45 protein-coding genes and 2 pseudogenes (1 of these 47 running past the window's edge) are annotated in these 57,671 nt (G+C 71.2%); 22 read left to right on the forward strand and 25 right to left on the reverse strand.

Annotated features, from left to right (window positions below; genetic code table 11):
- Positions 1-918: 918 nt before the first annotated feature.
- The 7 genes from HII36_RS08835 to HII36_RS08865 form a co-directional block, all read right to left on the reverse strand.
- Positions 919-1,482, reverse strand: coding sequence for a hypothetical protein (locus HII36_RS08835; RefSeq protein WP_173522598.1), 564 nt, complete (start codon positions 1,480-1,482; stop codon positions 919-921).
- Positions 1,483-1,647: 165 nt separating this feature from the next.
- Positions 1,648-2,655: a hypothetical protein gene (locus HII36_RS08840; protein WP_173522599.1), complete on the reverse strand. Its 1,008-nt coding sequence runs from the start codon at positions 2,653-2,655 to the stop codon at positions 1,648-1,650.
- 232 nt (positions 2,656-2,887) lie between these two features.
- Positions 2,888-4,603 carry a malto-oligosyltrehalose trehalohydrolase gene (treZ, locus tag HII36_RS08845; protein WP_173522600.1) on the reverse strand — a complete coding sequence of 572 codons (1,716 nt, stop codon included), beginning with the start codon at positions 4,601-4,603 and terminating at the stop codon, positions 2,888-2,890.
- Complete coding sequence (gene treY / locus HII36_RS08850) at positions 4,593-6,770, reverse strand: malto-oligosyltrehalose synthase (RefSeq protein WP_173522601.1); 2,178 nt, start codon at positions 6,768-6,770, stop codon at positions 4,593-4,595. Before treY ends, treZ begins: the two co-directional genes overlap by 11 nt.
- Positions 6,763-8,856: a glycogen debranching protein GlgX gene (glgX, locus tag HII36_RS08855; RefSeq protein WP_173522602.1), complete on the reverse strand. Its 2,094-nt coding sequence runs from the start codon at positions 8,854-8,856 to the stop codon at positions 6,763-6,765. The genes treY and glgX overlap by 8 nt, the downstream gene beginning before the upstream one ends.
- Positions 8,857-9,050: 194 nt before the next feature.
- A complete protein-coding gene (locus tag HII36_RS08860; protein WP_173522603.1) occupies positions 9,051-9,617 on the reverse strand; it encodes a hypothetical protein in 567 nt (188 codons plus the stop codon).
- Between the two features lie 58 nt (positions 9,618-9,675).
- Complete coding sequence (locus HII36_RS08865; protein WP_173522604.1) at positions 9,676-9,954, reverse strand: hypothetical protein; 279 nt, start codon at positions 9,952-9,954, stop codon at positions 9,676-9,678.
- Between the two features lie 278 nt (positions 9,955-10,232).
- Between HII36_RS08865 and HII36_RS08870 the strand changes: the two genes are divergently transcribed.
- From HII36_RS08870 to HII36_RS08890, 5 genes are all read left to right on the forward strand, one after another.
- A complete protein-coding gene (locus tag HII36_RS08870) occupies positions 10,233-11,096 on the forward strand; it encodes a helix-turn-helix domain-containing protein (protein WP_173522605.1) in 864 nt (287 codons plus the stop codon).
- Positions 11,097-11,236: 140 nt separating this feature from the next.
- Positions 11,237-11,446: a DUF397 domain-containing protein gene (locus tag HII36_RS08875; protein ID WP_173522606.1), complete on the forward strand. Its 210-nt coding sequence runs from the start codon at positions 11,237-11,239 to the stop codon at positions 11,444-11,446.
- A 151-nt stretch (positions 11,447-11,597) separates the two neighbouring features.
- The gene (locus HII36_RS08880; protein WP_328807645.1) at positions 11,598-11,771 is read left to right on the forward strand and encodes a DUF397 domain-containing protein; all 174 of its coding nucleotides are present in this window, start codon (positions 11,598-11,600) and stop codon (positions 11,769-11,771) included.
- Positions 11,772-11,849: 78 nt separating this feature from the next.
- Positions 11,850-12,275 carry a large conductance mechanosensitive channel protein MscL gene (mscL, locus tag HII36_RS08885; RefSeq protein WP_173522608.1) on the forward strand — a complete coding sequence of 142 codons (426 nt, stop codon included), beginning with the start codon at positions 11,850-11,852 and terminating at the stop codon, positions 12,273-12,275.
- 59 nt (positions 12,276-12,334) lie between these two features.
- The gene (locus tag HII36_RS08890; protein ID WP_236003315.1) at positions 12,335-12,916 is read left to right on the forward strand and encodes a hypothetical protein; all 582 of its coding nucleotides are present in this window, start codon (positions 12,335-12,337) and stop codon (positions 12,914-12,916) included.
- Between the two features lie 14 nt (positions 12,917-12,930).
- On the opposite strand, the gene HII36_RS08895 is transcribed toward HII36_RS08890, so the two are convergent.
- Positions 12,931-13,848 (reverse strand): threonine ammonia-lyase, encoded by a 918-nt coding sequence (locus HII36_RS08895; RefSeq protein WP_173522609.1) that lies wholly within the window; start codon positions 13,846-13,848, stop codon positions 12,931-12,933.
- Positions 13,849-13,910: 62 nt separating this feature from the next.
- Here HII36_RS08895 and pip point away from each other — a divergent pair.
- Positions 13,911-14,857: pseudogene (gene pip / locus HII36_RS56420) on the forward strand (prolyl aminopeptidase).
- On the opposite strand, the gene HII36_RS56425 reads toward pip, so the two are convergent.
- Entirely contained in the window at positions 14,826-15,371 is a 546-nt protein-coding gene (locus tag HII36_RS56425; protein WP_328807650.1) for a phosphatase PAP2 family protein, read from the reverse strand. The pseudogene pip and the gene HII36_RS56425 sit on opposite strands and share 32 nt — an antisense overlap.
- A gap of 193 nt (positions 15,372-15,564) precedes the next feature.
- On the opposite strand from HII36_RS56425, the gene HII36_RS08905 reads away from it, so the two are divergent.
- Together HII36_RS08905 and HII36_RS08910 are read left to right on the forward strand one after the other, a co-directional pair.
- Positions 15,565-16,359: a universal stress protein gene (locus HII36_RS08905; protein WP_217369321.1), complete on the forward strand. Its 795-nt coding sequence runs from the start codon at positions 15,565-15,567 to the stop codon at positions 16,357-16,359.
- 24 nt (positions 16,360-16,383) lie between these two features.
- On the forward strand, positions 16,384-18,486 hold the full coding sequence (locus tag HII36_RS08910) for a sensor histidine kinase (protein WP_217369309.1): 2,103 nt from the start codon (positions 16,384-16,386) through the stop codon (positions 18,484-18,486).
- On the opposite strand, the gene HII36_RS08915 is transcribed toward HII36_RS08910, so the two are convergent.
- Positions 18,427-19,035, reverse strand: a complete 609-nt coding sequence (locus HII36_RS08915; RefSeq protein ID WP_173522611.1) for a response regulator transcription factor — start codon at positions 19,033-19,035, stop codon at positions 18,427-18,429. The genes HII36_RS08910 and HII36_RS08915 overlap by 60 nt on opposite strands.
- A gap of 97 nt (positions 19,036-19,132) precedes the next feature.
- Here HII36_RS08915 and HII36_RS08920 point away from each other — a divergent pair, with 97 nt between their 5' ends.
- Positions 19,133-19,864, forward strand: coding sequence for an ABC transporter ATP-binding protein (locus HII36_RS08920; protein ID WP_173522612.1), 732 nt, complete (start codon positions 19,133-19,135; stop codon positions 19,862-19,864).
- Positions 19,864-22,221: an ABC transporter permease gene (locus HII36_RS08925; RefSeq protein WP_173522658.1), complete on the forward strand. Its 2,358-nt coding sequence runs from the start codon at positions 19,864-19,866 to the stop codon at positions 22,219-22,221. Before HII36_RS08920 ends, HII36_RS08925 begins: the two co-directional genes overlap by 1 nt.
- On the opposite strand, the gene HII36_RS08930 is transcribed toward HII36_RS08925, so the two are convergent.
- Both HII36_RS08930 and HII36_RS08935 read right to left on the reverse strand, forming a co-directional pair.
- Positions 22,222-23,337, reverse strand: a complete 1,116-nt coding sequence (locus HII36_RS08930) for a glycosyltransferase (protein WP_173522613.1) — start codon at positions 23,335-23,337, stop codon at positions 22,222-22,224. It lies immediately after the preceding gene.
- A complete protein-coding gene (locus HII36_RS08935) occupies positions 23,334-24,308 on the reverse strand; it encodes a glucosyl-3-phosphoglycerate synthase (RefSeq protein ID WP_173522614.1) in 975 nt (324 codons plus the stop codon). The genes HII36_RS08930 and HII36_RS08935 overlap by 4 nt, the downstream gene beginning before the upstream one ends.
- 107 nt (positions 24,309-24,415) lie before the next feature.
- Between HII36_RS08935 and HII36_RS08940 the strand changes: the two genes are divergently transcribed.
- Both HII36_RS08940 and HII36_RS08945 read left to right on the forward strand, forming a co-directional pair.
- A complete protein-coding gene (locus HII36_RS08940) occupies positions 24,416-25,360 on the forward strand; it encodes a Gfo/Idh/MocA family protein (RefSeq protein WP_173522615.1) in 945 nt (314 codons plus the stop codon).
- A complete protein-coding gene (locus HII36_RS08945) occupies positions 25,353-26,456 on the forward strand; it encodes a zinc-binding dehydrogenase (protein WP_173522616.1) in 1,104 nt (367 codons plus the stop codon). Before HII36_RS08940 ends, HII36_RS08945 begins: the two co-directional genes overlap by 8 nt.
- Positions 26,457-26,465: 9 nt before the next feature.
- On the opposite strand, the pseudogene HII36_RS59155 reads toward HII36_RS08945, so the two are convergent.
- From HII36_RS59155 to HII36_RS08960, 3 genes and pseudogenes are all read right to left on the reverse strand, one after another.
- Positions 26,466-27,644, reverse strand: a pseudogene (locus tag HII36_RS59155) (MGH1-like glycoside hydrolase domain-containing protein); the annotation flags it as partial.
- On the reverse strand, positions 27,641-28,426 hold the full coding sequence (locus tag HII36_RS08955) for a sugar phosphate isomerase/epimerase family protein (RefSeq protein ID WP_173522617.1): 786 nt from the start codon (positions 28,424-28,426) through the stop codon (positions 27,641-27,643). The gene HII36_RS08955 and the pseudogene HII36_RS59155, both read right to left, overlap by 4 nt.
- Before the next feature lie 3 nt (positions 28,427-28,429).
- Positions 28,430-29,458: a zinc-binding dehydrogenase gene (locus HII36_RS08960; RefSeq protein ID WP_173522618.1), complete on the reverse strand. Its 1,029-nt coding sequence runs from the start codon at positions 29,456-29,458 to the stop codon at positions 28,430-28,432.
- 111 nt (positions 29,459-29,569) lie between these two features.
- Here HII36_RS08960 and HII36_RS08965 point away from each other — a divergent pair, with 111 nt between their 5' ends.
- The 5 genes from HII36_RS08965 (at position 29,570) to HII36_RS08985 (ending at position 34,915) form a co-directional block, all read left to right on the forward strand.
- The gene (locus HII36_RS08965) at positions 29,570-30,460 is read left to right on the forward strand and encodes a sugar phosphate isomerase/epimerase family protein (RefSeq protein WP_217369310.1); all 891 of its coding nucleotides are present in this window, start codon (positions 29,570-29,572) and stop codon (positions 30,458-30,460) included.
- A 141-nt stretch (positions 30,461-30,601) separates the two neighbouring features.
- A complete protein-coding gene (locus HII36_RS08970) occupies positions 30,602-31,936 on the forward strand; it encodes an ABC transporter substrate-binding protein (protein ID WP_328807646.1) in 1,335 nt (444 codons plus the stop codon).
- Positions 31,933-32,865 (forward strand): carbohydrate ABC transporter permease, encoded by a 933-nt coding sequence (locus HII36_RS08975; protein ID WP_173522620.1) that lies wholly within the window; start codon positions 31,933-31,935, stop codon positions 32,863-32,865. The genes HII36_RS08970 and HII36_RS08975 overlap by 4 nt, the downstream gene beginning before the upstream one ends.
- A complete protein-coding gene (locus HII36_RS08980) occupies positions 32,855-33,754 on the forward strand; it encodes a carbohydrate ABC transporter permease (RefSeq protein WP_328807647.1) in 900 nt (299 codons plus the stop codon). The genes HII36_RS08975 and HII36_RS08980 overlap by 11 nt, the downstream gene beginning before the upstream one ends.
- A 3-nt stretch (positions 33,755-33,757) precedes the next feature.
- Positions 33,758-34,915 carry an ROK family transcriptional regulator gene (locus HII36_RS08985; protein ID WP_173522621.1) on the forward strand — a complete coding sequence of 386 codons (1,158 nt, stop codon included), beginning with the start codon at positions 33,758-33,760 and terminating at the stop codon, positions 34,913-34,915.
- On the opposite strand, the gene HII36_RS08990 is transcribed toward HII36_RS08985, so the two are convergent.
- Both HII36_RS08990 and HII36_RS08995 read right to left on the reverse strand, forming a co-directional pair.
- Positions 34,908-36,128 carry an MFS transporter gene (locus tag HII36_RS08990; RefSeq protein WP_173522622.1) on the reverse strand — a complete coding sequence of 407 codons (1,221 nt, stop codon included), beginning with the start codon at positions 36,126-36,128 and terminating at the stop codon, positions 34,908-34,910. The two genes, HII36_RS08985 and HII36_RS08990, sit on opposite strands and share 8 nt — an antisense overlap.
- 207 nt (positions 36,129-36,335) lie before the next feature.
- Complete coding sequence (locus tag HII36_RS08995) at positions 36,336-37,109, reverse strand: helical backbone metal receptor (protein ID WP_173522623.1); 774 nt, start codon at positions 37,107-37,109, stop codon at positions 36,336-36,338.
- Positions 37,110-37,262: 153 nt separating this feature from the next.
- On the opposite strand from HII36_RS08995, the gene HII36_RS09000 reads away from it, so the two are divergent.
- Positions 37,263-38,051, forward strand: a complete 789-nt coding sequence (locus HII36_RS09000) for an SAM-dependent methyltransferase (protein WP_173522624.1) — start codon at positions 37,263-37,265, stop codon at positions 38,049-38,051.
- Between the two features lies 1 nt (position 38,052).
- Entirely contained in the window at positions 38,053-38,991 is a 939-nt protein-coding gene (locus HII36_RS09005) for a TIGR03619 family F420-dependent LLM class oxidoreductase (RefSeq protein WP_173522625.1), read from the forward strand.
- Here HII36_RS09005 and tpx read toward each other — a convergent pair.
- The 4 genes from tpx to HII36_RS09025 all read right to left on the reverse strand — a co-directional run bounded on the left by tpx (position 38,984) and on the right by HII36_RS09025 (position 47,646).
- Positions 38,984-39,484: a thiol peroxidase gene (gene tpx / locus HII36_RS09010; RefSeq protein WP_173522626.1), complete on the reverse strand. Its 501-nt coding sequence runs from the start codon at positions 39,482-39,484 to the stop codon at positions 38,984-38,986. The genes HII36_RS09005 and tpx overlap by 8 nt on opposite strands.
- Before the next feature lie 51 nt (positions 39,485-39,535).
- On the reverse strand, positions 39,536-40,510 hold the full coding sequence (locus HII36_RS09015) for a helix-turn-helix domain-containing protein (RefSeq protein WP_173522627.1): 975 nt from the start codon (positions 40,508-40,510) through the stop codon (positions 39,536-39,538).
- A gap of 102 nt (positions 40,511-40,612) precedes the next feature.
- Positions 40,613-44,206 (reverse strand): S8 family peptidase, encoded by a 3,594-nt coding sequence (locus HII36_RS09020; RefSeq protein WP_173522628.1) that lies wholly within the window; start codon positions 44,204-44,206, stop codon positions 40,613-40,615.
- A 131-nt stretch (positions 44,207-44,337) separates the two neighbouring features.
- Entirely contained in the window at positions 44,338-47,646 is a 3,309-nt protein-coding gene (locus tag HII36_RS09025; RefSeq protein WP_173522629.1) for a methylmalonyl-CoA mutase family protein, read from the reverse strand.
- Between the two features lie 106 nt (positions 47,647-47,752).
- On the opposite strand from HII36_RS09025, the gene HII36_RS09030 reads away from it, so the two are divergent.
- Complete coding sequence (locus HII36_RS09030) at positions 47,753-48,805, forward strand: glucose 1-dehydrogenase (protein ID WP_173522630.1); 1,053 nt, start codon at positions 47,753-47,755, stop codon at positions 48,803-48,805.
- Positions 48,806-48,821: 16 nt separating this feature from the next.
- Here HII36_RS09030 and HII36_RS55560 read toward each other — a convergent pair whose 3' ends face one another.
- Both HII36_RS55560 and HII36_RS09040 read right to left on the reverse strand, forming a co-directional pair.
- Positions 48,822-49,796, reverse strand: coding sequence for a CHAP domain-containing protein (locus HII36_RS55560; RefSeq protein ID WP_328807648.1), 975 nt, complete (start codon positions 49,794-49,796; stop codon positions 48,822-48,824).
- A 76-nt stretch (positions 49,797-49,872) separates the two neighbouring features.
- On the reverse strand, positions 49,873-50,643 hold the full coding sequence (locus HII36_RS09040) for a PP2C family protein-serine/threonine phosphatase (RefSeq protein ID WP_173522631.1): 771 nt from the start codon (positions 50,641-50,643) through the stop codon (positions 49,873-49,875).
- A gap of 76 nt (positions 50,644-50,719) precedes the next feature.
- Here HII36_RS09040 and HII36_RS09045 point away from each other — a divergent pair, with 76 nt between their 5' ends.
- Entirely contained in the window at positions 50,720-52,504 is a 1,785-nt protein-coding gene (locus HII36_RS09045; protein ID WP_173522632.1) for an N-6 DNA methylase, read from the forward strand.
- A gap of 62 nt (positions 52,505-52,566) precedes the next feature.
- Positions 52,567-53,502 (forward strand): serine/threonine-protein kinase, encoded by a 936-nt coding sequence (locus HII36_RS09050; protein WP_173522633.1) that lies wholly within the window; start codon positions 52,567-52,569, stop codon positions 53,500-53,502.
- Here HII36_RS09050 and HII36_RS09055 read toward each other — a convergent pair.
- Positions 53,471-53,767, reverse strand: coding sequence for a DUF2218 domain-containing protein (locus HII36_RS09055; protein WP_173522634.1), 297 nt, complete (start codon positions 53,765-53,767; stop codon positions 53,471-53,473). The two genes, HII36_RS09050 and HII36_RS09055, sit on opposite strands and share 32 nt — an antisense overlap.
- Positions 53,761-57,671, reverse strand: the 3' portion of a protein-coding gene (locus tag HII36_RS09060; RefSeq protein WP_173522635.1) for a thioester reductase domain-containing protein. The gene runs 130 nt beyond the window's last position; only the last 3,911 of its 4,041 coding nucleotides appear in the window; its start codon lies beyond the right edge, outside the window; its stop codon occupies positions 53,761-53,763. The genes HII36_RS09055 and HII36_RS09060 overlap by 7 nt, the downstream gene beginning before the upstream one ends.

Here is a 57,671-nt window from a genome sequence, read left to right on the forward strand (position 1 = left end):
CCCTCTCAGCGCCCTCACTACGCACCCTCAACGCCCCGCACTCCGCACTCTCAGCACCGTCACCACGCACCCCGGCTCCTACCACGCGCTCTCGGCACCCCCACCCGCGCTGACACGTCGGACCTCGCAGGAACCAGCCGATACACCGGCAAGGCCGCATTCGCATCCGCAGCGCGATGCGCCCGTGAACCAGCCATCGGGCACGAGCATGGGCTCGGGGTGGTGTTGCGAGAGACCGACCGGTGCCCGCGTGATCGGGCCTGGGCAGGCACGGGCGTGGCACAGGCGCCGGGCACAGGTACGGGCGCGTGCGCGGGTGGCGTCGGCGGAGGCTGGATGGCCTGCATGTGCATCGGCGACGCAGGTGCGGGCGTGGGCGGTGTTGGCAAGTGGCTGGCTACTCCGCACGGGCAATCGGCTTGCATGGGTCGGTCACGGGCACGGGCACGATCACGGGCACGGGCCACCACGGGCACGGGTGAGGCCATGGGCGCAGGCGGTGTCGGTGACCCGGTCCCGGGCCCACACCCACGCCCGTTCCGCAGGCCGGTCGCACAGAGACCAATTGGCCTTCCGCCGAAACCACACGCACCCGCACCCGTGCCTGGTGCTCGTGCCATGCCCTGGCCCGCGCAGGCCGGTCTCACGGGGACCAGCTGGGCTTTCGCCGACACCACCCCCACCACGCCGTGCCCGCCCTACGCTCGGCCCCGATGCCCATGCCCTCGCCCATGCCCTCGCCCGTGCCTGCGCGCGTGCCTGCGCGCGTGCTCACGCGGGCCGGTTACACGGGCCGGCCGGTGGCGCGTCGACGCCCCCACGGGCCGAGCCGCGCAGCAACCACCTCGCCGAACCGCGCAGGAACCGCACGCCAATCCCGCAGAGACCACACGGTGGCCGTTAGCGGAGCGGTCCAGGTCACTCGAGTAGCAACCCCTCCCTCCGCTCCCGCAGTTCGTCACGCAGCCGCGCCAGCTCCTCGCACCGCAGCTCCAGCCGCTCCACCCACCCAGGCACCTCGTCCACCTGCGGGGCCGCCGACATCCCGAGTGCCGCGAGCTGCCGGACGAACTCCGCCATCCCCTCCCCGTCATTCCCCACGGCGAGACCCGCCGTCCTGGCACGTTCCCTGGCCGGGAGCTCGACGTCGAGTTCGGCCAGCAGCCGCCGCATCTCCAGCAGTTCGGCACCGCGCGGATCGGCCGACTGCACCAGCCGCCGTTCCTTGCGCGTCAGCAGCTCCTCGTAGAGCTCCCGCGCCGGCCCCAGCTCGGCGAGTTCTCGCTCCACGGCCGCGAGCACCGTGGCGAACGCGTCCAGCCTGGCCTCCTCGACCAGGATCGTCTCCTGGTCCCAGGCGTCCAGGGCGTCGAACGTCCGCCCGGCTTCGAGTGCCCGGTCGGCGATCGCCCTGCGGCGCTCGTCCAGTTGGTCCCATCGGCGCGCCCGCTGGCGCGCCGTGCGTAGATCTTCGTCGATCATCTCAAACGGGATCACGACTCTTGGACGGCCGCACGCCCGTCTTTGGTTCAGAACTGCCGCCGCCATGCCCATCCAGTATCCAGTCTGGTCAGAACAGCCGCGGCTGTCCCGGCCGCCGCGCCCGCAAGGCCTCAAGGTCAGCGAGATCAGGTGCCGTGCGCCAGGTCAGGCGGCCAGGGCGGCTGCGGGGTCCGTGAGGTGGTGGCCGATGGACGTCAGCGACGCGTGACTCACCCCCTGCGTGGCGCACAGCCAGTTGTTCAGCGACCCGGTGAACCCCGACGGCGGGCCCACCTTGAGGCAGGTGACCCGCCCGGTGCCGGGGGCGGGGCTCACCTTGAGCCGGCGGATGCTGCCGGCCCGCCCCGGCTCGCCCAGGTCGGCGTCGCACGGGGTCAGGCGGACGGTGAACGGCGGCCCGGGGTGACCGCCCGAGTGGCCGCCGGGAAGGAGCGCCTGGTCGGCGGTCTCGATGTGGAGATGGTCGTCGAGTGGGCGGGCCGCGGCGGACGGGTGGGTGCCGAGGAAGGACAGGTGGTCGGCCAGCAGGCGGTGGGCGACCATGCGCAGGAGGTTCGTGGCGCAGAGGTGATGCGCGCAGGCCGCGCCGTCGAGGGTGATCTCCGGGAGACCGAAGCGGCTCAGCCCCTTGGACGTGACCCGGAGGCAGTCGCAGGCACCCGTGTCGGACGGGTCCCACGGCGGGCAGGTGGCGTCGCCGTGAACCTGGACGTCCCAGGTCAGCCAGTCGTCGTGCAGCCGGAAGTCGCCGGGCTCACCCGGGCCTCGCTCGCAGGAGGGCACGGCGGAGCCTGTCAGGGGGTCGATGAGCAGGCCGTCGCAGGTGCGGGCGAGTGCTCTGGCCGTGGCTCTGGCGACCTGGAGGTTTCCCGGCAGGTGCGGCGGCGTGCCGGTGGAGGAGACGACGAGGTGGTGCCTGGCCCGGCGCAGGCGGCGTCTCTCCTCGCCCGAGAGGTTGACGTCGGTGGGTTTCCACGGGGTCTTGTGGTGGGAGACGGTCAGGAGCGGGCTGCCCAGGGCGGCCATGGCGGCTTTCCTGTGTGGCCGGCCGACGCGCCAGGGCACGAAGGACGCGATGTCGAACGTCAGCGGCTCGGTGACGACGATGAACAGGGTGGTGAGCACGTTCGGCAAGGGGAGGACGATCTTCATCCGGGGGCTCCCTCCGGGGTGCCGTGGGCCGACGCGTGTTGACCGCGACGGCCCATGGCTTGCTGCTTCGGTGACGCACCCAGGATGGGGAACGGGGCGGGCGGCGCGTGGGACGGAACCGCGTTCTGTGGACGGAGGGGCCTATGGCCTCACCGGCTGTGGACAACTCGCCGGCTGTGGATAGAAGGCCCCCACACTGGCGGATGAGCCGGCCGCCGCGCGAACCCCCCGTTCACCCCCCGCCCGGCCGTGAGATGACCAGCGACTGCGCCGGCAGCCGCAGCCCGTCCGAGCCCGCCGACACCGGCTCGTCCGAGGCCAGCAGCACCGTCCCGGCCCGCACCGGCACCGTCACAGACTCCGCCGCGAAGTTGACCGCCACCGGCAGCTCCCCGCGCCACATCACCAGCCACTTCCCCTGCGGATCGACCTCCACCCGCACCCGCTCGAAGCGCGGGTCGGACAGCTCGGGCAGCGCCTTGCGCAGCGCGATCAGGTCCCGGTACCAGCACAGCAGCGACCAGTGCGCCTCCTCCTTCAGCTCGCTCCAGTCGAGCTTCGAGCGCAGGAACGTCTCCTCGTCGGACGGGTCGGGCGCGTCCCAGGCGTAGCCGAAGCCGTCGAACTCGCGCTGCCGCCGCGCGGCCTCGCTGCCCCGCAGCTCGGGATCGACGTGGTCGGAGAAGAACAGGAACGGCGAGCGCGCGCCCCATTCCTCGCCCATGAACAGCATCGGCGTGAACGGCGAGGTCAGCAGCAGTCCCGCGCCCAGCTTCAGCGCCGGAAGAGGCAGCCGGTCGCCGCCGGGACGGTTGCCGATCTGGTCGTGGTTCTGCAGGCAGGCGACCAGCCGGTGACCGGGGACGCCGTCGAACGGGGCCCCGTGCGAGCGCAGCCGGAAGCTCGAACGGCCGCCGTCGTGCAGCACGCCCGTGGTCAGCACCTTGGCCAGCGCGGACAGGTCGGCGAAGTCGGCGTAGTACCCGTGGTCCTCCCCGCTCACCGCGCAGTGCAGCGCGTGGTGCACGTCGTCGTCCCACTGGGCGTTCATGCCGTATCCGCCGGCCTCCAGCGGACGCACCATGCGCGGGTCGTTCAGGTCGGACTCGGCGATCAGCGTCAGCGGCCGGCCCACCGCGCAGGCCAGGACGTCCACCTCGGCGGCCAGCTCGGCCAGCAGGTGGGTGGCGCGCTTGTCGTGCAGCGCGTGCACGGCGTCGAGCCTGAGCCCGTCGACGTGGTAGTCGCGCAGCCACTGCAGCGCGTTCTCGATGAAGTAGCGCCGCACCTCGTCGGAGTGCGGCCCGTCGAGGTTGACCGCCTCGCCCCAGTAGCTCCCGGCGAATCCGGCGAAGTACGGCCCGAACGGCCGCAGGAAGTTCCCCGACGGCCCGAGATGGTTGTAGACGACGTCGAGTATGACGCCGATCCCGGCCCGGTGGCAGGCGTCCACGAACGACTTGAGCCCGTCGGGCCCGCCGTAGGTCTCGTTGACCGCGTACAGGTCGACGCCGTCGTAGCCCCAGTTGCGGCCGCCGGGCACGGGCGCGACCGGCATGATCTCCACGAAGTCGACGCACAGCTCGACCAGGTGGCCGATCCGCTCGATGGCCGAGGCGAACGTGCCCGCCTCGGTGAACGTGCCGACGTGCAGCTCGTAGATGACCGCGCCGCGCAGGTCGCGGCCCGTCCATTCGTGGTCGGACCAGGTGAAACGGGCATGCTCGTAGACGGCGCTCGGGCCGAAGACGCCCTCGGGCTGACGCCGCGAGCGCGGGTCAGGGTAGGGGCCGTCGCCGTCGAGGACGAAGGCGTAGGGGGTGCCGTGCGTGGCCTCGGCCACCGCGGCCGTCCACCAGCCCCGCTCGCCGGCGGACATGGCGTGGCGCTCGTCCAGGACGTCGACCTCGACAGTCGTGGCCTCGGGCGCCCAGACCTCAAAGATCATGTCTCTCCAGGAGTGCGACGGGATACCGACCGAGCAGGTGCGCCAGCGGGACCCGTCCGGTGTGCAGTGCACCGGTCAACAGGTCTCGCCAGGCACCAGAGGGCAGGGTCAACGTGGTCGCCCCCCATCCGTGCCGCGTCTCTCCTGCGCGAACCATTGCGCGCCGAGCCAGGCGCACCGGCAGGCGCGTCGCCACCGCGACGGCTCCCGCCAGGCCCCGGTCGTCGGACGTCCCCCCGCGAGCGAAGGCGATCACGTGCTCCGCCGCGTCGCCGTCCGCGTGCAACGGCGTGTACGACGCCTCTCCCCCCAGCCGCCGCCGCAGCCGCAACGCCTGTGTCGTGAGCAGGAACTTCGCCTCGTCCCACGAGTTCTCCGGCAGGGCCGGGAACGCGACGGGCCGCCGGTTGTCCGGGTCGACCAGCGAGAAGTCCGTGGTCTCGTTGCCCTGGTAGACGTCGGGCACCCCGGGCATCATGAGCTGAACCAGCTTGGCGCCGAGCGAGTTCGACATGGCGAACCTGTCGATGCGCTCGGTGAACTCGCCGATCGGCAGCTTCACCGCGGCCTGGGCGAAGTCCCGCAGCCGCCGCTCGTAGTCGGGGTCGGGATCGACCCAGGAGATGGCGGTCTTGGCCTCGCGCGCCGCCTTGAGCAGGTAGTCGGTGAACCGCTCGGCGGAGATGGGCCAGGCCGCCATGAGGTTCTGCCAGGCCAGGTAGTCGAGGCGCGGGTCGAAGCTGAGCGACGACGACCACTCGCGCACCGCGGCCGCCCACTCGCGCGGCAGCTCCGACAGCACGGACAGCCGCGCCCGCACGTCCTCCGACCGCTTGGTGTCGTGCGTGGACAGCGTGGTCATCGTGTACGGCGGCATCCCGGCGCAGAACTCGTGGAACTCCGCGACGGGGATCCCGAACACGTCGGGCTCGCCGCCCACCTCGTTGAGGCAGGCCAGCGGGTACCACCGGTACAGCGCGGTGTCCTCGACGCCCTTGGCCATGACCGGGCCGCAGGTCTGCTGGAAGCGGACGATCGCCTCGGGCGAGCCGTACAGCACCTGCTGGACGACCGGACGAACGGCCGGCGAGCAGCTCGCGGCGGCCTGCTCGACGATCTCCACGGACTCGGCCGGCGGCGGCTCGCCAGGCACCACGTACGCCCGGTAGACCGGCATCGCGGCGAGCAGTTCGGCGACGGCGGCCGGGTCGCAGCCGGTGACCTCGGCCAGCCGGCTCACCTCGGCGCCGAAGAACAGGTCGATGACCTCCTGCTTGGCCTGCGCCATCACCGGACGGTAGTCGTCCGGGCAGCCGGTCAGCTCGGTGAACAGCTCGACGAGCGGCGACTTGCCCGACGGGTCGACGAACAGCCCGTTGACCCGGTTCAGCACCTCGTAGCCGGTGGCGCCGTCGCAGGCCCAGTCGGCGGGCAGCCGTTCGGGGCCGATGAGGATCTTCTCCACCACCGTCCAGACGCCGCCGGACCTGGACCGCAGCCGCTCCAGGTAGCCGCGCGGGTCGGCCAGCCCGTCGGGGTGGTCGACGCGCAGCCCGTCGACCAGGCCCTCGTCGAGCAGCCAGAAGATCACCTCGTGCGTGGCGAAGAACACCGCGGGGTCCTCCACGCGCAGCCCGAGCAGCGTGGAGACGTCGAAGAAGCGCCGGTAGCCCGGCCCTTCGCGCCAGTCGACCAGCCGGTAGTGCCCGGGGTGGGGGAAGGTGTGGTCGTGGTAGCGCAGCACGTCGCCGTCGACCACCGGCTCGGCGGAGTCGCCGAGCACCGGCAGCGCGACCTTCCCGTCGTTCCAGTCGATGTCGAACCACTTCGCGTACGGCGAGGCCGGCCCGTCCTTGAGCACCGACCAGAAGTGGCCGTTGGTGGTGTTCATGTGGTTCGGCACGATATCGACCACGATGCCCAGATCATGGGCGGCCAGCCGCTCGGCCATGTGCCTGAACCCCTTGGCCCCGCCGAACTCCTCGCGGATCATCGAGTGGTCGATGACGTCGTAGCCGTGCCGCGATTCGGGCGTGGCCTGCAGGATCGGCGACAGGTAGACGTGGCTGACGCCCAGCTCACGCAGGTACGGGGCGATCTCGGCGACGGCGGCGAAGCCGAAGTCGGGCGTGAGCTGCAGGCGGTAGGTGGAGGTGGGCTTAGACACGGCGCAGCACCCGAACACTGCGTCCAGGCACCGCTATCGCCTCGCCGGCCCGGCACATGCGGGCGTCGAGCCTGATCGGCATCGCCGTGTCGATCTCCGTGTGCCACATCTCGCCGTAGTCCTTCGGGATGGTGAAGCGGATCGTGTCGTAGTGGGCGTTGAACAGCAGCAGGAACGAGTCGTCCCTGATCGGCCTGCCGCGCCTGTCGGGCTCGGTGATGGCGTCGCCGTTCAGGAACACGGCCAGCGACTTGGCGTATCCGACGTTCCAGTCGCTGTCGGTCATCTCCTCCCCTGACGGGGTGAGCCACGCGATGTCGCTCAGCCCGCGTACCGGCTTGCCGTAGAAGAATCGCCTGCGGCGGAAGACCGGATGCTTCTTGCGCAGCGCGGCCAGGCTCTGCGTGAACTCAAGCAGCAGCCAGTTCTCCCGGACGTCCGACCAGTCGACCCAGGTCAGGTCGGTGTCCTGGCAGTAGCCGTTGTTGTTGCCCCGCTGCGTGCGGCCGAGCTCGTCGCCATGCGAGAGCATCGGCACGCCCTGCGACAGGAACAGCGTGGTCAGGAAGTTGCGTTTCTGCTGCTCGCGCAGCGATTCGATGGCGATGCCCGCCGGGCCTTCCTCGCCGCAGTTCCACGAGCGGTTGTCGTCGGTGCCGTCGCGGTTGCCCTCCTTGTTCGCCTCGTTGTGCTTGTTGTTGTACGAGACGAGGTCCTGCAGCGTGAACCCGTCGTGGCAGGTGACGAAGTTGATGGAGGCGGCAGGGCGGCGGCTGTCGTCCTTGTACAGGTCGCTCGACCCGGTGAACCTCGAACCGAACTCCGGCAGCGTCGCCGCCTGCCCGCGCCACAGGTCGCGGATGGTGTCGCGGTAGCGGCCGTTCCACTCGGTCCAGCGGGAGGGGAAGTTGCCGACCTGGTAGCCGCCCGGGCCGACGTCCCACGGCTCGGCGATGAGCTTGATCTGCGACAACACCGGGTCCTGCTGAACCAGGTCGAAGAACGCGCTCAGCCGGTCGACCTCGTGCAGCTCGCGCGCCAGCGTGGAGGCCAGGTCGAAGCGGAAGCCGTCGACGTGCATCTCCAGCACCCAGTACCGGAGCGAGTCCATGATCATCTGCAGGACGTGCGGGGAGCGCATGAGCAGGCTGTTGCCGGTGCCGGTGGTGTCGACGTAGTACCGCTTGTCGCTGTCGACCAGCCGGTAGTAGTTGAGGTTGTCGATGCCCCTGAACCCGAGCGTGGGGCCGAGGTGGTTGCCCTCGGCGGTGTGGTTGTAGACGACGTCCAGGATGACCTCGATGCCCGCCTCGTGCAGCGAGCGCACCATGGCCTTGAACTCCAGCACCTGCCCGCCGCGCTGGCCCTGGCTGGAGTAGCGGTTGTGCGGGGCGAAGAACCCGATCGAGTTGTAGCCCCAGTAGTTGGACAGCCCGCGCTGCTCCAGGATGTGGTCGGTGACGAACTGGTGCACCGGCATCAGCTCCAGCGCGGTGACGCCCAGCTTGGTGAGGTGGTCGAGGATCTCCGGGTGGCCGAGCGCCGCGTACGTGCCGCGCAGATGCTTGGGGATCTTGGGGTGGCTGATCGTCAGCCCGCGCACGTGCGCCTCGTAGATCACCGTGTCGTGGTACGGCGTCGCCGGCGGCCGGTCGTGGCCCCAGCCGAAGAACGGGTTGATCACCACGGACCTGGGCACGTACGGCGCGGAATCGAGGTCGTTGCGGGTGTCGGGCTGGCCGAACCGGTAGCCGTAGACGGCCTCGTTCCAGTTCACGCCGCCTTCGATGGCCATCGCGTACGGGTCGAGCAGCACCTTGTTCGGGTTGCACCGCAGGCCGCGCGACGGCTCGTAGGGACCGTGCACCCGGTACCCGTACCGTTGGCCAGGGCCGACGCCGGGCAGGTAGCCGTGCCAGATGAACCCGTCGACCTCGGTCAGCGGCACCTTGGTCTCGACGTTGTCCTCGTCGAACAGGCAGAGCTCGACCGCCTCGGCGACCTCGGTGTAGAGCGAGAAGTTCGTGCCCGCGCCGTCGTAGGTCGCCCCGAGGGGATAGGGGTCTCCCGGCCAGATCTCGATCATCGAGGCTCCCTTGCGGTCTCTCCCCATGTTCCGTTCCCCCGCTCCACCGGACAAGCCCGGCCTCGTAGGCTGCGACTCACCTCCGTTCCTTCCCCAGTCGCGACGTAGATCACGACCCATCTGCCGATCGATGGGTGAGCCGCCTCCGACGGCGCGGTATCAGAGGCGGCTCACGTCTATCGCAGGCCGCGCACCTATCGCAGGCCGCGTTCCTGTCGCGGGCCGCGCGCCCGCGCCGGCAGCAGCGGCGCCTGCCCGGCCGCGCCGGCGCGGCCCTGACGCACCACGTCGAGCAGCACCCGGTGCGGGTTGCTCGGGCTCGGGTGCACCAGCACCTCGGTCGCCCAGCAGGCGGCCGCGATCACCTCGCGCCCCTGCTCCACCTGGCCCGCCGTGGTCCCGGCCCGGCACCACAGCCACACCCGCTCGCCGAACGGCGCAGGCGCGCACCACAGGACGGCCGGGATCTTGCCGTGCCTGCTCACCACGTACGCCTGCACCAGGCCGACCCGGATCCGGTGGGCGGTCACCACGCACCGGATCCGTCCCCACGCACCGGATCTCGCCTGTGGCCAGAGCACGATCGCGACGGGCACGGCCGCCGCCGCGAGCGACACCGTCCCGGCCGCCGCGACGAGGCAGACCAGCAGGACGAGCAGCGCGGCCTCGTAACGCCAGCGCCAGAGCACCACCAGGGGATGCGGCCGGCGGATCGGGGTGGTGGCCCGGTTCAACTCGTCGAGCAGATCACGGCTCAACATGACCCCACCCCCGCACGCCACGCACAGCACGGCTCGACCGCGCCGCGCCACCGGCGGCTCATGACCGCACCCGCCCTGAGCCGAGGCACGCGTGGCAGTGCCCGCGCGCGGTGACGCCCTCTCCGGCGCAGGCCAGACACCTGGTCAGGGTGTCGAAGTCGGGGTTTCTGTAGACGCGGATCAGCGGCGCGGGCCGCCGCACCTGCCAGCCCTGGGCCCGGGCTCGCGCGTCGAGCGCGTCGAACGCCCAGGCGTCGATGCGGCGGAGCAGTGCCGCCAGCAACCGGAACAGTGGGTTACGAACCGCCCGTTCGGCGATTAAGTTGCTAACATCCATGGTGGGTCGTCCTTGCATCCAGGCAGTGGGTGATCTGTCAGCTGGGTCGATGCGGCTACATCGGCCCAGCTTTGTTGTTGCGGGGCCCAGCCTTGTGTCGCGGGCAGCATTCGGGGAATCGGTTCTTCGACAGGCATCGCGTCCTCCGAGGCTTTTGTTGGTATTTACCCCTGTCGGTTACCAAAGCCACGTGCCATCGGCAATTGCCACCGGAACGTGCAGGTGACGATTGCATCACCTCTCCCGCTTCCGGCACTGGCCCGGAGGTAGCATCGAGGATGACCGCCAACCCGACCCTCCGCCAGCGCCAGCTCGCCGGGCGGCTGAGGGATTTACGCCATGAGGCGGGTCTGACCGTCGCCGAGGTCGCCGCACAACTGCTGTGCTCAGCGGCGAAGATCAGCCGGATCGAGACCGGGCAGCGTCGGGCGAGCCTGCGGGATGTACGGGACTTATGCAACCTGTACGGCGTGGCAGACCACACCAAGCTGATGACTCTGGCCAGGGAGGCCCGCCAACAGGGTTGGTGGCAGGAGACCGAGGACGTCGACTTCCGCCCGCTCGTCGGCATGGAGACGGAAGCCGTCGCCATCTCCGAGTACGAGACGACCACCATCCCCGGCTTGCTCCAGAGCGAGGACTACGCCAGGGCGGTCATTCGGGGGTTCCTGCCCGGAATCGCGACGAACGTGCTGGAGGAGCGGGTGTCGGTCAGGATGAAGCGCCAGCAGATCCTGGAGAGCACCTCGCCCCCACGCTATTGGGTGCTGTTGGACGAATCGGCGTTGCACCGGCACATCGGCGGCCCTGCGGTCATGGCGGCCCAGCTGAAGCGGCTGCGCGAGATGGCCGAGGCGCCGCGCGTCACGATCCAGGTCATCCCGTTCACTGTCGGCGCGCACATGGGATTCGACAGCGCCTTCATGCTTCTGGAGTTCGATCACAACGTCGGGCTGCCCGATACCGTCTACATGGACACGCTCGCCGGGCAGCTCTTCCTGGAGAAGCCACGACATCTGAACCGATACCGGGAAATCCTCAATCACCTGCGGGCGACCGCGCTCAGCCCGTCGGATTCGGCGAATCTGATCGGCGACCGCGAAAATTACTTCGCAGGCCGGAACAGCAGCCCTCGACCATAGCGACTTTTTGCCAATCGCGTTCTCCATCGGTCGCGGACACCACTACCATTGCGATCAGCGCGCACATCTCGACGCTGCCGGGTCATGTCCGCGAAACGAGCACCCGTCCCTTGGAAAGCCACACCGCAGGAGTGTCAACGATGACCTCGCCTCGCTCAGCGCGCCGTTCTGACCAGCAGTTTCGGTGGATCATCTCCTCATCCTGCAACAACGGCAGCTGTGTCGCGGCGGCGATGAACCCCGAGGACGACACGGTCATGGTGCGCGACACCAAGCAGTCCGACGGACCCATCCTGAGGTTCAAGGCAGACGTCTGGAGCGACTTCGTAGAGAAGCTCAAGCGGGCCTGACCCGTTACCTGCAGGCGCACCCGCCACTGCAGCGCGTTGGAGTCGCAGGCGTCAAGCCCGGCAAGAGCATCATGGTTACGATTGCCTGGGCAAGACGTCCAGTAGGCAACCTTCTGCGAGGTATCGCATGAGTTCCCCCCAGGCTCCCAACATGCTGACCTGGTACTCGTGCAACAACGGCAACTGCGTCGAGGTGGCAGATGGCGGTGACCATGTCTTGATGCGCGACAGCAAAGACGACAAGGGCGCCATACTCGCATTCTCCAGGACAGAGTGGGAATTTTTCCGCGATGCGGTCAAAGCTGGAGAATTCGACATCATCTAAGCTTTACCTTAATTCATATATACCCCAGATAGGGTCATAAAGGGTTTAAGTGTCCCTTTCTTGGCTACTTGCCCTGACATGGGCGAGTTCAAGAGATTCTTACTGCGGGGTAACCTCGTCGAACTGGCGGTCGCGGTGATCGTCGGGGCGACGTTCAGCGGGCTGGTCCAGGCGCTGGTGGCCGATCTGATCACACCGCTGATCGGCGCGATCACCGGCGGCCGGCAGCCCGACTTCGCCAACTACTCCTTCACGATCAACGGCAGCCAGTTCAAGTACGGCGACTTCCTCAACCACCTGATCAGCTTCATGATCATCGCGGCCGTGGTCTACTGGTTCATCGTGATGCCGATGAACCGGCTGATCAACCTGTTCAACCGCGACAAGCAGGCGGCCACCAAGCAGTGTCCGGAGTGTTTGTCCGACATCCCCACCGAAGCCCGGCGCTGCGCCCACTGCACGGTGGAACTGGTCCCCGACTCCGAGAAGCCGTCCACCGCGTGACACACCGCTTCTTGTCGCCAGTCGCGTACGGATGGGTGCCGGTTCGACAAGATGGACTGATGAGCGTTGAGTTGATGGTGTGGGACGAGCCGGTGCCGATCAGCCGGGATCAGGCCCGTACGACCTACCTGGCCGTGAAGCGGACCGATCCGGTGACCGGGGCGGCGGTGCCGGAGGTCGCCAAGGAGCTGCCCGGCGAGGTCACCGTCTATCCGGGGCACGTGCTGGTGAGCATGGACCTCGACACGATGGACGAGACGTCGGCCCAGGTGTTCACCATCGCCAGGGCCCACGGCCTGGTCTGCTACGACCCGCAGCGCGACCTCGTGCACAACGTCGCGCCGCTGGGCGTCTACGAGGGCATGCAGTTGCACACCGGCGACGGGATGATCGTGCACGACCCGGACCTGGGCCTGGTGCACGACGTGCTGGCCACCGTGGCGCCGCAGAACCCGTTCGTCGCCCTGGTGAACTTCGGGCGGCACTTCCTCCAGGTCTCGCCCGGGTACGAGGTGGAGTACAAGGAGGGCTCGATGGTCCGTACCGTGCTGTCCGACCTGTCGGACGTGCAGCGGGCCTTCGGCGAGTACGCCACCGGCGACCGCTCGTTCCTGACCCGCCACACCTGGTCCCCCGCGTAGCGGGCGGCTCGAACTCAGGAGACGGCCCGGCGGAAGAGCGCGGGATCGACGTTGCCGCCCGACAGCACCACCGCGGTGCGCCCGGCGGGCACGCGGCCCGACAGCAGGGCGGCCGTGGCCACCGCGCCGCTCGGCTCGGCGACGAGCCGGGCCGCGCGAGCCAGGTGGCCCATCGCGGCCAGGATCTCCTCCTCGGTCACGGTGACGATGCCGTCGAGCCGTTCCCGCAGGTGGGCGTAGGTCAGGTCGGAGAGGTTCGCGCGCAGCCCGTCGGCCATGGTGCGGAACGACCTGGCCGGCTCCCAGGCCACCGGCCGCCCGGCCCGCAGGCTCTCCACGGCGTCGGCGGCCAGTTCGGGCTCCACGCCGATCACCCGCGTGTCGGGCCGCAGCGCCTTGACCGCCGAGGCGATGCCGGCCGCCAGCCCGCCGCCGCTGACCGGCACCAGGACGACCTCCACCGCGGGCAGGTCGGCCACGATCTCCAGGCCGATCGTGCCCTGACCGGCGATGACCGCCGGATGGTCGTAGGGCGGGACCAGGGTCAGCCCGCGATCCGCCGCCAGCTTCAGCGCCGCGCTCTCCCGCTGGTCGGGCGGCACGACCACGAGCTCGGCCCCCCATCCCCTGATGGCCGCGGCCTTGACCTCCGGGGTGCCCTCGGGCACGACGACCACGCACGGCACGCCGAACTCCCTGGCCGCGTACGCCAGCGCCTGCCCGTGGTTGCCCGAGGAGTGCGTGACCACCCCGCCGTCCGGCCGCAGCGCGGCCACCGCGTTGTACGCCCCGCGAATCTTGAACGAGCCCACCCGCTGCAGGCTCTCCGGCTTGACCCAGGCCGCGCCCATCGGGACGAGCGGAGTGCGGATCACCACCGGCCTGATGCGCTCGGCCGCCGCCCGGATGTCGTCGATCGTCACCAGCTCCATGCGATCACTGTAAACAGCCGGGTGGCCGCCGGAGAACCAGGTCCGTGGCAGGATCGGGGGGCATGAGAGACCTGTACCCCGCACTCGAGCCCTACGACTCCGGCCTGCTCGACGTGGGCGACGGCGACCAGATCTACTGGGAGGTCTGCGGCAACCCGGAGGGCAAGCCGGCCGTCATGCTGCACGGCGGCCCCGGCGGCGGGTGCACGGCCAAGCATCGCCGGCAGTGGGACCCAGAGCGGTACCGGATCGTCCTGTTCGACCAGCGCAACTGCGGGCGCAGCCTGCCGCACGCCAGCGACCCGGCCACCTCGCTGGCCGCGAACACCACCTGGAACCTGGTCGCCGACATGGAGAAGCTGCGCGAGCACCTGGGCATCGAGCGGTGGCAGGTGTTCGGCGGGTCGTGGGGCAGCGGGCTGGCCCTGGCCTACGCCCAGCGGCATCCTGACAGGACGTCCGAGCTGGTGCTGCGCGGCATCTTCACGCTCCGCCCGAAGGAGCTGCACTGGTTCTACCAGGAGGGCGCCTCGTTCCTGTTCCCGGATCTGTGGGAGTCGTACGTGGCCCCGATCCCGCAGGAGGAGCGTGGAGACCTGATGGCCGCCTTCCGCGCCAGGCTCGAAGGCGACGACGACGAGGCGCGGGTGGCCGCCGCCCGCGCGTGGGCGCAGTGGGAGGCCGGCACGATCACCCTGCTGCCCGACCCCGAACTCGTCGCGGAGTTCGGCGAGGAGAAGCTGGCCGTCTGCTTCGCCAGGATCGAGAACCACTACTTCACCCACGGCGGCTGGTTCGAGCCCGAGCAGCTCATCAGGGACGTCGACAAGATCCGCCACATCCCGGCGGTGATCGTGCAGGGCCGCTACGACTCCTGCACGCCCATGGTGACGGCCTGGGAGCTGCACCGGGCCTGGCCGGAGGCGGAGTTCCAGGTCGTGGACGACGCCGGGCACGCCTCGATCGAGACCGGCTCATCACGGCGACAGACGCGTTCGCGCGAGCCTGACGACCGGGGTGACGGCCCCCACCAGCAGCAACGCGAACAGCGGCGCGAGCACCAGCCCGAACAGGAAGCCCACGGCCACGTCGTGCGGGTAGTGCACGCCGACGAACACCCGCGAGAACGCCATGACCGCCGCCAGCGGCAGCACCACCCAGGCCAGCGCCCGCCTGACCAGGACGAGCGTGGCGGCGGCCCCGGCCGCGATGACCGAGTGGTTGCTGGGGAAGGACCAGTCGTCCGGCGGCGGGCATTCGGCGATGGTGACGATCCCGCCCCGGCACGGCCGGTCCTCCCTGACGATCGTCTTGACGACCTCGCTGATGACGTAGGCGACCACGATGCCCGCCGGACCCGCGAGCGCCAGCGCCAGCTCGCGGGCGGGCGCCTGCCTGGCCTGCCAGAAGCACCACAGGAACAACCCGGCGAAGACGAACAGGCCCGCGTCCGTGCCGAACTCGGCGAGGGCGTGCAGCCAGTCGGGGGTGCTCAGGGCGAAGTCGACGATGTCGCGGTACACAGGTGCGGTGTCCAATCCGTGAATGATCAGTGGACACGACTTTACGAACTACTCGGGTCAAATGCTTCGACCGAAAGGCCGAGATCCGGGGCGGCCGAATCCCCGATGGCCGTCGCTCCGCCCGCCTCGGGACGTTTCCAGCGTTCCGGAATCAGTCGCGTATTCGCAGCTCATAGCGGGTAAGAGGGCTGTCGTGATCGGAGAGCACGTGATCGTCGGCTATACCGGAGACCCGGGTGGACGTGACGCTCTCGCCCTCGGCGCCGCCATCACGCGCGTCACCGGCGGCGAGCTCACCATCGCCTCGATCTACCCGCCCGGCAGCCCGGGGCTGGCGGTCGAGGCGCAGGCGAACCTGGCGCACGCGGCGGAGGAGGTGGGCGACGTCCCGGCCGAGTACATGGCGTTCGAGAGCCGCGGCGCGGGGCGCGGGCTCGCCGTGCTGGCCAGCCGGATCAAGGCCGACCTGATCGTGGTCGGCTCGTCGCCGGGCGGGCGGCGCGGGCGCATCTCGATCGGCAGCACCTCCGACCACCTGCTGCACCTGGCCTCCGAGGCGGTGATGCTGACGCCCGACGGGTACCTGCCGCCTGAGTCGCCGTCCAGGCTGACGCTGGCGTACGTGCACCGGCCGCAGTGCGACGCGGCGGTGGAGCGGGTGGCGCAGGCGGCGCTGCGGCTCGGCGTGCCGCTCCGGCTGGTCACCCTCGACCTGCGGACGAACGACCAGGGCATGATCAAGGACGATCTCGCGCTGGCGGTCAGGCTGGCCTGGGAGAGCACCGGCATCGAGGCCGAGTCGCAGGTCGCCGAGGGCCACGACGTGGCGGCCGCGATGGAGGGCGTGGAGTGGCTGCCCGGCGAGCTGCTGGTGTGCGCGGCCAGCGAGGACGCCCAGCCGCACCGGGTGTTCCTGGGCGAGCTGGCGATGAAGGTGCTGCGGGCGTCGTGCTGCCCGGTGGCCGTGCTCCCCCGCGGTTTCTCCTGATCTGTCCTCTCCTAAGCTGTCCGGGTGCGGTCTGCGCGGTTGATCCTGGTCGTGGTGCTGGCCGGCTTCGCCGGCGTCTACGTGGCCGCGGGCGCGGTCGGGGCGGTGGCGGTGTTCGGGCTGCAGTGCCTGTTCGCGTTCCTGCGCAGAACCGGGCCGGTGCTCGCCCTCCTGGGCGCGGCGGCGTACGCGGTCACGCTGGGCGGCGGCTCGGTCGGGCTGCTCGGCTTCCTCGGCGGTTCGCTGCTGGTGACCCGCTGGTGGGGCCTGATGCCGGCCGTCGCGCTGAGCGCCGCGGTGATCGACCACGCCAGGCGTGCCGACCCGGCGGGCACGCTCGACGCGACCATCTCGACCGTGCTGATCTCGCTGGTCGTCTACGGTCTCATCCGGCTGGTCGAGCGGGTGGACGAGCTGCATGCCACCCGGCTGGCCCTGGCCGCGGCGGCGGTCGGCGAGGAGCGGCTGCGCATCGCGGCCGAGCTGAACGACGGGCTCGGGCGCGGCCTGGCCGCGATCATCGCGGGGGCGCGCACGTCGCTGGCCGACCCGGCACGCGCCGCCGACGTGCTCGGCGAGGTGGTGGCGACGGCCCGCGGCTCGCTGGCCGACGCCCGCGCCGCCGCCGCGAACTACCGGGCCATGTCGCTGACGCCCGAGCTCACCACCGCCCGGGCGATGCTCGACGCCGCCGGGGTGGCGGTCGAGGTGCGCGCCGGCCACGGCGAACCGCTCGGCCCGGCCGGTGCGCTGCTCGCGGCCGTGCTCCGCGAGGCCGTCACCGACGTCGTACGCCGCGGCGAGGCCCGCCTCTGCCTGATCGAGACGGACGAACCGGGCGCCACGGTGACCCTGCGGGTGACGGACGACGGCCGGCGCACCGCGGACGGCGAGGGCCTGAGCAACCTGGCCCAGCAGGTGGAGTCCGGCGGCGGCACGCTGCGCAGCGGCCTGTCTCCCGACGGCAGGCACTGGATCGAGGCCGCTCTCCCCCGCCCAGCGACCCGGGCGGCCGGCCCGGCCCCCGCGCGGGCCAGGACACTGCCGGACGTGTCGGTGGTGCTGCTGGCCGCCGTGCTGCTCGGGTTCAGCGTCAAGGCGTTGCTCCAGCTCCCGCCGAGTCACCTGTGGCCGGCCGCCGTCGTCCTGACGGTGATCGTGGTCATGCAGCTCAGGGCCGTCTCCGGGCGGCACATGGCGGCGTTGTCGGTGATGGCGGTGCTCACCTACGCGCCGATCCCGTTCTTCGGCGCGGCCTGGCTGGGGGTGCCGGGGTTCCTGGCCGGGCCGATCCTGCTGGCCTTCCGCCGGCGGGTGTCGGTGCCGCTGGTCGCGGCCGTCCTGGCGAGCGTCGCGGCCGTCTCCTGGCGGCTCGGGCTGCCGCTGTCCGTCGGGGTGAACTACACGCTGAGCGCGCTGGTCACCGGGCTGGTCATGCACGGCCTGCTGCGGCTGGCCGCGATCGTCGCCGAGTTGCGCGCGGCCAGGGAGAGCCTGGCCAGGTCGGCGGTGGTCGAAGAGCGGCTGCGGGCCGCCCGCGACCTGCACGACCTGCTCGGCCACAGCCTGGCCGCCATCCTGCTCACCTGCGAGCTGGCCCGCCGTCTGCCCGAGCCCCGGGCCCAGCTGGCGGAGATCGTCGCGATGGCCGAACGGGCCGAGCACGACCTGCGCTCGGTCTCCGGCGAGCAGCGCGACCTCTCGCTGGCCGCCGAGGCCGATTCGGCCGCGTCGACACTCGCCACCGCCCGGGTCGAGGTGAGCGTGAGCCTGGCCCACCCGCCGCTGCCGCCGGAGGTGGAGACCGTGCTGAGCGCGGTGTTGCGCGAGGCGGTCACGAACGTGCTGCGCCACAGCTCGGCCCGGCGCTGCGTGATCAGCACCGAGGCCGACGGCCGGTCGGTGCGGCTGCGGGTACGCAACGACGGCGCCCGTGCCACTGGGTCGCGGCGCGGCTCGTCCGGCATCGGCAACCTGACCACCCGCCTGGCCACCCTCGACGGCCGCCTGACCACCGGTTTCGACGACGGCTGGTTCCTGCTCGACGCGGCCGTGCCGTACCCGGGGCTAGATCCAGCCCGACTCGGCGGCGATGCGCACGGCGTCGGTGCGGTTGCGGGCGTTTAGCTTGGCCACGATGCCGGTCAGGTAGTTGCGCACGGTCCCGGCGGTCAGGTGCAGCCGCTGGGCGATCTCGGTGGCCTCGGCGCCGCCGGCGGCGAGCCTGAGCACGTCCGCCTCGCGCGGGGTGAGCGGGTTGTCGGCCAGGTCCCAGGCCGTGACAGCCAGCGACGGGTCGAGCACCCGCTGACCGGCGGCCACCTTGCGGATCGCGGCCACCAGGTCCTCCGGCGGCGCGGTCTTCAGCAGGAAGCCGTCCACCTGCGCGGTCAGCGCCCGCTTGAGGTGGCCGGGCTTGCCGTACCCGGTGAGCATGAGCGCCCGGCAGGACGGCACGCGGCCGCGGATCTCCGCGGCGGCGGCCAGTCCGTCGAGGGTGCCCGGCATGTCGATGTCAAGCACGGCCACGTCGGGCAGGTGCACGGCGGCGGCGGAGACGGCGGCGTCGCCCGACTCGACGGCGGCCACGATCTCCAGGTCCGGTTCCAGGCCGAGCAGGGCCACCAGGGCGCCCCTGATCACGTGCTGATCTTCGGCCAGCAGTACGCGAATCACGGGATATGTCTATCAGCGTCCGAAATATGACGACGTCATGGCCACCTCATGATCACCTCTCTGGTTCGCGTACCCGCAGGTCAGCAGGCTGGTACCCATGACGGACGTAGTGCGGCTGGAGGCCGTGAGCAAGGTGTACGGCAAGGGCCAGGGCGCGGTGGCGGCCTTGCGCGAGGTGAGCGTGGGGATCCCGCGCGGGACCTTCACCGCGGTGATGGGACCGTCGGGTTCGGGCAAGAGCACGTTCCTGCACTGCGCGGCCGGCCTGGACGTGCCGAGCGCCGGCCGGGTGCGGCTCGGCGACACGGACCTGACCGGCCTGGACGAGACCAGGCTCACCGAGCTGCGCAGGCAGCGGATCGGCTTCGTGTTCCAGGCGTTCAACCTGATCTCCTCGCTCGACGTGGTCGAGAACGTCACCTTGCCGCTGCGGCTGGCGAACGTGCGCGTGGACCGGGACTGGCTGGGCGAGATCCTGCGCCGGGTGGGGCTGGAGGGCCGGGCCGGGCACCGTCCGGCGCAGTTGTCGGGCGGGCAGCAGCAGCGGGTGGCCATCGCCCGGGCGCTGGTGACCAGGCCGGAGGTGGTGTTCGGCGACGAGCCGACGGGCGCGCTGGACACGATGACCGCCCGCGACGTGCTGCGCCTGCTGCGCGAGGTGGTCGACGGCCTGGGCCAGACCGTGGTGATGGTCACCCACGATCCGGTCGCCGCCGCGTACGCCGACACCGTGTTGTTCCTGGCCGACGGCCGGATCGTGGACTCGATGAGCGCGCCGACCGCCGAGAAGGTGGCCGAGCGCATGACCAGGCTGGGAGCGTGGACCTGATGTTCGCCTTCGCGTTGAGCACGCTGCGGCACCGCAGGGCGGGCTTCGCCGGGGCGTTCGTGGCCCTGCTGTGCGCGGCCGCGCTGGTGTGCGCGTGCCTGATGTTGCTGGAGACCGGGCTGCGCGGCACGGTCGGGCCGGAGCGCTATGCGGGCGCGCCGGTGATCGTGGGCGCCGACCAGTTCGTCCGGCGGACCACGGTGAAGTCCGACGGCGACGTCAAGACCAAGGCCAAGCCGGTCACCGAGCGGGCCTGGCTGCCCGAGTCCGTGGTCGCCGAGCTGCGGAACACCCCGGGCGTGACCGGGGTGGTCACCGAGGTGACATTCCCGTTCGGCACCGCGCTGGGTCACGGCTGGGAGTCGGCCGCGCTCACCCCGTTCACGATCGCCGCCGGGCGCGAGCCGCGGACCCACCGCGAGGTGGTGGTCGACGCCCGCGCCGGGCTGGAGATCGGCGCGAACCTGCGCGGTTACCGGGTGGTGGGCGTCACCGCGCAGGCCCTGCCGAGCCAGGACACCGTCTTCTTCAGCACCGCCGAGGCCCGCCGCCTGGCCGGGCGTCCTGGGCAGGTCAGCGCCGTCGGCGTGTTCCCAGGGCTGGCCGCGGCGCCGAAGGGCGCGGTGCGCTACGCCGGCGACGAGCGCGGCAGGCTGGAATTCCTCGACGCCGAGCAGGCCAGGGTGAAGCTGATCAGCCTGGGCGCCTCGCTGGCCGGCACCTCGCTGCTGGTCGCGATCCTGGTCGTGGTCGGCACGTTCGCGCTGTCCATCCAGCAGCGCCAGCGCGAGCTGGCCCTGCTGCGGGCGGTCGCGGCCACGCCCAGGCAGGTACGCAAGCTCGTCGGCGGCGAGGCGCTGCTGGTCGGCCTGGCCGCCGGGCTGCCCGGCGCGGCGGCGGGCATCGGGCTCGGGTTCTGGCTGCGCGGGCGGTTCGCCGACCTGGGCACGCTGCCGGACAACCTGCACCTGGTGGTGAGCCCGTTCCCGCCGCTGGTGGCGCTGCCGGCCACGGTGGGCGCGGCCTGGGTGGCGGCACGCGTCTCCGCGCGCAGGCTGTCCAGGATCCGGCCGGTGGAGGCGCTGGGCGAGGCGGCGCTGCCCGGCCGTCGGCTGCCCTGGTGGCGGATCGCTGCCGGGCTGGGCTGCGCCGCCGGCGGCGTGGTGCTGACGACGCTGCTCACCACGCTGCGCACCGAGGCGGCCTCGACCCCGGTGACCATGCTGACCGTGCTGGTCTGGACGATCTCCGCGACCCTGCTCGGCCCCCTGCTCGCCCGCCTGGCCGCGACGCTGCTCGCGCTCCCGCTGCGGACCTCCAGGGTGGGCGGCTACCTGGCCGCCAAGAACCTGAGCGCCAGGCCGGCGACGCTGGCCTCGGTGTTGTCGCCGCTCAGCCTGATGATCGCGATGACCTGCACGATCCTGTTCGTCCAGACCACCATGAGCCACACGGCCGGTGCGCAGGTGGCCGCGGGTACCCGCGCCGACCACGTCCTGTCCGGCGTGCCGGCCGACGCGGTCAGGAAGGTGCCCGGCGTCGTCGCGGTCAGCGAGGTGGTACGCACCTCCGTCCGGATCGACCTGGACAAATACAGCGCCCAGGCCGTCTCCTACGACGCGCGGACCATGGACATGGGCGTGGTCGAGGGCTCGATGAAGGCGTTCGGCGCGGACTCGATCGCACTCAGCGAGACCGCCGCCGCCCGCCTGGAGACCGGGGTCGGCGCGCGGGTCGGGCTGGCGCTCGGCGACGGCACCCCGGTCACCCTGCGGGTCGCCGCCGTCTACGCGCGCGGACTCGGCTTCGGCGAGGTCACACTCCCCTACGCGCTGGCCGCCGGCCACGTGGATGACCCGTCAGGCACGCTGCTGGTCTCGGCACCCACGCTGGCCCGCGACGCCCTGGCCGCGGCGCTGCCCGGCGCGAGCGTGCTCGGCCGGGCCGAGGCGGCCGAGGTGAGCGGCTCCGACGCCAACCTGGTGGCCATGGGCCTGCTCATCGCGTTCACCGCCATCGCGGTGGTCAACACGCTGGCCATGTCCACCTCGGACCGCACCCGTGAGCTGGCCCTGCTGCGCCTGGTCGGCACCACCAGGCGGCAGGTGCTGCGTATGCTGCGGCTGGAGACGCTGGGCGCGGTGCTGGTCGCGGCGGTGACCGGCACGGTGATCGCGCTGGTGACGCTGGCCGCCTTCAGCAGCGGCATGACGGGCTCCGCGCTGCCGTACGTGCCGCCGATGACGTTCGCCGCGGTGCTGGCGGCGGCCGGGGCGCTCGCGCTCGTGGCCACCGTCCTGCCCGCCAGGCTGGCGCTCAAGGCGGGTCCCGCCGAGTCGATCGGCGCCCGCGAGTAGTCAGCGCCGGGCCGCCAGGTCGTAGAGCTCCAGGTAGCGGTCGGCCATGACGGACGGGGAGAAGCGGCGGCGGGCCTGCGCCCGGCACTCCTCCGGGTCCAGCTCGTGCACCCGCATGACCCATTCGGCCAGCTCCTCCTCGGTGTCGGCGAGGAAGCCGGTGCGTCCGTGCTCGATGATCTCCGGCAGGCAGCCGCGGCGCAGGCCGACCGGCGGGACGCCGAGCGCCATCGCCTCCACCACGGCCGTGCCGCCGGGCTCGTCCCACTGGATCGGGAACAGCGCGGCCGCGGCCGAGGCGTAGAGCGAGTCTCGCTCGGCGCCGGCCACCGCGCCGACCCAGCGGACCAGGTCGCCGTCCAGGTAGCGGGAGACCTGGTCCAGGTGGTAGCGGACGTCCGGGTGGCTGTGCAGCGGGTGGTACGGGTCCTGGGTGATCACGTCGAGCTCGGCCTGGCTGTTCCTGCCGCTCACCGGCCCGGCCAGCACCAGCGGCAGGCCCAGCTTCTGGCAGATCCTGGCCGCCACGTGCTGGCCCTTCAGCGTGCAGACCCGGCCCATGACCACCAGGTGCTCGCCCCGCTCGACGCGCAGGTCCCGGTCGGCGAGCGGGGTGGCCAGGTGGACGTGGCCCAGCGCGGCCTGGCGGAGCGCGTCGGGGGCGCGGGCCAGCTGCGACCGCGACACCCCGTTGACCGCGATCCCGGGCGGGAACGCGCCGTAGAACTCCGCGTGTTTGCGCAGGTCCCAGTGCAGGGTGTGCAGGACGGGCGGGCCGCCGATCGCCGACAGCACGGCCGGCCCCACCACCTCCAGGTGGTCGTGCACGAGATCGATGTCGTCGCGCCGGCGCAGCTCGGCCGCGACCCTGGCCTGATGGGCGTGCGCGATGCCCATGACCTGGTTGTACGGCTTCTGCAGCTCGGCGAACTGGCCGTCGTCGTACACGCTGATCAGCTCGTCCACCTCCAGCGTGCTGGCGGCGACGGAGGCCAGGATCACCCGCACGCCGCGCTCGCGCAGCGAGGGCACCAGCGTGGCCACCACGTTCTCGATGCCGCCGTAGCCGGGCGGCGGGACGGTCAGCCAGGGTCCGGCGTTCACCAATACGTTCACGCGACGTCCTCCTCCGACATCAGGGAGGCCAGCGGTGGTCGCTCGGCCACGGCCACGTCCACCAGGTCGGCCTGGCCGTCGAGCCCGAACTGCAGCAGCGTGTGCCCCGGCGATTCCGAGGCCAGCACGCGCCCCTGACGCTCCAGACGCGACCAGGCGGTGAGCATGATCTGCCCGGCCATCCGGCCGAGCGCGGTCATCGACTGGTGCCCGTGCACCCGGCAGCCCAGGTCCACCTGGGCCATCGCGTCCAGCCCGACGAGCTGGAGCAGGTCGACGAGCAGGCCGAACTCGACGCCGTACTCGGTGACGAACGGCACCTGTTCCAGCACCTCGCGGCGGCCGGCGTACTCGCCGCCGAGTGGTTGCGCGAATCCGGCCAGCTCCGGCCAGAACATGTTGAGCATCGGCCGGGCCACCAGCTCGGTCACCCGTCCGCCGCCGCCGCGCCGCATGACGCCGTCCTCGCCGGTGAACGGCCGTTCGTAGGCCGCCTTGACGAACTGGGTGTCGGCGTCGGCCAGCAGCGGGCCGAGCAGTCCCGAGACGAAGTGCGCGCTGAAGTTGCGCAGGTCGGCGTCGACGAACACGACGACGTCCCCGGTCGAGGCGGCCAGTCCCTTCCACAGCGCCTCCCCCTTGCCGCTGAGCGCGGGCAGTTGGGAGAGCACCGAGTCCTGTGCCACCACGCGTGCGCCGGCCTCCTCGGCCTTGGCCGCGGTCGCGTCGGTGGAGTTGGAGTCGACAACGATGATCTCGTCGACCAGCGGGATCCGCTCGACGAGGTCACGACGGATCACGCCGACGATGTCGCCGACGGTGAGCTCTTCGTCGCGTGCCGGCAGCACGACGCTCACCGTGGTCGTTCCCTTGGCCATCAGGAGGGCGTCCGCCGGCCACTCCGCCGCGGTGCTCGAATGCGGTCCGTACCACTCCTGGACCCTGGCCAAGGCTCGCAGATCTGTCTCCATGCAGTCAGCCCCGATCTCATGAGGCCACAGCCTCTGCCCGATCCGGCCGACGATGAACCTGTTTGTTTGATGACAGCCGGTGGTGGCATATGCCGGATGTGTCCCCAATGACCCGTGTCGGCATCATCGGCGCCGGAAACGTCGCCGCTCGCCACGCTGACGTCCTGTCCGGCTTCCCCGATGTGACGATCGCTGGAATCGCCGACACCGATCCCCACAGAGCCGAGGCGCTGGCCTCCAGACATGGCACCCCCGCCTACGGCGGCCATGCCGACCTGCTCAGTGCCGGCGGCCTGGACGCCGTCTACGTCTGTGTGCCGCCTTTCGCGCACGGCAACCCGGAGTATGACTCCATATCGTGCGATCTCCCGATTTTTGTGGAAAAACCCCTTTCGCTTGACCTCCCTACCGCGGAGAAGATCGCCGCCGAGATCGAGCGCAAGGATCTGCCGTCCGCGGTGGGCCACCACTGGCGCTACCTGGACATCCTCGACCAGGCCCGCGACCTGCTCGGCGACCGGCCGATCCGGCTCGCGCTGGGCCACTGGCTGGACAAGGTCCCGCCGGTCGGCTGGTGGCTGAACCCGGCCATGTCCGGCGGCCAGATGGTCGAGCAGGCGGTGCACGTCCTGGACCTGGCGCGGCTGCTGGTGGGCGAGGTGTCGATGGTGCACGCCGTACCGGCCGACAACACGATCGACGGCGAGGTGGATCGCGCCACCGCCGCCGTGCTGCGGTTCGCCGACGGCGCGGCCGGCCTGCTGGCCACCTCGTGCCTGCTGCGGCACAAGCACCGCGTGGGGCTGGAGGTGTGCGCCGACGGCATCGCGCTGGAGGTCAGCGAGACCAGGCTCGTCGTGGACGGCGAACGCCTGGTCGAGGACGGCGGCCAGGCCAAGACCCTGGTCGACCGGGCGTTCATCGACGCGGTCCAGGGCAAACGGGACGCCGACGTGCGCGCGCCGTACCGGGAGGCGCTGCGTACCCACCGCCTCGCCCTGGCCCTGGCCGAGTCGGCCGTGGAAAGGAAGCCGGTGATCCTGGATGGGTGACATCCTGAGCATCGAGGGGCCCGGAGAGGTGGCCCTGGTCGAGGAGAAGCTGCCGGACGTGCCCGACGGCGGCTTCAGGGTGGAGACCGCGCACAGCGGGATCTCCGCGGGCACCGAGCTGACCTACGTCAAGGGCACCAACCCCTACCTGACCGCCTCCTGGGACCCGTCGCTCGGGCTGTTCGTGCCCGGCGCGCCCGCGTCCGGCTACCCGGTGCGCGGCATCGGGTACATGCAGGTCGGCCGGGTGGTGGAGGCCCGCACGCGGGCCGTGCGCGAGGGCGAGCTGGTGGCGATGGCCTACGGGCACCGCACGGAGTACGTGGCCGACCCGCTGGCCGACAGGTTCGTCGGCCTGCCCGGCGACCTCGACCCGGTGCTCGGCATCTACGTCGCCCACATGGGCCCGATCTGCGCCAACGGCCTGCTGCACGCCGCGCACGACCTGCACGGCCCGGCCGTTCAGCACCTCGGCGACGGGGTGCGCGGCCGCCGCGTCGTGGTGGTGGGCGCGGGCGTGGTCGGGCTGCTGACGGCCGCATTCGCGCTGGCGCACGACGCCGCCGAGGTCGTGGTCGTGGACGAGACCCCGGCCAGGCTCGCCATCGCCGAGGCCTTGGGCGCGGAGATCCTGGCCTTCGACGACGACCCGGCGGTGGCGCTGAAACGCCGCTGGCGGCACGCGCCCAACGACCGGGGCGCCGACGTGGTGTTCCAGTGCCGCGGCCAGACCAGGGCGCTGGCCCTGGCCCTGCGCGTGCTCAGACCGCAGGGCGCGGTGATCGACCTGGCCTTCTACACCCAGGGCGCGGACGAGGTGCGGCTCGGCGAGGAGTTCCACCACAACGGCCTGACGCTGCGCTGCGCGCAGATCGGCCGGGTGCCGCGCGGGCTCGCCCACGCCTGGGACAGGGAACGCCTCTCACACGAGACGATCTCCCTGCTCCGGGACTACGGCCCGCTGCTACGCGGGCACCTGGTCACCGACGTCGTCGGTTTTGCCGAAGCTCCCCAGCTCCTGGCCGATCTGGCGGCTCGTCGGCGTCACACCGTCCAGGCCGTGCTCTGCGACGACGTCCAGGATGAGCGCGGCTGACCAGCTGAAGTCGCGGCAGCCGTGGCCGAGCAGGGTGAACGGGTCGAAGTACTCGCGGAAGCCGGCGTGCGTGACGCAGTTGATCATGCCGTCGGCCAGCCGGGCGGCCAGGTCGGGACGGCGGTCCTTCAGGCCCATCCAGACCAGCCAGGACAGGTTGATCCAGCTCGGCCCGCGCCAGTAACGTGCGGAGTCGAACTCCGGCGCGCCCGGGGCGTAGGTGGGCAGAACGCCGTCCTTGGCGGCGAACCGGTCGAGCGCGGTCGCGATCAGTTCGGTCGCGACCTCGCCGGGCAGGTCGGGCAGCATCAGCGGGACCAGGCCGGCGGCGCTGCTGGAGCGGACCAGGTTGCCGGTGAGCACGTCGCGGCTGTGGAAGAGCCCGTCCTCGTAGAGGTGGTCCACCATGGCCGCGGTGATGGCGGCGGCCTCGCGCAGGTGCGGCTCCGGGTCGGCGCCGATCACCGTGGCGATCTCGGCGAGCGCGTTCTCCGCCACCCCGTAGGCGGCGTTGAACAGCGCGTCCTCCACCCGGAACTGTCCGGCGCGGCGGTAGCCGGTGTCGCGGTAGGCGCGCGCCAGCGAGACGTAACGCTCGTAGTCGCGGTCGGTGGGCCGCTCCTCGGCGCTGACGTGGCTGAGGTCGCGCCGCGCCGCGCCGACGGGGGCGGCCTCGACGGACTTGAGCGGCTCGTCCCAGGCCGGGCTGTTGTCCATGCCCGACTCCCAGGGGTGCACGATCGAGATCAGACCGGCGTCGGAGCGCCGGGCCGCGCGGAGGAAGTCCTGCTGGGCGACCAGCCGGGGGTAGATCCTGGCCAGGAACGCCGGGTCGGGCTCGGCCAGGTGCGCCTTCCACGCGGCCAGCGCGTGGACGGGGGGCTGCACGATGCCGGAGGTCGCGGTGCCGGACGGGGCGTTGACGTTCCAGAACTCCGGCCCGGGGAAGTAGGAGCCCTCGGGCACCCGCGGGTTGAACACGATGTGCGGCACCCTGCCGTCACGCCACTGGGCGCCGAACAGGGTGAGCAGCTCCGACCTGGCCCTTCTCGGCGACCAGCGGGCGTTGCCGATCGCGATGAAGGCGGAGTCCCAGCTCCATTGATGCGGGTACAGACGACGGGAGGGAACCGTGTAACTGCCGTCCCAGTTGGTGACCAGAACGCGCACGGCGTCGCGAAGGATCATAGAAATTTCCTGATGAAGGCCGCTGTCTCCGGCAGGACGATCTCGGGCTCCCCGCGCAGGCGGCACTCCAGCGCCAGGTAGCCGTCGTAGCCGACGGCGTCGAGCGCGGCCAGCTGCGCACCCCAGTCGAGGTGACCGGTGCCGGGCTGGTTCCTGTTCGACTCGCTGATCTGCATGTGCGCCAGGTAGGGGGCGGCGTCGAGCAGCGAACGGCAGGGGTCGTCCTCTTCGATGTTCATGTGGTAGGTGTCGCCGACCACCCTGATCGAGTCCATGGCGCAGTACGACACGGCCTCGGCCAGCGTGTTGACCATGTGGTTCTCGTACCGGTTGAGCGGCTCCATCATGATCAGCACGCCGTTGCGCTGCGCGTGCTCGCCGAGGATGCCCAGCGCCTCGGTCAGCACCTCGCGGTCCTCCTCGGGGCTGCGCGGCGGCTCGAACGGGGGCAGCCGGCGCGAGAACTGGCCCCAGGAGGCCGGGGTCATGACGCCGATGCCGCCCAGCTCGGCGATCACGGTGAGCTGCGACCTGAGCTGCTGGATGGCGTCGCGGCGCTTGGCCGGGTCGAAGTCGCCGATGAAGTGCGGCATGTCGACGCAGACGGTCGGCATGACCACCCCGTCGGCCAGGGCCCGCTTGAGCTCGGTCAGGCGGCCCGCGAAGTGGAAGTCGCCCTTGCCGCGCAACTCGATGGCGTCGAAACCGGCATCGACCGCGAACGCGAACTTCTCCTGCAGTGTCCGCCCGGGCACGAGCTGCTCTTGAACGGCGAGCTTCACTGTCTACTCCTCGAACTTGAAGACGAGCTGAAGCACCTCGGACTGGTGCTTGTCGATCAGGTCGAACGCCTCGGCGGCGGCGTCGACCGGCACGACGTGGCTGACGAGGTCGTCGACCTCGACCTCGCCGTCGTGCACGAGGCGCATGAAGGTGCGCTGCAGCCGCTCGACGTCCCAGCGGTGGGCCAGCCAGGAGGCCACCCCGCCGATCTGGGACGAGACGAGCTGCACCTGGTTGTGGTGGAACTCCTCGCCGAGCCTGAGCCCGACGCCGTCGCCCTGGTAGAAGCCGGCCGCCACGACCCGGCCGCCCTTGCGTACGGTGCGGATGGCCTCCTGCAGGCCGAGGTGGCTGCCGCTGAGCTCGATGGCGGTGTCGGCGCCCTCGACGCGCTTGCGCATGAACTCGGCGACCGAGCCCGACTGGACGTCGAAGGTCTCGGCGGCGCCGTAATTGCGGGCCAGCTCCAGCCGGGACGGGATGGCGTCGGCGGCCACCACGCGCGCGCCGCTGAGCACGGCCATGCGGGTGGCGAGCAGGCCGATGACGCCCTGGCCGAAGATCGCGATCTGGTCGCCCAGGTGCACGTCGGCGGCGTGGACGGCGTTGAGCGCGATGGCCCCGACGCGGGCGAAGACGCCCGACAGCGGGTCGGCGCCCGGCGGCAGCACGTGCCCGACGAGCTTCTCGGCCGGGACGACGGCTTCGGCGCGGTGGCCCCAGATGCCCCAGACGAGGCTGCCGACGGGCGGGTCGGCGACGTCTGGCGCCGCCTCCACCACTTCGCCGACCTCCTGGTATCCCCAGCCGGTGAGCGGGTAGGCGTGTGTCTGGCCCTCGACGAAGAGGCGACGCTCGATGTCCCACTTACGGCTGAGATAGGGGTTGGTGCCGCGATAGGCGGTGAGTTCGGTGCCCGCGGACACTCCGGAATAGAGCGTGCGGACTCGGACGGAGCCCGGGACGAGGTCGGCGGGCGACTCCGGGCTGACGCTGACGCGGCCCGGCTCTTCAAAGGTGATGACGCGCATTCCCCACACTTACGCTTTTTGATCAAACAAAAGTCAAAGATTTAGTGCTTGTTTGCACACCATAGTTGCGCTCGGAACACTCTTAAGTCTACGACTTCCGTCGGAGGTGACATGATGAAATTGGGGTTTCTGACAGCGTGTCTTCCGGAAAGCGACCTTACCGACATAGCACACTGGGCCGTACAGCAGGGCTTCGAGGCTCTGGAAGTCGCGGGATGGCCGTCTTCGGATGACCGAAATCACATCAGAGTAGATCGTTTCGACGACGCTGAATGTGATCGAGTCAGGCGAATTTTCGCGGAGAGCGGACTCACGCTTTCCTCGATCGCGTACTACGAGAACAATCTTCACCCTGAGCAAGGGCCGCAGGTGAACGCCCATGTGCGCCGCTGCATCGACGCCGCGGCGGCGCTCGGCTGCCCCACCGTGGGCACGTTCGTCGGGCGCGATCCCGGCCGGCCCGTGCGCGACAACCTCAAGAAGGCCGAGGACGTCTTCGGCCCGCTGGTCGAGTACGCCACGCGGCACGGCGTGGAGATCGTCATCGAGAACTGCGTGATGAAGAGCTGGCACCCCGACGGCTATCCGGGGAATCTGGCCTACTCCCCCGAGCTGTGGGAGTGGATGTTCACGCTGGGGCTCAAGCTCAACTACGACCCGTCTCACCTGGTGGCACTGGGGATCGACCCCGCCGCGGTGATCCTTCCCTACATTTCCGGGATTTCGCACGTCCAGGCGAAGGACACGCAGATCCTGCCGGGAAAGATCAACAATTACGGATTCTACGGGCCGATCAGCGGCGAGAAAGGCTGGTACCGCTTCCGCGTGCCCGGTCTCGGCCAGGTCGACTGGGTGCGGGTGATCGACGCGCTGCACGAAGGCGGATACACGGGAGTGGTCTCTGTGGAACATGAGGACCCTGTGTGGAGCGGTACCACGGAGAGGGTACAGACCGGTCTCGGTATCGCCTATCGCACGTTGCGTCATCTCGTCCGGGGGTAAAGGCCGCCATATCCCCGACCAGAGGAGCGTGTTATGGGCAAGGTAACCGCGTTCTCATGGCCTCACTTCGTGAGGCGGCTCGGTCGCCGGGGAGGCTGCCGACTTCGTCGGCAGCGCTTCCTCGCACTCCTCTCCGTCGTCGTGCTGGCAGCGGCCGCGCTGTCGGCGTGCGGCGACGACAGCGAACGCGCGCCCGACGCCAAGCAGATCACGGTCTGGACCGAGGAGAACCTCGAGGACCGGATGGCCGTGCAGAAGCAGATCATCGCCGACTTCCAGCGGCGCACCGGGATCACGGTGAACCTGGTCGGTGTGGCCGAGGACCAGTTCAGCCAGGTGGTGACGTCGGCCGCGGCGGCCGGCAAGCTGCCCGACGTGATCGGCGCGCTGCCGCTGGCGGCCGTCCGCGAGCTGGAGGCCAACGATCTGCTCGACACCGAGACCCCCGGTCAGATCGTCGACAAGCTGGGCCGCGACACGTTCTCGCCCAGGGCGCTGGAGCTCGACACGGCCGGCGGCAAGCTGCTCGGCGTGCCCAGCGACGGCTGGGCCCAGCTCATCCTGTACCGGAAAGACCTGTTCGAGAAGGCCGGCCTGCAACCGCCCGACACCTACGAGGCGCTGGAGGCGGCCGCGGCCAAGCTGAACACCGGCGGCATCGCGGGCATCACGCTGGCCATCGCGCCGAAGGACTCGTTCACCGCGCAGAGCTTCGAGCACGTCGCGCTGGCCAACGGCTGCCAGCTCGTCGACGACCCGGGCAACGTGGCGCTGAACAGCCCGCAGTGCGTACGCGCCTTCGAGTTCTACGCCAAGCTGGCCAAGGACTACTCGGTCAAGGGCAAGCAGGACGTCGACTCCACCCGGGCCACCTACTTCTCCGGCAAGGCCGCGATGACCATCTGGTCGTCGTTCATCCTGGACGAGATGGCGAGCCTGCGTAAGGACGCCCTGCCCACCTGCCAGGAGTGCCGCGCCGACCCCGAGTGGCTGGCCGAGAACACCGGCGTCGTCACGGCGCTGAAGGGCCCGGACGGGAGCGCGCCCGCGCAGTACGGCGAGATCGTCTCCTGGGTGGTCACCCGCGACGCCGCCAAGAACTCCGCCGCCCGGTTCGTCCAGTACATGATGGACGAGGGCTACGAGAAGTGGATCGGCATGGCCCCCGAGGGCAAGTTCCCCACCCGCAAGGGCTTCGAGGACACGTGGAACAAGCTGCCCGCCGGGGTCGACACCAAGAAGCCGCTGGCCGAGGTCTACCCGGCCGACGTGCTCGACGCGCTGCGCAAGAGCCCTGACACGTTCGCCCGCTGGGGCATCCCGCAGGGCCAGGGCAAGCTGGTCGGCGCCACGATGGGCGAGCTGCCGGTGCCCAAGGCGCTCAGCGGCGTGGTGGAGGGCTCGCTCACCCCGCAGGCCGCCGCCGAGCAGGCCAAGACCGACGTGGAGACCATCAAGCGCGGGATCAGGCAGTGACCACCGCACGGGCGCGTGCCCCCAGATCCCGGACGCTGCGGCAGCAGGAGGGCCGGGCCGGGCTGGCGCTGATCTCGCCCACGCTGATCATCACGCTGGTCGTGGTGGTGGTGCCGCTGTTCTGGGCGATCATGCTGGCGTTCCAGGACGCCCGGCTGATCAACATCCGCCGCGTGGGCGTCTTCGGCCACTACACGCTGGAGAACTTCACGTACGTGCTGTCCGAGCCAGGCTTCTGGTCGGCGCTGGTCAACACGCTGGTCTACACGGTCGCGGGCACCGCGCTGTCGATCGCGGTCGGGCTGGTGGCCGCGCTGGCGCTGCGTGACAGGTTCGCGGGCCGCACACTTGTCCGCGCCTCGATCCTCATCCCGTACGTGGCGCCGGTGGTGGCCGTGGCCTTCCTGTGGGAGACGATGCTGAACCCGCAGTTCGGCATCGTCAACACCTGGCTGCACGAGCCGATCGCGTTCCTCACCCAGGCCAGTGGCGACTTCCTGGGCATGAAGGTGCCGGTGGCGCTGCTGACGGTGATCGCGTTCGAGGCGTGGCGGTACTTCCCGTTCGCGTTCCTGTTCATCCTGGCCAGGCTGCAGGCGCTGCCCGCCGAGCTGGACGAGGCCGCGGTGGTGGACGGCGCCACGCCGACCCAGCGGTTCAGGTACGTGATCCTGCCGCAGCTCTGGCGGATCATCGCGCTGCTGTCGGTGCTGCGGTTCGTGTTCACGTTCACCAAGTTCGACGACGTCTACCTGCTGACCGGCGGCGGAGCCGGGACCGAGGTGGTCAGCGTGCGGGTCTACAACTTCCTGACCGCGCGCGACGACATCGGCGCCTCGGCGGCGCAGGCCATCGTGCTCGCGCTCGTCCTGGTCGTCTTCCTGGTCATCTATCTGAGGTTCTTCGCGGGAGGTGAACGTGACCACTAGCACCGATTCCGTGGACGAGCGGCCCCCGCCGCCGCGGGCGCGGATGAGCAGGGACAGGTTCGAGCGCGGGCTGCTCGGCGTGCTCAAGCCGGTGGTGATCGCGTTCCTCTTCCTGATCACCGCGTTCCCGTTCTTCTACATGGTGATGCTGTCCGTACGGGACATCCAGGAGCTGATCCTGGATCCGGGGTCGATCCTGCCGCGTAGCCCGACGTTCGACACGTACGTGAACGTGCTGGAGCGGCAGGGCTTCCTCACGTTCATCAGGAACAGCGCGATCATCGCGGTCGCCTCGGTCGCGGTCACGCTGCTGATCTCGATCCCCGGCGCGTACGCGGTGGCGCGGCTGCGCTTCTTCGGCCGGCGTCAGGTGCACTTCCTGTTCCTGGCGGTGTACCTGTTCCCGGCGATCGTGCTGGCCATCCCGCTGTTCGTGCTGTTCACCATGATCGGGCTGCGCGGCTCGCTGGTGGGCCTGATCCTCGTATACATCGCGCAGACCGTGCCGGTCACGGTATACATGCTGCGCAACTACTTCGAGACCGTGCCGCAGAGCGTGGAGGAGGCGGCCGCGATCGACGGCTGCTCGCGGCTGTCGACCATCTGGCGGGTGGTGCTGCCCCTGTCCAAGCCGGCGCTCATGGCCACCGGTCTCTACGCGTTCATGATCGCCTGGAACGAGTTCCTGTTCGCCCTGCTGTTCCTGGTGGAACGGCGGGACAGCTGGACGGTTTCCCTGGGACTCTCGCAGCTCGCGGGCAGCATAGAGATCCCGACGACGGTCCTCATGGCAGGATCGGTGGTGCTGACACTGCCCATCGTGATCGTGTTCTTCGCCAGCGAACGGCTGCTGACGGAGGGGCTCACGGCGGGAGCGGAGAAGGGATAGACCATGCTGACGGCAGGGCAGATCCTCCAGCTCATCCGCGATGGCTCCTGCCGGACACGCAAGGAACTGATCGAGTACACCGGCCTGTCCCGGTCCACGATCACGGACCGGGTGGACCGGCTCATCGAGGCCGGATACATCCACGAATCCGGCGTCGCGTCCTCCGGGGGCGGGCGACCGCCCTCGGTGCTCGACATCGACGCCGCCAACCGTCTCGTGCTGGTGGCCGACCTGGGCGCCAGCCATGCCCGGGTGGCGCTGACCGACCTGGCCGCGCGTCCGATGAGCGAGGAGCACACCGAGATGCGCATCGACCGCGGGCCCGACGAGGTGCTGTCGTGGGTGCGCGAGGCGTTCCAGCGCATGCTGGACCGCAACGGACGCACCGCCGGGCAGGTGTGCGGCATCGGGCTCGACCTGCCCGGCTCGGTCGATCACGAGACCGGGCGGGTGATCAGGTCGTTCCTGATGCCCGGCTGGGACGACCATCCGATCGGTGAGGCGCTCAGGCGCACCTACGAGGTGCCGATCCTGGTGGAGAACGACGCGAACGCCATGGCGCTGGGCGAGTGGTGGTCGTCCTGGCGCGACACCGACTCGTTAGTCCTGATCAAGGTGTCGACCGGGATCGGGACCGGCATCGTGCTCGACGGCGCAATCTATCGGGGCGTGGAGGAGGCCGCGGGCAACATCGGGCACGTGCGCCTGCGCGAGACCGACGACCGCGTGTGCACCTGCGGCTCGCGCGGCTGCGTCGCCTCACTGTCCAGCGGCCACGCCCTGGCCGCCGACCTGGGCGTGCGGACCAGCCGCGACGTCGTACGCCTGGTGCAGGCCGGCGACCCGACCGCCATCGCGCGCACCCAGGAGGCCGGGCGCACCCTCGGGATCGTCCTGGCCACCGCCGTCAGCCTGCTCAACCCGGGCGTGCTCGTCCTGGCCGGCGACATGGCCGAGACCCGCGAGCACTACCTGACCGGGATCAGGGAGAGCGTGTACCGGCGCAGCCTGCCGTACACGACCCGCAACCTGGAGATCGTCACCAGTTCGCTGGGGGACCGGGCGGGGATCGTCGGGATGGCGGTGATCGTCGTGGAACACGTCCTCTCCCCCACGGCCGTCGACACCGCGCTGGCCACCCCCGGGACGCGCGCTAGCTGAGGCGGGTGAGCGGCCGGACCGTGACGAGGAGCATCAGCAGCACCCCGGCGGCGCACCAGACGCCGACGACGGCCGAGGTGGAGAAGCGCTCGCTGAGCGCGCCGGTGGTGACGATCGCGGCGCCCTGGGCGATCTGGATGCCGCTGTTCATGACGCCGAACGCCCGCGCCCGGTATTCGGTCGGGAGCACGTCCTTGAACAGCGTCTGGGCGGCGGGCAGCAGCAGCGACATGACCACGCCGGAGCCGGCCACCAGCAGCAGCACGCCGGCCAGCGGCGGGTCGAGAATCGCCGGGGCGAGGGTGAGCGGCGCCAGGATCGCCAGCGGCCGGATCAGCCGGATCCGGGTTCGCTGCCGCAGCAGCCGGGTCAGCAACAGGCCCCCGACGACGACGCCGAGCGGGTTCGCGGCCATGATGAGCCCCTGGGCCCCGCCGCCGCCGTCGAGTTCGGCCGCCCAGGCCGCCGCCAGCCCTTCCGGGACGACCACGAAGGTGACGGTGGCGAAGATGATGATGGCGATGGCCCGCATCACCGGGTCGCCGAAGACGACGGTGTACCCCTGCTTGGTCTCCCGCCACAGGCCGGTGCGTTCGGTGGCGGCGAGCGTCGCCGGCCGGTGCTTGACGTAACGGCGCAGCAGGTACGCCGAGCCGATGAAGGTGCAGGCGTTCAGCAGCAGCGCGAGATGCGGGCTGTAGGCGGCGATCGCCCCGCCGGCCGCGTACCCGAAGATCTGGGCCAGGTGCAGCACGGTGTTGTTGAAGGCCAGGCCGAGCGCGTAACGTTCGCCGGTCAGGATGTGCGGGAGCTGGGCCGAACGGGAGGCGTCGAAGGGCGGGGCGAGCAGCCCGGCGGCGAACAGCAGCACCAGCAGGACGGCCACCGGCACGCCGGGGATCGCGATCAGCCCGATCAGCGCCGCTCTGACCAGGTCGCACCAGATCATCACCGTACGCGCGGGATACCGTTCGGCCAGGGCGGCGAGCACGGGTCCCGCGGTGAGCCAGGGCAGGTATCCCAGCGCGAAGGCGGCCGCCGAGGCCAGCGCCGAGCCGGTGCGGTCGTAGACCAGCAGCGCCACCGCGGCCTTGCACAGATAGTCCCCGATCCAGGAGAGCACGCTCGCGGTGAACACCGCCCGGTACTCCACCAGGACGAACAGGTCCCGATAGCCCGTCGGCCGCTCCTCGTCCGTCTCCGGTCGGCTCATCCGCTCTCCGTCAGGTGCGCCGTGAAGTGGCCGGCAACGCGCGAGGGCGTGCCGGCCACTGTCGGATCTGCTGGGGCATCGGTGTTTACCAGTGGGTGTCCTTGCGCATGAGACACCCCCTTTCTGCACATCTCCTCGTCACGGTCTCAGACGGGGCGTGCAGTTTTGCTGCAGAAAATCTGCAGTCGCGCGGCGGAGCCGCGAAGGTCAGTTCCCGGGGAGCGGGGAGAGCGCGGCGCGGAGCAGGGCGGGGGCCTCGGTGAGTGAGGGGCCGTACCAGGTGAGCAGGCGGCCGCTGACCAGCGCGCACGTCAGCCCGGGGAAGCACTCGGGGCCGTCCGTGGCGGTGAACTCGTACGGCTCGTCGGGCAGGACGACCAGGTCGGGCCGCTGCTCCACCAGCTCGGTGAGCGGGATCTTGGGGTAGCGCTCCGGGTGTGCGGCGTGGAGATTGTCGACGCCGAGGTGGCGCAGGACGTCGCCGGTGAACGTGTCGCGGCCGACCACCATCCACGGACGCCGCCAGATCGGGATGATCGCGGTGCGGCGCGGCCCGGCGTCCGGCTCGCCCCAGGCCGCCTCGGCGGCGTCCAGCCACGACGGCCGCGGCGTGCGGCAGGCGAGGCGGAACATGCGGTCCAGCGACGTGAACGCCTGCTCCAGGGTCTCGATCCTGGTGACCCAGACCGGGACGCCCGCCTCGCGCAGCGCCTCGATGTCGGGTGCCCGGTTCTCCTCGGCGTTGGCCAGGACCACGTCCGGTTTCAGGCGCTTGATGGCGTCGAGATCCGGGTTCTTGGTGCCGCGGACCCTGGCCACGTCGAGGTCGGCCGGGTGCGAGCACCAGTCCGTCGCGCCCACCAGCGCCTCGGGGACGGTGGCCGCCACCGACTCGGTCAGCGACGGCACCAGCGAGACGATCCGCCGTACGGTCTGCGGGATCCGGGCGGGCACTCCGAGGTCGTCCGTGTGGCCGTTCATGGCGTCAGCCTACGCACTCGCCCGATCCCGGACGTTCACTCCGAAGTCGCCGCACATCCTTGCGAAAGCACGTGCACGGGAAGTTCTCCAGGCGTAGAATCCTGAGTGAAAGATCGTTAACTCTGATCGGGGGATCGGTTGGAGCGAGACTCGATGGGCTTTGATCCGAACACGCCCAACGTCGCCCGTCTGTACGACTATTACCTGGGCGGGAAAGACCACTTCCCGGCGGACCGCGAGGCCGCCGAACGCATTCTGAAGGTGGCGCCCGAGGTGCGGGCGGCCGCCCGGGCGAACCGCGCGTTTCTCGGGCGGGCCGTGCGGTTCCTGGCCGAATCGGGTGTGACACAGTTCCTGGACATCGGCACGGGGCTGCCGACCCAGGGCAATGTGCACGAGATCGCCAGGCAGGTGACGCCGGACGCCAAGGTGGTCTACGTCGACCGCGACCCCGTGGTGCTGGTGCACGCCAGGGCGCTGCTCTCCGACACGGGCCACACCGTCGTCGTCGGCGGCGACCTGCGCAAACCTCAGGACATCCTGGAACATCCCGACGTGCGGGCGTCGATCGACTTCGACCGGCCGGTCGGCGTGCTGCTGGTGGCGATCATGCATTTCATCGCCGAGAGCGACGACCCGGAAGGCATCCTGCGGACGCTGCGCGAGGCCATGGCCCCGGGCAGCTACCTGGTCATGTCGCACGGCTGCAGCGACGCGCGTCCCGACGCGGTCAGCACCGGCGTCCAGGTCTACCAGAACGCCACGGCCGCGCTCACGCTGCGCACCCGGGCCAGGATCAGGGAGCTGTTCGACGGGTTCGAGCTGGTCGAGCCCGGCATGGTGTGGCTGCCCGAGTGGCGTCCAGGCCAGGCGGACGTGATCGACTTCATGGACAAGCCGGAATCGTCACTCATCCAGTGCGGCATCGGGAAAAAGCTCTGACGTGGACGTCGGACTGGCCGTCCCCCAGTTCGGCAGGTTCGCCGCGCTGAGCAGCGTGCTGACGGTGGCGCGCGAGGCGGAGGCGATGGGGTTCGCCGCGCTGTGGGCGGGCGACCGGCTGCTGACGCCGCTGACCCCCCGGGACCGCTATCCCGCGGGCGACGGGAGCATCCCGCGGGCGCACCGCGTGTTCCTCGACCCGTTCGCGGTGTTGTCCGCGGCCGCGGCGGTCACCTCGCGCATCAGGCTCGGCACCAGCGCGCTCAACGCGAACTGGTACGCCCCGGCGCTGCTGGCCCGCTCGCTCACCACCCTCGACCACCTCAGCGGCGGCCGGCTGGTGGCGGGGCTCGGACTGGGCTGGTCGTCGGACGAGTACGCCGCCGCCGGAGTGCCGTGGACCGGCCGGGCGCGACGGTACGAGCAGGTCCTGGACGCCCTGGAGGCCATCTGGACCACCGACCCGGTCTCCGTCGAGAACGAGCACTGGACGATCGCCCCGAGCCACGTCGAGCCGAAGCCCGCACCCAGGCCCGCACCCGAAGGAACCGTGACCCGCCCGCCGCTCTACCTGGCCGGGTTCGCGCCCGAGGCGCTGCGCCGCATCGGCAGGAGAGGCGACGGCTGGCTGACGGCCGCGCTGCCCGTGCCCGCGCTCACCGCCATGTGGCGGACCGTGCGCCAGAGCGCCGAGGACGCCGGCCGCGACCCCGACGCGCTGCGGATCGTCCTGCGTTCCAACCCGATCATCACCGGCGAGGCCGGCGCCACCCCGCCGCGCAGCGGCACGGTCGCGCAGATCGCCGGCTACCTGGCCCAGGCGGCGGAGGCCGGGGTCCACGAGGTCGTCCTGGACCTCCAGCACACCGCCGCCGACGACCAGCACCTGCTGGAGCTGGCCAAGGAGTTCGCGTCGTATCCAGGGGTGGAGACTACTTGAGCGCGGAGAGCGCGGCGTCGTAGTCGGGCTCCTGGGTGATCTCCGGCACCAGCTCGGAGTAGACCACGTTGTTGTCGGCGTCCAGCACGACCACGGCGCGCGCGGCCAGGCCGGCCAGCGGGCCGGACTCCTGGGCCACGCCGTAGTCGGCGAGGAACTCGCGGCCGCGCATGAGCGACAGCATGGTCACGTTCTCCAGCCCTTCGGCGCCGCAGAACCGCTTCTGCGCGAACGGCAGGTCGGCCGAGACACACAGGACGGCCACGCCGGGGTTCTCGGTGGCGACCTGGTTGAAGCGGCGCACCGAGGCGGCGCAGACGCCGGTGTCGACGCTCGGGAAGATGTTGAGCACCTTGGTCTTGCCCGCGTAGTCGGCCAGCGTGTGCTCCGACAGGTCGGTGCCGACCAGCTTGAAGTCGGGTGCGGTGGCGCCGGGCTTCGGGAAAGCGCCGCCCACGGTGATCGGGTTGCCCTTGAAAGTGACGTCGGACATGAAAGCCTCCTGGTAGCAGTGGTCCCCGGTCAATGATCCTATCGACGGGGATCAGGCCCAGTCGTTGCGGGCGGCGTGCCAGCCGAGTTGCACCCGGGTCCGGACGCCGGCCAGGTCCATCAGGGCTCGCAGCCGTCGTTGCAGGGTGCGTAACGACAGGTCGAGCTGGCCGGCCACGGCCTCGTCGGTCAGCCCGGCCAGCAGCAGGGCGAGGATCTTCCTGTCCAGTTCGGTGACGGCGGGCTCGCGTCCTTCCGCCAGTTCGTCGCCGGCGGCCACGCGCAGCGGGTAGGCGCGCGCCCACACCGACTCGAACAGCGCCTCGACGGCGGTGAGCAGGCCGCTGCGGTGCAGCAGCACGGCGGCGGGCTCGCCGCCCGGCTCGGTGGTGAGCGGGACGAGCGCCAGGTCCCCGTCGGCCATCATGAGCTTGATGGGCAGCTTGTCCGCCACCCTGACCTGCACGCCGCGGCGGATGGAGGCGATCGTGCCCTCGACGACGCCGGGCGTGGCGAGCACCTCGCGCTCGACCACGACCAGGTAGTCGACGCCGCGGTCGACGCCCTGGTCCTCGGCGGTGTTGTCGCTGGGCGGCACCGCCACGAAGGGCGCCGTGGAGAACGATCTGACCTGCTTCCTGGCCGCCCACTGGATCTGCAGGAAGCGCTGGCGTACCGCCTCGACACCGGTGACGACCTCGATCAGGTCGCCCACGGCGCGGTCGGTGGCGGCGGTGCGGTGCTGTTCCGCCAGGGCCACGACGGCCAGCTCGGCGGTGCGCAGCTCCTCCCTGCGCGCGGTGAGCAGGCCGCCGAGCGCGACGGCGGGCGGTGCGGCGACGTAGCGGACGGGGGCGCCGTTCTGGCGTGAGACCAGGCCGCGGCCGATCAGCGCGAGCAGGTCCTCCTCGACGGCGGCGAGCGGGGCTTCGAGTCCTGCGGCCAGGTCGAGCAGGGTCGAGGGCGCGCTGATCAGGGCACGGTAAACGCTTTCCTCGGTCGCGCTCAGCCCCAGCGCCGCCAGCACGGTGCCCCTCTCCTCGGCCGGAACGCCGACCAGTATGGGAGAGAAGATGGGGCCAAAGGTGATATATCCACCTTCGGCCCCAAATCGTGACTTCACGGTTATCTAGCTCACGATCGCGCGGATGATCTCCTGCGTGACCGTGTTGCCCTTGTCGTCCGCGGCCGTGGCCTTGAGCGACAGCGCGTCACCGGCCCGCACGACCGTCGTCCAGCGGCCCTTGCCCGCGGGCACGAGCACGGCCCGCTGCCAGGTCTTGCCGTCGTCGTGCGAGACCCGCAGCGTGGCCTCGGTGGCCTTGCTCGCCGACGGCAGCCACTCCTGCGTCGTCCCCGACAGGGTGATCTTGGCGAGCGGGCCGACCACCTTGACGTCGTAGTCGAGCTGCATCATCGGGATGTCGGTCTGCCACGGCCCCTCCGGGTCGGTCGCCGCCGAGACGAAGCCCCACTCGGTACGCGTCCGTGTGGAGGTCGCCCAGCGGGCCGGGTCCCTGTTCACGTCGAGCACCACCCGGTACGGCGCGGACTCGGGACCCACGCCGCTCCACACCGCCGTGGCCCGGCCCTTGGCCTGCTTGAGCAGCTTGTCGCCCTGGTAGACGGCGATCGCCATGGTGGCGTACTCGTCGCCGCCACCGCCGGAGTGCCCGGGCGAGCCGTCGGACAGCGGCGGGATGTTGAACTGCATCGTGTGGTTGGGCTGGCGGAACGGACCCCAGTAGCCGGTGCCCAGCCTGGGGCGCACCACCGGGCCGAACCACTCCTGCCTGGCCCGCTGGCCGGGACGGTAGGTCTGCGGCGTGGCCCGCATCTCCCAGTCGTCCTGCTCGCCGTAGCCGATGGTGTGGTTGTCGTACCAGGTGAAGCCGCTGGTGGGGGTGACGTACTCGGTGCGCTCGGCGGGGAAGTACTCGCGCTCGGGGAAGCCGAACGCCGGGCCCCAGCCGTCCATCAGCAGGTAGCGGAAGCCGCCGCCCTCCTGGCCCGCGATGCCGCCGCGGTAGACCGCGTCGATCCTGGCCAGGTCGCGGGGCCGGTGCACGAGGTCCTTGTCCGGGACGGCGCCCTTGTGCACGTCCGCCAGGTCGTACAGGTAGGCGGGGTAGCGGTTCTGCTCGACCGTGAGCAGCGTGTTCGCCAGCCCGGCGGCGCTGTCGCGCGAGACCAGCGCGATCGGGATGGGCAGGTTCTCGCCGTAGCTCTCGTAGAGCCGTCCCGGCTGGTCGTTGACGACCACCAGCAGCGCGGCGCCGTGCGCGACGGCCTGCGCGGCCCGCTCGGCGGCGGAAACCTCCGCGCTGCGCGTCACGACGACGGCCTTGCCCTTGGCGTCGATGCCCGCGTAGTCCCCCGCCGCGCCCTTGCCCGCGGCGACCGAGCGCAGCAGCGAGCGGCCGTCGGTGAGCGTGCCGCCGCCCTGCGGGTAGGCCACCAGCTCCGGACGTCCCGGCGCGTCGAGCGTGATGGCCGGCTCACCGGCCCGCCAGCGGGTCACGTAGTCGAACGAGCCCTTGGTGACCGGCTCGGTCGGCGAGACGTAGACGCTCTCGTACCAGATGGGCACCACGTAACCGAGCCTGATGCCCTTCTGGTCGGGCACGCCGCGGAAGAAGTCCAGGTGGAGCTGCCTGATCTCGCTCTGCTTGGGCGTGGTGACGCGGGCCGGCCTGGCCTTGCTCGCGTCCAGGACGATCTCGGCGTTCTCGTCCAGCACGGTCTCGGGGTCGACCAGCAGCGCCATGCCGCGCGCGTCGGCCCGCTCGCCGGCCACCTCCAGCAGCGAGTACGCCATGTACGTGCTGGGCGGCAGGCGCAGCGTGCGCTCGCCGTCGACGTCGTAGGGGAACATCGTGCCGTCGAAGGCGGCCAGCACGACCCGGCCGGCGGCCGGCTTGCCGTCCCTGTCGCGCAGCTTCAGCGTCAGGTCGTAGAGCTCGCGCTCCTTGACCGCGCCGAACGCGGTGCGCACCACGCTCTGGCCGGCGGTGGCGGTCACCACGCCGGAGGTTTTGGTGCCGGGCGTGAGCGCGGCCGGGTCGACGCTCAGCGTCACCTCGGCCGTGCCGCGCGCGGGCACCGTGACCTGCTGGGCCGACAGCGTGGCCGCCGTCGAGCCGGTGACGGCCAGGTTCAGCGCCACCTCGGCGTCGCCGTCGTTGCGGTAGACGATCGTGCGCTCGGCCTTGGGGTCGCCGGCGGCGTGCGGCCAGTCGTAGAACGCGGTCGGCACCGAGCCGGTCGCGGTGACCGTGGCGGCGACGGACGCGGCCACGTCGAGCCGGCCCACGCCCTGCTCGAACGGGGTGTGGTCGAGCGGCTTGGCCGAGCTCATGAGCGCGTCCTTGAGCTGCCGCCCGCTCCAGCCGGGGTGGCGCTGGGCGAGGATCGCCGCCGCGCCCGCGACGTGCGGGGTGGCCATCGAGGTGCCGTTGAGCTTCCAGTACGGCCCGGTCGCCTCGGTGTTGAACGACGAGTGCGCGGCGTTGATCGCCACGCCGGGGGCGGAGATGTCCGGCTTGAGGCCGTACGTGCGGGCGAGCGGCCCCATGCTGGAGAACGCGGCCCGCCGGTCCGACTTGTCCACCGCGCCCACGGTCAGCGCCGAGGCGGCCGAGCCTGGGGCGCCGATCGTGCCCTCGCCGTAGCTGTTGCCCGCGGCGATCACGAACAGCGCGCCGTGCTGCTCGGACAGCGTGTCCACGGCCTGCGCCATCGGGTCGGCGCCACCGTCGGGGACGTTGCTGCCCAGGCTCATGCTGACGATCTTGGCCTTGGTCGCGGCCCACTCCATGCCGGCGATGATCCACGACTCCTGGCCGTAGCCGTCGTCGCCGAGCACCTTGCCGATGACCAGGTCCGCGCCGGGCGCCACGCCCTTGTTCTCCCCGCCCGAGGCCGCGCCGGTGCCCGCGACCGTGGAGGCGACGTGCGTGCCGTGGCCGTTGACGTCCTTGACCTCCTCGCCGGGCACGAAGCTGGTGGTCTCGACGATCTGACCGGCGAAGTCGGGGTGCCCGGCGTCGATGCCGGTGTCGAGCACCGCCACCTTCACGCCGGAGCCGTCGAGCCCGGCCGCCCACGCCCGCGGCGCGCCCACCTGCGGGACGCTCTCCTTCAGCGTGGCCCTGGCCTTGGCGTCCAGCCAGACGCGGGTGTAGCCGGGGGCGAGCCTGGCCCGGTCTCCGGCGACGGAGGTCCAGAACGAGCGGTCCCTGCCCACCGACAGGGCGGCGCCCTTGACGCTGGGCAGCGGGCGCACCACCCGCGCGCCGGCCGGGGCCGAGCGCGGGGCCGGTCCCTCGTAGGCGGCGATGACCGGCAGGCCGTCGGAGCGGGCGTCGTCGTAGCCCATCTCGACCAGGTCGGTGATGTTGAACAGCCGCCGGTCCAGCCGCTCGGCCGCGATCAGCGGCTCGGCCTCGTCCGGGACCACGTAGACGTCGCCGCCGGCCTGCTGGATCTGCACGCCGCCCTGGGAGCCCGCCGGGCGGTCCACGGTGATCGAGTCCTGCTCGCCGGGGCCGTCCACGTAGTGCACGCGGTGGCCGGTGAGCAGCGTGAGTGTGTACTGCGATGCGGGTGGCGGCGCGGGTTCCCGCGCGTCCGCGTGGGCCGCCGGCGGCGCGGCCAGACCTGTCGCCGCGAGAGCCGCGGCGAGCACGCCGGTCAGCTTCCTGGCGGGAGAATTGAGGGGCATGACACGGATTTCACCGGCTTTGTCAGGACGGGAAAAGATGATCCCGCTGGCGAAAACCCGCCGTGACGGTAGCCCGCCAGACCGAGGCCCGGACGGTGTGCCCGGGCCTCAGCCGCCGCGCCCGCCGCGGCTCAGACGTTGCGCCGGTACTGGCCGCCCGCCTCGAACAGGGCGTCGGTGATCTGGCCGAGCGAGCAGACCCTGGCCGCCTCCATCAGCACCTCGAACGCGTTGCCCGTCGACATCGCGACCTCGCGCAGCCGGGCCAGCTCGGCGGGGGCCTCGGCCCGGTTGCGCTCGTGAAAGGCGTGCAGGCGGTCGAGCTGCGAGCGCTTCTCCTCCTCGGTGCCCCTGGCCAGCTCCAGCTTGTGCGGCTGGGACTGGTCGCCGTTCGCCGGGTTCCTGAACGTGTTGACGCCGATGATGGGCAGCGAGCCGTCGTGCTTGCGCACCTCGTACAGCATGGACTCGTCCTGGATCTTGCCGCGCTGGTAGCCGGTCTCCATCGCGCCGAGCACGCCGCCGCGGTCGGAGATGCGCTCGAACTCCCGCAGCACCGCCTCCTCCACCAGGTCGGTCAGCTCGTCGATGATGAACGAGCCCTGCAGCGGGTTCTCGTTCCTGGCCAGGCCCCACTCGCGGTTGATGATGAGCTGGATCGCCATGGCCCGCCGCACCGACTCGGCCGACGGCGTGGTGACGGCCTCGTCGTAGGCGTTGGTGTGCAGGCTGTTGCAGTTGTCGTAGATCGCGATCAGGGCCTGCAGGGTGGTGCGGATGTCGTTGAAGTCCATCTCCTGGGCGTGCAGCGACCGGCCCGAGGTCTGGATGTGGTATTTGAGCTTCTGCGAGCGCTCGCCCGCGCCGTAGCGCTCGCGCATGGCCACGGCCCAGATGCGGCGGGCCACCCGGCCGAGCACGCTGTACTCGGGGTCCATGCCGTTGGAGAAGAAGAACGACAGGTTCGGCGCGAAGTCGTCCACCTTCATGCCCCTGGCCAGGTACGCCTCCACGTACGTGAAGCCGTTGGCGAGGGTGAAGGCGAGCTGGCTGATCGGGTTGGCCCCGGCCTCGGCGATGTGGTAGCCGGAGATCGAGACCGAGTAGAAGTTCCTGACCCCGTTCCTGATGAACCACTCCTGGATGTCGGCCATCATCCGCAGCGAGAACTCGGTGGAGAAGATGCAGGTGTTCTGGCCCTGGTCCTCTTTCAGGATGTCGGCCTGCACCGTGCCCCTGACCGTGCCCAGCGTGCGGGCGCGCAGCTCGCGGGCCTCGGCCTCGTCGGGCACGCGCCCGTGCTCGGCGTGGAAGCGCTCCATGGCCTGGTCGACGGCGGCGTTGAGGTAGAAGGCTAGGATGGTGGGGGCCGGGCCGTTGATGGTCATCGACACGGACGTGTTGGGCGCCGACAGGTCGAAGCCGTCGTAGAGCACCTTCATGTCGTCGAGCGTCGCGATCGAGACCCCCGAGGTGCCGACTTTTCCGTAGATGTCGGGCCGCAGGTCGGGGTCGTTGCCGTACAGCGTCACCGAGTCGAACGCGGTCGAGAGCCTGGTCGCCGGCTGGCCCTCCGACAGCAGCTTGAAGCGCCGGTTCGTGCGGAACGGGTCGCCCTCGCCGGCGAACATCCTGGTCGGGTCTTCATCGTCGCGCTTGAAGGAGAAGACGCCCGCGGTGAACGGGAACGCACCGGGCAGGTTCTCGCTGCGCAGGAAGCGCAGCAGCTCGCCGTGGTCGGTGTAGCGGGGCAGGGCCACGCGCGGGATGCGGTTGCCCGACAGGGTCTCGCGCCACAGCGGGGTGTGGATCTCCCGGTCGCGGACCTGCACCACCAGCTCGTCGGCCTGGTAGCGCTCCTTGATCGCGGGCCAGGTGTCGAGCAGGTGCCTGCTCTCGTCGCTCAGCTCCCGCTCGGCCCGGTCGAGCAGTTCGGCGACCCGGCCGTCGCCGCCCGGCCCGGCCTCGTGCCTGTCGGCGCCGGGCTCGGGGACGCCCGCGGTCAGCACGCCGGGCGTGGGCGCCTGGCTCGCCTCCCCCGCCGTGCCCCCGGTGAGCAGGGACTGGACGGCGGCGAGTTGCTGACGGCGGCGCGCCACCTCGGCCTGGGCGAGCGTCTCCTCGTGGTAGCCGCGTACGCTCTCGGCGATCTCGGCCAGGTAGCGGATCCTGTTCGGCGGCACGATCGCCGCCGACGCCTGCGACGTGCGGGTGCCGACCTGCGGCAGCAGCCCGGGCCCGGCCGGCATGCCCTTCTCCGCGAGCAGCCCCTTGAGGTACTGGTAGAGCGCGGTCACCCCGGCGTCGTTGTAGCGGGCCGCGATGGTGCCGAAGACCGGCATGTCCTCGGGCGAGACGCCGAACGCCTCGCGGTTGCGCACGAGCTGGCGGCGCACGTCGCGCAGGGCGTCCTCGGCGCCGCGGCGCTCGTACTTGTTGATCACCACGGCCTCGGCGAAGTCGAGCATGTCGATCTTCTCCAGCTGCGAGGCCGCGCCGAACTCGGGGGTCATGACGTAGATCGGCACGTCCACGTGCGGGACGATGCCCGCGTCGCCCTGCCCGATGCCCGGCGTCTCCACCACGACCAGGTCGTAGCCGGCCGCCCGGCAGGCGATGATCACGTCGTCGAGGCAGGCGGGCACCTCGTTGGCCGCGCCCCTGGTGGCCAGGGAGCGGAAGTAGGTCTGCGGGCCCAGGCTGTTCATCCTGATGCGGTCGCCGAGCAGCGCGCCGCCGCCGCGCCTGCGGGTGGGGTCGATCGCGATGATCGCGATGCGCAGCTTGTCGTCGTTGTCCACGCGCAGCCGGCGCACCAGCTCGTCGGTGAGCGACGACTTGCCCGAACCGCCGGTGCCGGTGATGCCCAGCACGGGCGCGACCCGGTCGAAGGCGCCCGCGCGCAGCCCGTCGAGCAGGTCGGCGGGGGCGTGGCCGGATTCCAGCAGGGTGATCGCGCGGGCCAGCGCGGCCTGGTCGCCGGAGATCACCGCCTCGACCGGCGGCACGCCGTCGAGCGCGACGTCGCACTCCGCGATGAGCTCGTTGATCATGCCGGGCAGGCCGAGCCGCTGGCCGTCCTCGGGCGAGAAGATCCGGGTGACGCCGCGGGAGTGCAGCAGCTCGATCTCCTCGTGGACGATGACGCCGCCACCGCCGCCGTACACCTTGACGTGGCCCGCGCCGCGTTCGCGCAGCAGGTCCACCAGGTAGGAGAAGAACTCTACGTGGCCGCCCTGGTAGGAGCTGATGGCCACGCCCTGCGCGTCCTCCTGGATGGCGGCCGTGACGATCTCGTCGACGGACCGGTTGTGCCCGAGATGGATCACCTCGGCCCCCTGCGACTGGAGAATGCGCCGCATGATGTTGATCGCCGCGTCGTGTCCGTCGAACAACGCGGCGGCGGTCACGAAACGCACGGGGTTCACCGGTACGTGCACGCCTGATCACTCCTTTGTGAGGGGCCTCACTACCGAAGATACTAGGACGTCCTATTAATTCCCAAGGGCTTCCGGTGGGTAGGAACCGCCCCAGGGGGTGAGGGCAATGCGTGCGCTGACGTTTGAGCCCGGTAAGAAGGGGACGCTCAAGGTCGAGGAGATTCCCGATCCTGAGCGGAAGAACGGTGACCTGCTCGTCCAGGGGGTGGCCCTGGGCATCTGCGGCACCGACAGGGAACTGGAGTCCGCCGACTACGGCTGGGCACCGCCGGGCAAGAGCCGCATGGTCATCGGGCACGAATCGCTCGGCCGGGTGCTCGAGGTGCCCGACGGCTCGGCGTACTCCGTCGGCGACCTGGTGGTGGGCGTGGTACGGCGCCCCGACCCGGTGCCGTGCGGCGCCTGCGCGCACGGCGAGTTCGACATGTGCCGCAACGGCCGCTACACCGAGCGCGGCATCAAGGAGATCGACGGGTACGCCAGCGAACGCTGGGTCGTCGAAGCCGGTTACGCGGTCAAGCTCGACCCGTCGCTGGAATCGGTGGGCATGCTGGTCGAGCCCACCTCGGTGGTGGCCAAGGCGTGGGACCACATCGAGCGCATCGGGGCGCGGGCCTGGTTCGAGCCGCGTACCGTGCTCGTGACGGGCGCCGGGCCGATCGGGCTGCTGGCCGCGCTGCTGGGGGTGCAGCGGGGGCTGGAGGTGCACGTGCTCGACCGGGTCGCCGAAGGGCGCAAGCCGGCCCTGGTGGCCGATCTGGGCGCCACGTACCACGCGGCCTCGAACCTGGACGACTTCCACGACGACCCGCCCGACATCATCGTCGAGTGCACCGGCGTCGGCGAGCTGGTCCTGGCCTCGATGACGACCACCGCGGCCGCGGGCGTGGTGTGCCTGGCCGGTCTGGCGTCCCAGGGGCGCACGCACCGGGTCGACGGCGGCCTGATCAACCGGGACATCGTGCTGGAGAACGACGCCGTCTTCGGCAGCGTCAACGCCAACCTGCGCCACTTCAGGGCCGCGGCCGACGCGCTGGCCAAGGCCGATCTCGGCTGGCTGGAACGTTTGATCACCCGGCGGGTGCCGCTGGAGCGCGCCGAGGACGCCTTCGCGCACGGCGACGACGACGTCAAGGTGGTCATCGACCTCACGGTCTGACCCGGCGGTTCCGAGGTCAGTCCGGCGTCTCGTACGGTCTGCGCCTGGTGCGCGTGGCGTGCCGGGTCGAGCCGGCGTGCCTGGTGGCGGCGGTTCCCGCGCCCGCGGGGACCCGTTCCTGCCCCGGCGGCACGGGCGTCCTGGCGGGCCGGGCCGGAACCCGGGGCTCGCCGCCCGCCGCGGGTCGCCTGCCGTCCGGCGCGGTCGCCGGGCGTTTGCCGCTCGGCGAGGTGGCAGGCCGTTTGCCGCTTGGCGCGTTCCACGGCCAGGCGAAGCGGCGGTGGGTGCCGCGACGGCGGCCGGTGACACGGATGGAGAGCGCGATCGTCACCAGCACCATGGCCGCGAGCAGGGCCGGAGGGGTGCCGAGCACGTCTAAAGGCGAGCTGCGCGGGACGTCGGCACGCGGCGCGGCCGGGAACGGCTGCTCGGTCGTGCGGATCTCCACCGCGCCGACGTTGGCCTTGACCACGCGCGGCAGTCCGTAGCCGACGACCTTCTCGGTCTCGCGGACCTTGCGCTTGAGCCAGACGCGGTCCACGTTGGCCTCGATCGTGTGGATCTTCTTTCCCTGGACCTTCTCCACGATGCCCACGTGGTCGACGCCCTTGTAGCTCTTGCCGCCCTGCCAGTCGAAGAAGACCAGGGCTCCGGGCTCGGGCTGTTGCGTCCAGGCGCCCTGCTTCCTGAACCAGGCCGCATGGGAGGGTGTCCAGGCGAACTGGCCGACGTAGTCGCCGACTCCGGCCTTGTCGGCCGCCCAGGCGATGAACATGTCGCACCAGGGAGCGTTCTTGTACTGGGTGTCCTGAACGCGATCCGCGTACCACTGGCCGAACTTGGTGAACTGGCCGAGCTTCTCCTTGTAGCCGAGTTCCTGTTGCGCCCTTTTCAGCAGCGCGTCCGCGATCGGGTCCAGGGTGACTCCTCCCAGATAACCGGCAAACCACGATGGACTGTAGTCGTCAAATCGGGAAATTGCCCAGAACACCGGGAAAATGTCTTGCTATGAGCTTAGATTTCGGCTATGTGACTCCTGGGACGCGTGAGACGTCCTACTATTCTCGCTAGGAGCCGGCGCCGACGCGGTAGATGACGACCTCGCCCATCCCGGGCGCGACGGCATCGGCGACGATCACCGTCACGTTGTCGGGCGAGCCGCCCTCGTTGGCCAGGTCGATCAGTCTCTGGACGGCCGCCGCGGGGTCTGCCACCGTGGTCAGCACCTCGTGCAGGATCTCGGGCCCGAGCACCGTCGTGAGCCCGTCGGAGCAGAGGAGGTAGCGGTCATCAGGCTCGGCCTCGCGCAGCGCCATGTCAGGCTCGGCCCTGCCCTCGCTGCCCAGCACCCGCAACACCATCGACCGCCGGGGATGGACGGCGGCCTGGTCTTCCGTTATCCGGCCTTCGTCCACCATCGACTGCACGAGTGTGTGATCCTTGGTCATCTGATAGAGCGCGCCGTCGCGAAGCAGATATCCGCGGGAGTCACCGAGATGAGCCAGGGCGAAGCGGTAGCCGTCCCAGAGCATGGCGGTCACCGTGGTTCCCATGCCCCTGCGCGCGGGGTCGATCTCGGCCAGCTCGACCAGCCTGCGGGCCGCCTCGTGCACGGCGCCTTCCAGCGCGGCCTCCAGGTCCGCGCCCGTCTCGGGAAGCGTGGCATCCAGCTCGCGCATCACGGCGATCGCGGCGGAACTCGCCAGCTCGCCTGCCGCGTGACCACCCATCCCGTCAGCCACCACCAGCAAGCGGCCGCTCGCGTAGCCCGAATCCTCGTTCTGCTCCCTGCGGCGGCCCACATCTGATCCGGCGGCATAGCGGATGTTGTGCTTCATACCCTGCAGTAAATCATTGGTTGAAAGACTTCACAAGCAGATGCGCTGAAGACTCTTGTGAACTACTGTGGGCTTCATGAGCCACGACCCGACCGTCAACGCCGGGGACATCGCCCGGCTCGCCGGTGTCGGGCGTGCCGCGGTGAGCAACTGGCGCCGCCGCCATGACGACTTCCCGCACCCCATCGGCGGCACCGCCAACCAGCCGCTGTTCTCGCTGCGCCAGGTCGAGACCTGGCTGCGGCGCTACGGGAAGTCTTACCAGGTCTCCCTGGGAGATCGGGTGTGGCAGCGGCTGAAGGCCGCGGGCGATCTGCGGCTGGGCGAGCTCGTCGCCCAGGCCGGGCTGCTGCTGACCACCGGCGACGGCGAGCTTGACGCCGAGTCCGCCTCGCTCGTGCTGGAACTGGCCGAGCGGCACGACCCGCGCACCGCCTACGAGTTCCTGGTCGAGAGATACCTCGAATCGCACTCCAGGCAGCTCTCGGTCACGCGGGAGGACGTCGCCGAGCTGATGGTCCGGCTCGTGGCCGCCGGCGCGACCACGATCCTCGACCCGGCCTGCGGCGTCGGCACCCTGCTGCTCGCCGCCCCGGGCCCGGCCGAGCGCGCGGCCGGCGGCGAAACCCGGTTCCGGGTGCTCGGGCAGGAGCTGAGCGAGACCTCGGCCGCCATCGCCGCGGCCAGACTGCGGCTGCGCGGCGTCGAGGCGGCCGTCCTCCCCGGCGACGCGATGCGGCACGACGGCTTCCCCGGCGAGCGGGCCGACGCGGTGGTGTGCGACCCGCCGTTCAACGAGCGGGCCTGGGGCTACGAGGAGCTGACCGGCGACCCACGCTGGGAATACGGCCTGCCGCCGCGCGGCGAGCCCGAGCTGGCCTGGGTGCAACACTGCCTGACCCACGTCAGGCCGGGCGGCCTGGTCGCCATCCTGATGCCGCCCGCCGCGGCCAGCCGCAAGGCCGGCCGGCGCATCAGGGCCAACCTGCTGCGGGCCGGGGCGCTGCGGGCGGTGGTGGCGCTGCCGGGCTCGGACCTGTGGCTGCTGCGCCGTCCCGCCGCGGGTGAGCGGCCGCCGTCCGAGGTGCTGATCCTCGACGCCGGGGCGAACCTGGCGGCGGTCGAGCCGGCCTGGCAGGCGTACCTGGAGGACCGTTCCGAGCAGACCGTGCGCATCATCGACCTGCTCGCCGACGAGGTCGACATGACCCCGGCCAGGCACCAGCGCCGCGACGACCTCGGCCGGGCCTTCGCCGAGGCCCGCGACCGCTTCCTGGCCGCGGCGGCGGTGCCGCCCGACCTGAAGGTCCTCGACCAGCCGCTCGACCAGCCCGTCACCACGGTCGGCGACCTGATCAAGGAGGGCCTGGTCATCGCCGTGCTGGCGCCGCCCAGGATGGTCGTCGGCGGCGGCGACCTGCCGGTGCTGACGGCCGACGACATCGCCCACGGCACCGCGCCGTCCGGGCTGGCGTCGGCACAGCAGAGCCTGGTCACCGTGCGTCCCGGCGACGTGGTGGCGTCGTATTCGAGCGTGCGGGTGATCGACGAGGGCGGCGCGGTGCTCGGCCCGCACCTGACCCTCTACCGGGTCGACGCGCGCCGGCTCGACCCCGACTTCCTGGCCGGCTACCTGCGGGCCGCGGGCAGCCGCGCCACGTCCGGCTCCAGCAGGTTCGACGTGCGCCGCACCCGGCTGCCGCGGCTGTCGCTGAAGGAGCAGAAGGCGTACGGCGAGGCGTTCAGGCAGCTCGCCGCGCTGGAGGACGCTTTGCGCGAGACCGCGGCGCTCGGCCAGACCTTGATCAGGCTCGGCCTCGACGGTCTGGCCGACGGCCACCTGCACCCGCTCACCCCGTGAGGGCGGCACTCCCTCGCGGCCTGACGGTGTAGTTTTTTCCGAAAGGCTGCGGGGAGGGGCGAATGGTCATCGGCGACCGCTATGTGCTCGACGACCTCCCGCTCGGTCAGGGCGGCATGGGGGCGGTCTACGCCGGCCACGACCGCCATCTCGACCGCCGGGTGGCGGTGAAGCTGCTGCGCCTGCCCAGCGGCCCTGACCAGGAGCTGGAACGCCGGTTCATCAGGGAAGCCCGCATCCTGGCCAGGCTGGAGCATCCGGGCGCGCCCGTCCTGTACGACTTCGGCACCCACGAGCAGCGGCTCTACCAGGTGATGCAGTTCATCGAGGGCGTCACGGTGGCCGACGTGGTCAGCGAGCACGGCCCGCTGCCGGTCGCGTGGGCGGCGGCGATCGCCGCGCAGGCGTGCGCGGTGCTGTCGGCCGCGCACACGTTGTCGATCTGCCACCGCGACCTGAAGCCGACCAACCTCATGCTCTGCCCGGACGGCAGCGTGAAGGTGCTGGACTTCGGCCTGGCCCTGCTGCGCGACGCCGACGTGACCACGTTCACCAGGATCGGGCAGATCCTGGGCACGCCCGCGTACATGGCGCCCGAGCAGATCCAGCACGGCATCGCCGAGCCGCGCAGCGACCTGTACTCGCTGGGCTGCGTGCTGCACGAGATGCTGACCGGCGAGCAGCTGTTCACCGGCCCCACCGACTACGTGGTCTTCGAGAAGCAGGTCAAGGAGCGGCCGCCGGCCATTCCCGGGCTGCCCGGCCCGCTGGAGGCATTGCTGGCCGAGCTGCTGGAGAAACAGCCGGACGACCGCCCGGTCGATGCCGACGCGCTGTACGAGCGGCTGGAGCCGTTCGCCAGGGAACTGCCGATGTTGCCCGGCTTCCTGACTCATGCCCCCAGCCCCGGCCGCATGTACGCCCGGATGGTGGGCCGCGTCCTGACGGGCGCGGCCGCACCGCGCGTCAGTGGGCCGGCTGGGCCTCGCTCCAGCTGACCACCAGGTTGTCGCGGGCGCCGAAGCGCTCCAGGTGGTCGGTCACCACGTACCTGACCCGGCCCAGCGCCTCCTCGTCCGGCGCCGCCACGTGGATGCTCAGCGCGTCGGCGTCGGCGCGCATCACGCACGTGCCCCAGTCGAAGCTGGCCGTGCCCTCCTCGTCGGTCCACTCGGCGGGCACCTTGCGGGCGAAGTGCTTGCAGAGCTGGACCAGGTAGCGCGTGGCGCGGTCGGTCTCCACGCGGGACGTGATGGTCAGCATTCGGTTCCCTTCGCGAGCGTCGGCCTGGGGAGCAGGCCGGTTTTCACGCAGTGGTCCAGATATCGGTGCATCGTGTCCCGGCCGATGGACGGGCACCGCGTTCCCGCGGCCGCGGCCCGTTCGCCGCGTACCGTGCCCAGCTCGGCCGGCGGGCCCGCGGCCAGGTCGAAGAACGCGGCGGTGGCGGCGGAGTCGGCGTCGCCGTCCCTGACGCGCTCGACCCATTCAGCGACGGGCACGGCGCTGAGCCGGTAGCCGTACTCGCGGGCCCAGCCCATGGCCTGGCGCAGGCCGGTGGGCGGCAGCGGGGCCAGGTTGTGCACGCCGGTCGCGCCCTGCCCGGCCAGCGCGACGATGGTCGCGGCGGCGTAGTCGACGGGGGTCCACGGCTCGGCCACGTCCAGGTCGGGCAGCACGCCCGCGGGGACGCCGGCCCGCAGGATGCGCCAGAACAGGTCGTTCGGGTTGACGTAGCCGTGCTCGGGGGCGCCGACGACCCGGCCCAGGCGGTGCACCGCGGTCCTGATGCCGCGTTCGCCGGCCTGCCTGACCAGCTCTTCGGCCGCCCACTTGCTCTGACGGTAGCCGTCGTCCAGCCCGTCGTGGGCGGGGAAGAACTCCTCGGGGACGTCCGGGCCGGCCGGGGCCACGGCCAGGGTCGACACGTAGTGGACCGGGACGCCGAGCCTGAGCAGGTCGAGCGTGGCGGTGACGTTGACCGCCCGCAGGCTGCGGTAGGCGCGGGTCACGCTGACCACGGCGGCGTTGTGGAAGACCGTCTCGACCTCCAGGCCGTCGCCGAGCAGGCCGTCTCCGAGCAGGCCATCGCCGAGCCGGTCGGAGGCGGCCAGGTCGGCGGGCACGGCTCGGACCCGGTCGCGCGGGATGCCGGGCAGGCCCTGGTCGGCCAGGCTCTCGGCCAGCCTGCGCAGCCCGGAGGGCTCGTCGGCGGCGCGTACCGGGCAGACGATCCTGGCCTCGGTGGCCGACAGCAGCTCGGCCAGCAGGTGCGCGCCGACGAACCCGGTCGCGCCGGTGAGCAGGTACGTCGGCGGCCGGCCCGACGGCACCGCCCTGGGCAGCACGTCGGGCGGGAGCACCGCGTCACGCACGTGCTCGGCCCCAGCGACGGCCGGGGTGACGGCCGAGGTGCCGGCTGAGGTCATGGCCGGGGCGTGCGAGGTGAGCGCGCCGGCCAGTGCCGCGGCCGTGGGGTGCTGGAACAGCAGCGCGGCGGGCACCTCCCTGCCCAGCTCGGCGGCGAGCCTGGTGACGACCTGGATCGTCTGCAGCGAGTGCCCGCCGAGCTGGAAGAAGTCCGACTCGGGAGAGATGTCGGTCACGCCGAGCACATCGGACCAGATCCCGAGCACGACGCCGACAAGACCGTCCGCCACCGGCGTGGCCGGGGCGCGCGTGGCACGCAACGCGGCCCGGTCGATCTTGCCCGACGTGGTGCGCGGCAGCTCGGCGGCGAAGACGTAGCCGGCCGGGATCACCGCGGCGGGCAGCAGCCCGGCCAGGTGCCCGCGCAGCTCGGCGGCGCTGACCTCACCCGCGGGCACGACGTGGGCGGTCAGGTGCCTGACGCCGCTCTCCCTGACCTCGCCGACGACCGCGGCCGCGCGTACCGACGGGTGACGCAGCAGGGCGACCTCGATCTCGGCCGGGTCCACCCGGTGCCCGCTGATCTTGAACTCGTCGTCGATCCGTCCCAGGTAGACGAGCCGGCCGTCGGCCCGCACCCGGACCCGGTCGCCGGTGCGGTAGGCCCGCTCGCCGCCGATCTCGGCGAAGGGCGCGTCCAGGTAGCCGCGGGCCAGCCCGCCGCCCATGAGCACCAGCTCGCCGTCGTCGACCAGGCAGCGCACGCCGGGCAGCGGACGGCCGATGGGCGCGTCCTGGTCGCCTGGAACCAGTTCGGCGACCGTGGCCACGACGGTGGCCTCGGTGGGCCCGTAGGTGTTGAACAGCCGCACGGAGCCGGCCGCCGCGTGCCAGCGAGCCACCCGTTCGGGCAGCGCGGCCTCGCCGCCGATGATGACCGTGCGCAGCGTCCTGGGCAGCGTCGCCGTCCCGGTGGACAGCGCGTACGCCACCTCGTGCCAGAACGCGGTGGGCAGGTCGAGCACGCTCACGCCGAGGTCGCCGCACGCCTGCAGCAGCCGGGGCACGGACTGGATCATCTCCTCGGTGCGCAGCACCAGCGTGGCGCCCGCGCACAGGGTCAGGAAGATCTCCTCGACGGACGCGTCGAAGTGCAGCGGCGCGAACTGCAGCACCCGGTCCTCGGCCCGCAGCCCGTACGTGACCGTGGCCCCGGCGACGAAGTGGGCCAGCGCCTCGTGCCCGACCGCCACGCCCTTGGGCCGGCCGGTGGAGCCCGAGGTGTACATGACGTAGGCGAGGCCGGGCTCGCGCCGCGTGCCTCCCCTCCGCTCGATCCCGTCGGCGGTGACCAGCGCGTCGGGACGGGCGTCGGCGAGCACGGCCTCGATCCTGGCGGCCGGCCAGGCCGGGTCGACGGGCAGGTACGCGGCCCCGGCCAGCACGGAACCGACGATCGCGGTGATCGCCTCGAACCCCCTGGGCAGCATGACGGCCACCATGGCCGCCCCGGAGACCCGCCCGGCGAAGGACCTGGCCGACTCCAGCAGCTCGCGGTAGGTGAGCCGGCGTCCTTCCAGCTCGACCGCGACGGCGTGCGGACGGGCCGCCGCCTGTCCTTCGATCAGGGTCCGCACGGGCACGGCGGGCACCGGCAGCGGCCCGCCGTCGAGCACCCGGACGCCCGGCGACCCGAGGAACGGCGACCCGAGGGACGGCGGGCGGACGGACAGCGGGCGGTCAGGGTCGGCGGTCAGCTCGGTGAGCAGGTCCAGCCAGCCTTCGGCGTGCGCGTCCAGCTCGGCCGGCGCGTACGCCGCCGCGTTGGCGTCGAACTCGGCGCGGAAGGAGCCGCCGCGCTCCGACACCGCGATCGACAGGTCCTCCACCGGACCGGCCGACACGCTGTGCACGGTTCCCACCGCCCCTCCCGCCGCCGCGCCGAAGCGCAGTGCCGTGCCGAACGGCAGCACGTTCACCACCGGCCCGAACAACCGGCGTTCCCCGCCGACCAGCCGCAGATCGCGGCGCAGCCACTCGTAGCGGTAGCGGTGGTGCGGCCGGCCGGCCGCGAGCTCGGCCGTCACGTGCGCGGCCAGCCCGGTCAAACTCGCCCCGGCGGGCACCGGGACGCGCAGCGGCACGATGTTCATCGCCATGCACGGCACCTTGATCGCCGCCGAGCCGAGCCGGTTCATCACCGGCAGCCCGAGCACCGCTTCCCCGGCGCCGGTCCTGCGATGCAGGTAGGCGGCGGTGACGGCGGCCAGCACGTCCGGCGCGACCCGTCCGGGCAGCTCGACCGTGCGGCGCAGCACCCGCCTGCCGACGGGGGCGGGCGGGGCGAGCAGCGGCGGCACGGGCAGGTCCGCGCAGCGCTCCAGCCAGAACGCGCGGTCGCGCTCGCGCTGCCCGTCGGCGCCCGCATAGGCGGCGGCCTCGGCGAGCACCGGGCCGAACGCGCCGAACCCGGCCGCCGGACGCTCGCTGTACAGGTCGGCCACCCGCTTGGCCAGCAGCGCGAACGCGTAGCCGTCCGCGGCGATGTGGTGGATACGCTGGTACCACAGGTGCAGCTCGGGACCGAGGCGGAACAGCGCCTGGCCGAACAGCGGCCCCTCCGCCAGGTTCACCACGGTGTCCAGGTCGGCGCGCATCCACGCCTCGGCCTCGGCCCGCGTGGCGACCTGCGGCCGGTGCAGCGGCCAATCGTCGTCGACGTCGACGACCTGCGTGCCCGCGCCGGGGAACCTGGCGTGCAGCGCCTCGGCCGAGCCGATCGCCGCGCGCAGGGCGC

Source organism: Nonomuraea antri (genome assembly GCF_013283785.1).
GTDB classification, from domain to species: domain Bacteria; phylum Actinomycetota; class Actinomycetes; order Streptosporangiales; family Streptosporangiaceae; genus Nonomuraea; species Nonomuraea antri.

Excerpts from the sequence above, each read along its gene's own strand:
- HII36_RS08835 (WP_173522598.1), bottom strand. The coding sequence starts at position 1,482 with ATGATCGACGAAGATCTACGCACGGCGCGCCAGCGGGCGCGCCGATGG.
- HII36_RS08840 (WP_173522599.1), bottom strand. The coding sequence starts at position 2,655 with ATGAAGATCGTCCTCCCCTTGCCGAACGTGCTCACCACCCTGTTCATC.
- treZ (WP_173522600.1), bottom strand. The coding sequence starts at position 4,603 with ATGATCTTTGAGGTCTGGGCGCCCGAGGCCACGACTGTCGAGGTCGAC.
- glgX (WP_173522602.1), bottom strand. The coding sequence starts at position 8,856 with ATGATCGAGATCTGGCCGGGAGACCCCTATCCCCTCGGGGCGACCTAC.
- HII36_RS08860 (WP_173522603.1), bottom strand. The coding sequence starts at position 9,617 with ATGTTGAGCCGTGATCTGCTCGACGAGTTGAACCGGGCCACCACCCCG.
- HII36_RS08865 (WP_173522604.1), bottom strand. The coding sequence starts at position 9,954 with ATGGATGTTAGCAACTTAATCGCCGAACGGGCGGTTCGTAACCCACTG.
- HII36_RS08870 (WP_173522605.1), top strand. The coding sequence starts at position 10,233 with ATGACCGCCAACCCGACCCTCCGCCAGCGCCAGCTCGCCGGGCGGCTG.
- HII36_RS08875 (WP_173522606.1), top strand. The coding sequence starts at position 11,237 with ATGACCTCGCCTCGCTCAGCGCGCCGTTCTGACCAGCAGTTTCGGTGG.
- HII36_RS08880 (WP_328807645.1), top strand. The coding sequence starts at position 11,598 with ATGCTGACCTGGTACTCGTGCAACAACGGCAACTGCGTCGAGGTGGCA.
- mscL (WP_173522608.1), top strand. The coding sequence starts at position 11,850 with ATGGGCGAGTTCAAGAGATTCTTACTGCGGGGTAACCTCGTCGAACTG.
- HII36_RS08890 (WP_236003315.1), top strand. The coding sequence starts at position 12,335 with ATGAGCGTTGAGTTGATGGTGTGGGACGAGCCGGTGCCGATCAGCCGG.
- HII36_RS08895 (WP_173522609.1), bottom strand. The coding sequence starts at position 13,848 with ATGGAGCTGGTGACGATCGACGACATCCGGGCGGCGGCCGAGCGCATC.
- HII36_RS08920 (WP_173522612.1), top strand. The coding sequence starts at position 19,133 with ATGACGGACGTAGTGCGGCTGGAGGCCGTGAGCAAGGTGTACGGCAAG.
- HII36_RS08925 (WP_173522658.1), top strand. The coding sequence starts at position 19,864 with ATGTTCGCCTTCGCGTTGAGCACGCTGCGGCACCGCAGGGCGGGCTTC.
- HII36_RS08935 (WP_173522614.1), bottom strand. The coding sequence starts at position 24,308 with ATGGAGACAGATCTGCGAGCCTTGGCCAGGGTCCAGGAGTGGTACGGA.
- HII36_RS08940 (WP_173522615.1), top strand. The coding sequence starts at position 24,416 with ATGACCCGTGTCGGCATCATCGGCGCCGGAAACGTCGCCGCTCGCCAC.
- HII36_RS08945 (WP_173522616.1), top strand. The coding sequence starts at position 25,353 with ATGGGTGACATCCTGAGCATCGAGGGGCCCGGAGAGGTGGCCCTGGTC.
- HII36_RS08960 (WP_173522618.1), bottom strand. The coding sequence starts at position 29,458 with ATGCGCGTCATCACCTTTGAAGAGCCGGGCCGCGTCAGCGTCAGCCCG.
- HII36_RS08965 (WP_217369310.1), top strand. The coding sequence starts at position 29,570 with ATGATGAAATTGGGGTTTCTGACAGCGTGTCTTCCGGAAAGCGACCTT.
- HII36_RS08985 (WP_173522621.1), top strand. The coding sequence starts at position 33,758 with ATGCTGACGGCAGGGCAGATCCTCCAGCTCATCCGCGATGGCTCCTGC.
- HII36_RS08990 (WP_173522622.1), bottom strand. The coding sequence starts at position 36,128 with ATGAGCCGACCGGAGACGGACGAGGAGCGGCCGACGGGCTATCGGGAC.
- HII36_RS08995 (WP_173522623.1), bottom strand. The coding sequence starts at position 37,109 with ATGAACGGCCACACGGACGACCTCGGAGTGCCCGCCCGGATCCCGCAG.
- HII36_RS09000 (WP_173522624.1), top strand. The coding sequence starts at position 37,263 with ATGGGCTTTGATCCGAACACGCCCAACGTCGCCCGTCTGTACGACTAT.
- tpx (WP_173522626.1), bottom strand. The coding sequence starts at position 39,484 with ATGTCCGACGTCACTTTCAAGGGCAACCCGATCACCGTGGGCGGCGCT.
- HII36_RS09020 (WP_173522628.1), bottom strand. The coding sequence starts at position 44,206 with ATGCCCCTCAATTCTCCCGCCAGGAAGCTGACCGGCGTGCTCGCCGCG.
- HII36_RS09030 (WP_173522630.1), top strand. The coding sequence starts at position 47,753 with ATGCGTGCGCTGACGTTTGAGCCCGGTAAGAAGGGGACGCTCAAGGTC.
- HII36_RS09040 (WP_173522631.1), bottom strand. The coding sequence starts at position 50,643 with ATGAAGCACAACATCCGCTATGCCGCCGGATCAGATGTGGGCCGCCGC.
- HII36_RS09045 (WP_173522632.1), top strand. The coding sequence starts at position 50,720 with ATGAGCCACGACCCGACCGTCAACGCCGGGGACATCGCCCGGCTCGCC.
- HII36_RS09050 (WP_173522633.1), top strand. The coding sequence starts at position 52,567 with ATGGTCATCGGCGACCGCTATGTGCTCGACGACCTCCCGCTCGGTCAG.
- HII36_RS09055 (WP_173522634.1), bottom strand. The coding sequence starts at position 53,767 with ATGCTGACCATCACGTCCCGCGTGGAGACCGACCGCGCCACGCGCTAC.